Annotated in this window: 48 protein-coding genes, 1 tRNA gene and 1 riboswitch (2 of these 50 running past the window's edge); of the genes, 23 read left to right on the forward strand and 26 right to left on the reverse strand. The window is 47.1% G+C overall.

Annotated features, from left to right (window positions below; genetic code table 11):
• A protein-coding gene (locus tag F752_RS0102415; RefSeq protein ID WP_026135466.1) for a response regulator crosses the window boundary here: on the reverse strand, window positions 1-300 show its 5' portion. 99 nt of this gene lie to the left of the window's left edge; 300 of the gene's 399 nt are visible here — the first part of the coding sequence; the start codon lies at window positions 298-300; the stop codon falls past the left edge of the window.
• Window positions 301-456: 156 nt separating this feature from the next.
• Complete coding sequence (locus tag F752_RS0102420) at window positions 457-2,562, reverse strand: sensor histidine kinase (protein ID WP_160164072.1); 2,106 nt, start codon at window positions 2,560-2,562, stop codon at window positions 457-459.
• A 370-nt stretch (window positions 2,563-2,932) separates the two neighbouring features.
• On the opposite strand from F752_RS0102420, the gene F752_RS0102425 reads away from it, so the two are divergent.
• The gene (locus F752_RS0102425) at window positions 2,933-3,685 is read left to right on the forward strand and encodes a hypothetical protein (protein ID WP_017730137.1); all 753 of its coding nucleotides are present in this window, start codon (window positions 2,933-2,935) and stop codon (window positions 3,683-3,685) included.
• 21 nt (window positions 3,686-3,706) lie between these two features.
• Here F752_RS0102425 and F752_RS23345 read toward each other — a convergent pair whose 3' ends face one another.
• The 5 genes from F752_RS23345 to F752_RS26175 form a co-directional block, all read right to left on the reverse strand.
• On the reverse strand, window positions 3,707-4,699 hold the full coding sequence (locus tag F752_RS23345) for a homoserine dehydrogenase (protein WP_017730138.1): 993 nt from the start codon (window positions 4,697-4,699) through the stop codon (window positions 3,707-3,709).
• Window positions 4,700-4,704: 5 nt separating this feature from the next.
• Complete coding sequence (metX, locus tag F752_RS0102435; protein WP_051049859.1) at window positions 4,705-5,757, reverse strand: homoserine O-acetyltransferase MetX; 1,053 nt, start codon at window positions 5,755-5,757, stop codon at window positions 4,705-4,707.
• Window positions 5,758-5,819: 62 nt separating this feature from the next.
• On the reverse strand, window positions 5,820-7,160 hold the full coding sequence (locus F752_RS0102440; protein ID WP_017730140.1) for an O-acetylhomoserine aminocarboxypropyltransferase/cysteine synthase family protein: 1,341 nt from the start codon (window positions 7,158-7,160) through the stop codon (window positions 5,820-5,822).
• Between the two features lie 317 nt (window positions 7,161-7,477).
• Window positions 7,478-7,592, reverse strand: a riboswitch (SAM riboswitch).
• 256 nt (window positions 7,593-7,848) lie between these two features.
• Entirely contained in the window at window positions 7,849-8,463 is a 615-nt protein-coding gene (sigZ, locus tag F752_RS0102445; RefSeq protein WP_017730141.1) for an RNA polymerase sigma factor SigZ, read from the reverse strand.
• Between the two features lie 82 nt (window positions 8,464-8,545).
• A complete protein-coding gene (locus F752_RS26175) occupies window positions 8,546-8,683 on the reverse strand; it encodes a hypothetical protein (RefSeq protein WP_160164073.1) in 138 nt (45 codons plus the stop codon).
• A 91-nt stretch (window positions 8,684-8,774) separates the two neighbouring features.
• Between F752_RS26175 and F752_RS25145 the strand changes: the two genes are divergently transcribed.
• The gene (locus F752_RS25145; RefSeq protein ID WP_152424998.1) at window positions 8,775-9,158 is read left to right on the forward strand and encodes a hypothetical protein; all 384 of its coding nucleotides are present in this window, start codon (window positions 8,775-8,777) and stop codon (window positions 9,156-9,158) included.
• 29 nt (window positions 9,159-9,187) lie between these two features.
• Here F752_RS25145 and pheA read toward each other — a convergent pair whose 3' ends face one another.
• Window positions 9,188-10,261 (reverse strand): prephenate dehydratase, encoded by a 1,074-nt coding sequence (gene pheA / locus F752_RS0102455; protein WP_017730143.1) that lies wholly within the window; start codon window positions 10,259-10,261, stop codon window positions 9,188-9,190.
• Between the two features lie 131 nt (window positions 10,262-10,392).
• Window positions 10,393-11,856 carry a potassium/proton antiporter gene (locus F752_RS0102460; protein WP_026135467.1) on the reverse strand — a complete coding sequence of 488 codons (1,464 nt, stop codon included), beginning with the start codon at window positions 11,854-11,856 and terminating at the stop codon, window positions 10,393-10,395.
• Window positions 11,857-11,922: 66 nt separating this feature from the next.
• Here F752_RS0102460 and F752_RS26180 point away from each other — a divergent pair, with 66 nt between their 5' ends.
• A complete protein-coding gene (locus tag F752_RS26180; protein ID WP_160164074.1) occupies window positions 11,923-12,099 on the forward strand; it encodes a hypothetical protein in 177 nt (58 codons plus the stop codon).
• A 55-nt stretch (window positions 12,100-12,154) separates the two neighbouring features.
• On the opposite strand, the gene F752_RS0102465 is transcribed toward F752_RS26180, so the two are convergent.
• Window positions 12,155-13,009 carry a universal stress protein gene (locus F752_RS0102465; RefSeq protein ID WP_017730145.1) on the reverse strand — a complete coding sequence of 285 codons (855 nt, stop codon included), beginning with the start codon at window positions 13,007-13,009 and terminating at the stop codon, window positions 12,155-12,157.
• Window positions 13,010-13,030: 21 nt separating this feature from the next.
• Entirely contained in the window at window positions 13,031-13,750 is a 720-nt protein-coding gene (locus F752_RS0102470) for a head GIN domain-containing protein (RefSeq protein ID WP_160164075.1), read from the reverse strand.
• 234 nt (window positions 13,751-13,984) lie between these two features.
• Here F752_RS0102470 and F752_RS0102475 point away from each other — a divergent pair, with 234 nt between their 5' ends.
• From F752_RS0102475 to rpiB, 3 genes are all read left to right on the forward strand, one after another.
• Window positions 13,985-15,301, forward strand: coding sequence for a serine hydroxymethyltransferase (locus tag F752_RS0102475; protein ID WP_017730147.1), 1,317 nt, complete (start codon window positions 13,985-13,987; stop codon window positions 15,299-15,301).
• Between the two features lie 25 nt (window positions 15,302-15,326).
• Complete coding sequence (gene tatC, locus F752_RS0102480) at window positions 15,327-16,244, forward strand: twin-arginine translocase subunit TatC (RefSeq protein WP_017730148.1); 918 nt, start codon at window positions 15,327-15,329, stop codon at window positions 16,242-16,244.
• Between the two features lie 169 nt (window positions 16,245-16,413).
• Window positions 16,414-16,851, forward strand: a complete 438-nt coding sequence (gene rpiB / locus F752_RS0102485) for a ribose 5-phosphate isomerase B (RefSeq protein ID WP_017730149.1) — start codon at window positions 16,414-16,416, stop codon at window positions 16,849-16,851.
• Here rpiB and F752_RS0102490 read toward each other — a convergent pair.
• Window positions 16,848-18,275: a hypothetical protein gene (locus F752_RS0102490; RefSeq protein ID WP_017730150.1), complete on the reverse strand. Its 1,428-nt coding sequence runs from the start codon at window positions 18,273-18,275 to the stop codon at window positions 16,848-16,850. The two genes, rpiB and F752_RS0102490, sit on opposite strands and share 4 nt — an antisense overlap.
• Before the next feature lie 106 nt (window positions 18,276-18,381).
• On the opposite strand from F752_RS0102490, the gene rbfA reads away from it, so the two are divergent.
• The 3 genes from rbfA (at window position 18,382) to F752_RS0102505 (ending at window position 23,177) form a co-directional block, all read left to right on the forward strand.
• Window positions 18,382-18,753 carry a 30S ribosome-binding factor RbfA gene (rbfA, locus tag F752_RS0102495; RefSeq protein WP_017730151.1) on the forward strand — a complete coding sequence of 124 codons (372 nt, stop codon included), beginning with the start codon at window positions 18,382-18,384 and terminating at the stop codon, window positions 18,751-18,753.
• Window positions 18,754-18,925: 172 nt separating this feature from the next.
• A complete protein-coding gene (locus tag F752_RS0102500) occupies window positions 18,926-20,149 on the forward strand; it encodes an ABC transporter permease (protein WP_017730152.1) in 1,224 nt (407 codons plus the stop codon).
• Between the two features lie 88 nt (window positions 20,150-20,237).
• Window positions 20,238-23,177, forward strand: coding sequence for a DEAD/DEAH box helicase (locus tag F752_RS0102505; RefSeq protein WP_017730153.1), 2,940 nt, complete (start codon window positions 20,238-20,240; stop codon window positions 23,175-23,177).
• A gap of 109 nt (window positions 23,178-23,286) precedes the next feature.
• On the opposite strand, the gene F752_RS0102510 is transcribed toward F752_RS0102505, so the two are convergent.
• Window positions 23,287-23,865 carry a Crp/Fnr family transcriptional regulator gene (locus tag F752_RS0102510; RefSeq protein ID WP_017730154.1) on the reverse strand — a complete coding sequence of 193 codons (579 nt, stop codon included), beginning with the start codon at window positions 23,863-23,865 and terminating at the stop codon, window positions 23,287-23,289.
• Between the two features lie 253 nt (window positions 23,866-24,118).
• On the opposite strand from F752_RS0102510, the gene F752_RS0102515 reads away from it, so the two are divergent.
• The 8 genes from F752_RS0102515 to F752_RS0102565 all read left to right on the forward strand — a co-directional run bounded on the left by F752_RS0102515 (window position 24,119) and on the right by F752_RS0102565 (window position 32,027).
• The gene (locus tag F752_RS0102515) at window positions 24,119-24,547 is read left to right on the forward strand and encodes a DoxX family protein (protein ID WP_017730155.1); all 429 of its coding nucleotides are present in this window, start codon (window positions 24,119-24,121) and stop codon (window positions 24,545-24,547) included.
• 5 nt (window positions 24,548-24,552) lie between these two features.
• Entirely contained in the window at window positions 24,553-25,455 is a 903-nt protein-coding gene (locus F752_RS0102520; RefSeq protein ID WP_017730156.1) for a dioxygenase family protein, read from the forward strand.
• 102 nt (window positions 25,456-25,557) lie between these two features.
• Window positions 25,558-26,418 (forward strand): SDR family oxidoreductase, encoded by an 861-nt coding sequence (locus F752_RS0102525; protein ID WP_152424999.1) that lies wholly within the window; start codon window positions 25,558-25,560, stop codon window positions 26,416-26,418.
• Window positions 26,419-26,472: 54 nt separating this feature from the next.
• A complete protein-coding gene (locus F752_RS0102530) occupies window positions 26,473-27,096 on the forward strand; it encodes a YceI family protein (RefSeq protein WP_017730158.1) in 624 nt (207 codons plus the stop codon).
• A 393-nt stretch (window positions 27,097-27,489) separates the two neighbouring features.
• Window positions 27,490-28,893, forward strand: coding sequence for a methyltransferase RsmF C-terminal domain-like protein (locus F752_RS0102540; protein WP_017730160.1), 1,404 nt, complete (start codon window positions 27,490-27,492; stop codon window positions 28,891-28,893).
• A 64-nt stretch (window positions 28,894-28,957) separates the two neighbouring features.
• Window positions 28,958-29,695 (forward strand): hypothetical protein, encoded by a 738-nt coding sequence (locus F752_RS0102545; protein WP_017730161.1) that lies wholly within the window; start codon window positions 28,958-28,960, stop codon window positions 29,693-29,695.
• 908 nt (window positions 29,696-30,603) lie between these two features.
• Window positions 30,604-31,056 (forward strand): methylated-DNA--[protein]-cysteine S-methyltransferase, encoded by a 453-nt coding sequence (locus F752_RS23355; RefSeq protein WP_236613968.1) that lies wholly within the window; start codon window positions 30,604-30,606, stop codon window positions 31,054-31,056.
• A 323-nt stretch (window positions 31,057-31,379) separates the two neighbouring features.
• Window positions 31,380-32,027, forward strand: coding sequence for a hypothetical protein (locus F752_RS0102565; RefSeq protein ID WP_017730164.1), 648 nt, complete (start codon window positions 31,380-31,382; stop codon window positions 32,025-32,027).
• A gap of 39 nt (window positions 32,028-32,066) precedes the next feature.
• Here F752_RS0102565 and F752_RS0102570 read toward each other — a convergent pair whose 3' ends face one another.
• From F752_RS0102570 to F752_RS0102590, 5 genes are all read right to left on the reverse strand, one after another.
• The gene (locus tag F752_RS0102570; RefSeq protein WP_017730165.1) at window positions 32,067-33,242 is read right to left on the reverse strand and encodes an AIR synthase related protein; all 1,176 of its coding nucleotides are present in this window, start codon (window positions 33,240-33,242) and stop codon (window positions 32,067-32,069) included.
• A 106-nt stretch (window positions 33,243-33,348) separates the two neighbouring features.
• Window positions 33,349-35,421: an OmpA family protein gene (locus tag F752_RS0102575; protein WP_017730166.1), complete on the reverse strand. Its 2,073-nt coding sequence runs from the start codon at window positions 35,419-35,421 to the stop codon at window positions 33,349-33,351.
• Window positions 35,422-35,675: 254 nt separating this feature from the next.
• Complete coding sequence (locus F752_RS0102580; protein WP_017730167.1) at window positions 35,676-36,161, reverse strand: hypothetical protein; 486 nt, start codon at window positions 36,159-36,161, stop codon at window positions 35,676-35,678.
• Window positions 36,162-36,216: 55 nt separating this feature from the next.
• Window positions 36,217-37,008: a (Fe-S)-binding protein gene (locus F752_RS0102585; RefSeq protein WP_017730168.1), complete on the reverse strand. Its 792-nt coding sequence runs from the start codon at window positions 37,006-37,008 to the stop codon at window positions 36,217-36,219.
• A 167-nt stretch (window positions 37,009-37,175) separates the two neighbouring features.
• The gene (locus F752_RS0102590) at window positions 37,176-38,549 is read right to left on the reverse strand and encodes a (Fe-S)-binding protein (protein WP_017730169.1); all 1,374 of its coding nucleotides are present in this window, start codon (window positions 38,547-38,549) and stop codon (window positions 37,176-37,178) included.
• Window positions 38,550-38,686: 137 nt separating this feature from the next.
• Between F752_RS0102590 and F752_RS0102595 the strand changes: the two genes are divergently transcribed.
• Window positions 38,687-38,759: transfer RNA gene (locus F752_RS0102595), tRNA-Phe, on the forward strand.
• 279 nt (window positions 38,760-39,038) lie between these two features.
• Here the strand turns inward: F752_RS0102595 and F752_RS0102600 are convergent.
• From F752_RS0102600 to F752_RS0102635, 6 genes are all read right to left on the reverse strand, one after another.
• Window positions 39,039-39,845 carry a LamG domain-containing protein gene (locus F752_RS0102600; protein ID WP_017730170.1) on the reverse strand — a complete coding sequence of 269 codons (807 nt, stop codon included), beginning with the start codon at window positions 39,843-39,845 and terminating at the stop codon, window positions 39,039-39,041.
• Between the two features lie 351 nt (window positions 39,846-40,196).
• Entirely contained in the window at window positions 40,197-41,426 is a 1,230-nt protein-coding gene (locus tag F752_RS0102605; protein WP_017730171.1) for a sensor histidine kinase, read from the reverse strand.
• Window positions 41,427-41,452: 26 nt separating this feature from the next.
• On the reverse strand, window positions 41,453-47,770 hold the full coding sequence (locus tag F752_RS0102610; protein ID WP_017730172.1) for a HAMP domain-containing protein: 6,318 nt from the start codon (window positions 47,768-47,770) through the stop codon (window positions 41,453-41,455).
• Window positions 47,771-48,345: 575 nt separating this feature from the next.
• Window positions 48,346-49,464 carry a pseudouridine synthase gene (locus tag F752_RS0102625; RefSeq protein ID WP_017730174.1) on the reverse strand — a complete coding sequence of 373 codons (1,119 nt, stop codon included), beginning with the start codon at window positions 49,462-49,464 and terminating at the stop codon, window positions 48,346-48,348.
• 53 nt (window positions 49,465-49,517) lie between these two features.
• The gene (gene scpB, locus F752_RS0102630; RefSeq protein ID WP_017730175.1) at window positions 49,518-50,075 is read right to left on the reverse strand and encodes an SMC-Scp complex subunit ScpB; all 558 of its coding nucleotides are present in this window, start codon (window positions 50,073-50,075) and stop codon (window positions 49,518-49,520) included.
• Between the two features lie 8 nt (window positions 50,076-50,083).
• Window positions 50,084-50,470 (reverse strand): TraR/DksA family transcriptional regulator, encoded by a 387-nt coding sequence (locus F752_RS0102635; protein WP_017730176.1) that lies wholly within the window; start codon window positions 50,468-50,470, stop codon window positions 50,084-50,086.
• A 190-nt stretch (window positions 50,471-50,660) separates the two neighbouring features.
• Here F752_RS0102635 and F752_RS0102640 point away from each other — a divergent pair, with 190 nt between their 5' ends.
• On the forward strand, window positions 50,661-51,689 hold the full coding sequence (locus F752_RS0102640; RefSeq protein ID WP_040664047.1) for an isoaspartyl peptidase/L-asparaginase family protein: 1,029 nt from the start codon (window positions 50,661-50,663) through the stop codon (window positions 51,687-51,689).
• Between the two features lie 60 nt (window positions 51,690-51,749).
• Here the strand turns inward: F752_RS0102640 and F752_RS26420 are convergent, their stop codons facing one another.
• Window positions 51,750-51,908: a hypothetical protein gene (locus F752_RS26420; protein ID WP_017730178.1), complete on the reverse strand. Its 159-nt coding sequence runs from the start codon at window positions 51,906-51,908 to the stop codon at window positions 51,750-51,752.
• A gap of 107 nt (window positions 51,909-52,015) precedes the next feature.
• Window positions 52,016-54,520 (reverse strand): lamin tail domain-containing protein, encoded by a 2,505-nt coding sequence (locus tag F752_RS0102650; protein ID WP_017730179.1) that lies wholly within the window; start codon window positions 54,518-54,520, stop codon window positions 52,016-52,018.
• Window positions 54,521-54,690: 170 nt separating this feature from the next.
• Between F752_RS0102650 and F752_RS0102655 the strand changes: the two genes are divergently transcribed.
• From F752_RS0102655 to F752_RS0102675, 4 genes are all read left to right on the forward strand, one after another.
• Window positions 54,691-55,686, forward strand: a complete 996-nt coding sequence (locus F752_RS0102655; RefSeq protein WP_017730180.1) for an aspartate-semialdehyde dehydrogenase — start codon at window positions 54,691-54,693, stop codon at window positions 55,684-55,686.
• Complete coding sequence (locus tag F752_RS0102660; RefSeq protein WP_017730181.1) at window positions 55,683-56,870, forward strand: THUMP-like domain-containing protein; 1,188 nt, start codon at window positions 55,683-55,685, stop codon at window positions 56,868-56,870. Before F752_RS0102655 ends, F752_RS0102660 begins: the two co-directional genes overlap by 4 nt.
• 326 nt (window positions 56,871-57,196) lie before the next feature.
• Entirely contained in the window at window positions 57,197-57,469 is a 273-nt protein-coding gene (locus F752_RS0102670; protein ID WP_017730183.1) for an RMD1 family protein, read from the forward strand.
• Window positions 57,430-57,671, forward strand: partial view of an RMD1 family protein gene (locus F752_RS0102675; RefSeq protein WP_236613969.1) — the 5' portion only. The gene runs 319 nt beyond the window's last position; 242 of the gene's 561 nt are visible here — the first part of the coding sequence; its start codon is at window positions 57,430-57,432; its stop codon lies beyond the right edge, outside the window. The genes F752_RS0102670 and F752_RS0102675 overlap by 40 nt, the downstream gene beginning before the upstream one ends.

The following is a 57,671-nucleotide window of genomic DNA, read 5'->3' on the forward strand; positions in this document are numbered from 1 at the left end:
GGAGCTGCTTACTACGACTATTCTTATATTCTGTTTATTAAGGTTGGATGCCTTACTGTATTCTTCCAGAAATTCATAGCCATCCATTACAGGCATGTTCAGGTCGAGCAGCACAATATCAGGACATTGCTTTTTACCATCCATTCCTGTCCGGCAGTTTTCCTGTATAAACTGAATGGCCTCTAACCCATTGCTGCTGGAATGCACATCTTCCAGCGACATACTTTCTAAAAAAAGCCGGGTAAGCATTACAGTTGTATCATCATCATCCACTAAAAGAATGCACTTTGCCTCACTCATCCTTATAAAAAGTATAATCAGTATTAACAAAAATTATTATTTCTGCAATAAAAGTAAATCTCCGCGCTTTTCGCAAATCTTTTTTCTTCTTCCTCACGATAGAAAGCAGATTATACTCCTTGCCATTGCTCTACAACTTTAACTCTTGCAGAAAGGTTATTTCTCGTCGGAAGTTTTTATCATTTCTTTCAGGTAGCACCGGACAATGCTTCCCTTTCCTTCCCGGCTCTCAATTTCTATTTTCCCTCCATTTTTCTCCAGCATGCTCTTTACCAAGTGCAGGCCTACCCCTGTACCCTCTGCCTGGGCTGTAAAGCGCTTAAAGGGTTTAAATATTTTCGAACCTATCTTGTCCATGTTCATTCCTATGCCATTATCGGTACAGCTAAAAAGAATCCATTGCTCCTGCACTTCGGTACGAAGCATTATTTGCAATGGCCTGTCGCCGGATCGGTATTTTACCGCGTTGCTGATGAGATTATGAAAAATACTGACAAGGTAAGGCCGGATGTAAGCAATGGCAGGCGCCTCTACAAAATCGCTTTCAATGGTGCCGCCAGCCGCTTGCAGGCGCTCACCCAGGTTTTCCATTACCTGCTCCAGAATATCGGCGAAACAGTATTGTGCTACCTGAGCATCTTTTACATGCTGTACTTCTAATATTTCCAGCAAGCCGGAGAGAGTACGGTCCAGTCGCTGAACCGACGTATCGAACTGGCCCATTATTTTCAGTTTTTCTTCCGCACTTCCCAGCCTGTTCATTAGTAAAACGGAAAGTTTTAGATTGCTGACAGGAGATTTAAGGTCATGGGCAGCCATGGTTACAAAGTCATCGAGAATAAGATTGACCCTCTTCAACTCTTCATTTCTGGTCCTCGACTCAAATAAAGCTTCCCGCAGCTGCTCTTCTATCTCCCGCTGCTGTGTTATGTCAGTTACCAAACCATATACTCCAAGTACCCGGTCGTCGTGCCAGCGTGGAATAATATGGATGCGCATGTAGCGGTGGCCCTGGAGGGGATAATAAGTTTTTACTTCTTCGTTAATGGTTTCTCCCCTAAATGCCCGGTCAAGCAGCCCACTTACCGCCTTATAACCCTCTCCCCCTACTACTTCTCTGAGCGGCTTTGCATTTATCTGGTTACGCGAAATGCCGAACCATCGCTCATAAGCGGCATTCACAAAGCGGTAACGGCGGTCTTCATCTATGTAAGAAATTAAAACAGGCAGCGCGTCAGTTATCTGGCGCAGCTGTTCTTCCTTTGCAATGGCCTTGTCGATTGCCTTTTTCTCTTCATCGATTAAGGTAGTCGTACCAAACCATTTTAGCACGTCTCCCTTCTCGCTCTTGTAAGGAACTGCATGGCTAAGCATCCAGCGATACTGGCCATCGGCACCTAATATTCTATGCTCAATCCTGTTCTCTGTTTCTTCGCTTATACTTCTAGCCCATACCTGAAAAGTGGCCTCCAGTTCAGCAGGATGGATAATTCTTTGCCAGTTTCGCCCCAGCAGTTCTTCTGTAGGAATACCCGTATAAAGTGTTAGCTGCTGGCTGAAAAAGTCCATTTCGCCCTCCGGCGTGGCCGTCCAGACGATATGTGGAATAGACTCCGCCATAAAGCGGTATCGCTCTTCATTCTTTCTGATTTCCCGGGTACGTTCTTCTATTTTCCCTTCCAGCTTCTGGTTGTAATTTTCCAGCAGCTTCTCTGTTCTTTCGCGCTCTCTTACATCTTTTCTAATGCGGAAAAAGGCAGTGAGCGTCAGCAGAAGGCTCACCAGCAGGAATAGCCCGATAAATACAGGTGCCTGCCTGGCATAAAGCTGCTCCCTCTCTAATCTCATCTCTAAAAGTCGCTCTTCTTCCTCCTGCATAGTATCCACCACCGAAGTCAGCTCCTGCATCATCTGGTTACTCCCTACAATATTGTAGGGCTGGTTTTTCTGGTGCTGGCTTACCAGGTTTCCCAGTCGTTCGAAGCGCTGCGTTATAAGCTCCTGAAGTCGCCGCAGGTTAGTTTGTTGTTCTTCGTTATCCGATACCTGCTGCCGGAGAGTCCGGTAAAGCTCATTTACCTTTTGCCGCTTTCCGTAAAAGCCCTCCAGAAAGTCGGGGTTTGAAGTAAGAAGATAGGCCCGCTGGCCGCTCTCTGCTTCTCTTATGGCCGAAACTAATTGTTCGAGATTGATAATGACAGCATAAGTATCGCTAACATTGCGGGAAGAGTCAATTAAGTGTGAAAGACTTGTATAAGCCAAAAAAGAAACTGTAAAGAGCAAAAGAAGCGAGGCAATTAAAGCCAGCCGAACCTTTTGCGTAATCGAATAGCGCATAAACGAATAAAAATGATTGGTTGGCCAAAAAACAATCTGCTTTAGCCAAAAAACACCTGCTATGCGTCCCCTTCAACAGTTGCCGACAGTAGCAATCATATAAAGTTCTGTTTTATTCCTTTCATCTACAAGACAGCACAGGGGAAAAGTTTGTAGCACAAGGAGATAGCGGTATTACAGGCTCAATTCCCCAGCAGCAGACAAATAAAAGAATGAGTAGAATTTAAAGCCACTGAGAGCCGGAATAGTAGAATTTAGCATCCTTTATTATTAAATTTGAAGAAAGAGCGAGCCTATGAAAACTTTTATACTCTTCCTGTTAACCCTGCTAACTGCCTTACCTCTGCTGGCACAGCCTACTACCCTTGTGGTTCGTGCAAAGGCAAAAGATGCTAAGTTTATCGGCAGCTCTATTGGCGGGGCCCGCATTATTGTACGCGATGCTATCAGTGGCGAAATTCTGGCAGAAGGTTTCACTGAGGGCAGCACCGGAAACACGCAGCGGATTATGAAAGATCCACAGCTACGCCACCAGCCCCTGAGCGATGCCGGGACGGCCGGCTTTACTGCCCGGCTCGATTTGGAGCGGCCTACTTTTGTTACGGTAGAAGGTTATGCACCCTGGCAGCAGCCACAGGCAATGGCTAAGGTATCGTCCCAGCTCTGGCTAATACCCGGCAAGGATATTACAGGCGATGGGCTGGTGCTGGAGTTTCCTGGCTTTGCAGTAAATGTTCTGGCCCCTCAAACGCACGAAAGGCTTACCGCCGGCGATAGCATAGCTGTAGTGGCCAATGTGGTAATGATGTGTGGCTGCCCGCTTACAGAAGGTGGCCTGTGGGATGCCAGCCAGTATGAGGTACAGGCGCTGGTGAGTAAGGATGGTGAGGAAATGGCCAGCATTCCGCTGCAGCAAAAAAATAAGCTCAGCACTTTTAGCGGCTTACTGCCTGCTAAAGAGCCCGGGCTATACCAGGTACAGGTTTACGCCTATGACCCTAAAACCGGCAATACCGGCCTGGCTACCACCAACTTTATTGTAGAGTAAGCTTTATTTTCATATACTCAGCTACACAACCGACTGCAACGCCCTTTCCTTATATTTGGCATACTGGTATCCCCTCCTGTTCAGCAGCGCCCGTATATCGGACACTACCGCTGTTCCGGTAGGGAGGGCTCCGGCTCCTTTGCCACTTAATTGTTGCAGTCCACTATACTTCCCGTAAATTAATAAACGGTTATTCTCTTCTTCCACTGAATAAAGAGGATGTTCAGCGCTGAGCATTTCGGGCATTACACTGGCAAATAGTTTACCTTCTTTCAGCCGAATACGACCCACCAGCTTAATGCGCTTCCCTTCCGCTGCGGCCAGCCGGGTGGCATGGCGAGGCAGCTCATCAATTCCCCGAACGAGCACCTCCTCGGGCCGAAGCAGCTCACCAAACGCATGCAGGGCGGTAATTACTATTTTATTGCCGGCATCCCAGCCTTTCACATCCAACGCAGGGTCTGCCTCGGCAAAACCTAATGCCTGGGCCTGCCGCAGCGCAGTGGAGTAGTCAAGTGACTCATCCTGCATTCGGCTTAGTATATAGTTGGTGGAGCCGTTTACTATACCGCACAGCTCTTCAATTGGCTCGTGGGCAAAATAGCTGTCAAGCACCTCCAGTACCGGAATGGCCCCACAAACAGCCGCCTCATACCTGATAATCCGACCCGTTTGAGCCTGCAGCTCCAGCAATTCCGCTAAATGTTCGCTGACCATCTTTTTACTGGCCGTTACCACATCCTTACCCGCTAATAATGCCTCTTTTACAATATCAAAGGCCTCACCGGCATTACTAATGGCTTCCACCACAATGTCTATGGAATCGTCCTGCAGTATATCTTCCTTGCGGAAGGTAAAATTTTCCCGGCTAATCCGCCGCTCTTTTTGAGGGTCTTTTATACAGATGCGCACCACTTCCGCTCCTAAAGCAGCATTTTCCTGAATTATCTGGTAAGTACCCTGTCCTACTGATCCAAAGCCGAACAAACCTATTTTTATATTTTTCTTTTCCATCTGTATTATTTTAGAGTTGGCTGATAAAATGTTTTTGCCTGCGGGAATTTCAGCACTTCTCTTACTGCCTGCTGTACGGCCTCTGTTTCAACTAAAAATCCGTCGTGCCCGTAAACCGACGATATCAGCCGGAAGGAAGCATCAGGGATATGTTCGGATAAGTATTCCTGCTCAGATGGGGGAAAGAGGAGGTCAGAATCGATGCCAATTACTAAGGTTTGTGCTTTTACTCTTGCCAATGCCTCCACGACACTGCCATAACCACGCCCCACATCATGAGCATCCATCATTTTACTCAATATCCAGTAAGAAAAGGCATTAAAGCGAGCTGCCAGCTTTTCCCCCTGATACTGCTGGTATTCGGCTGCACGAAATCCATTGTCCGGCCTTGGCTCCTGGTCCTGCTGCTTTTTCTCATACACCTGGTAGGTACGATAGGAAAGCATGGCAATACCACGGGCTGTTTTTAGTCCCTGTAGTCCTGCCTTGGGTGAGTTCAGCTTCCAGGTCATGTCACTGGCAATGGCCATCCGCTGGGTTTCATTAAAGGCAATTCCCCAGGGAGAGTGCCGGGCATTTGTTGCCAGCAGCACCAGGCGCTCTGCCACCTCAGGCTTTTTCACCGCCCATTGCAGGGCCTGCTGCCCTCCAAGTGAGCCACCAATTAGCAGGGACAGCCTCCCAATCCCCAATTCCTTCCGCAGCAAATCGAAAGCAGTCACTACATCATGATTGGTGAGCAGCGGAAAACTATGGTAATAAGGGGCATAGGTGACCGGGCTAATACTTAATGGCCCAGTTGAGCCATAGCAGCTACCAGGTGTATTGGCACAGATAATAAAATAGCGGTCAGTGTCCAGGAGCTTACCCGGCCCAATAAGCTCCGACCACCATTCTTCCACATTGGCACTGCCGGTTAAGGCATGACACACCCATATGGCATTGGTACCTTCGGCATTAAGTGTACCCCAGGTGAAATAAGCCAGTTCAAAGTTTTGAAGCTCACCGCCATTCTGCAAGGGGAGTGGATGGGGATATTTGAAGTGTTGTAAATGCATTCCTGCTACCTTAGAACAGCAGCTATCCGATTATGGTGGATAGCTGCCATTACTGTTCATCATTAAACTAACTGAGGTTCTCTGTTGCTCTGCTGCACCTGGCTGAATGCCTGTTCTAGGTCGGCTTTAATATCATCCACATGCTCGATGCCTGCCGATATCCTCAGCAGGTTAGGCTCCACCCCTGCGCTCAGCTGCTCAGCCTCACTTAGCTGCTGGTGCGTGGTGCTGGCAGGGTGAATGATGAGCGATTTGGCATCGCCAAGGTTTGCCAGGTGACTCACCAGCTCAAGCCGGTTCACAAACTGCTCTGCGGCCTCTTTTCCGCCCTTAATCTTAAAGGAAAGCACTCCTCCAAAGCCCCGCTTAAAGTATTTCTTTGCCAGGCTGTGGTATTTGCTGCTTTCCAGGCCGGGATAATTTACACTCTCCACCTGTGGATGCTGCTCCAGCCATTTTGCCAGCGAAAGGGCATTTTCCACGGTGCGGTCTACCCGCAAACTCAGGGTTTCCAGTCCCTGTATGAGCTGGAAAGCATTGAACGGGCTAAGGGCAGGGCCGAAATCACGCAGACCTTCTACCCGCGCACGAATGGCAAAAGCGATGTTTGGCAGCCCCAGCGGATTTCCCTCCCCAAAAGTATCCCAGAACTTTAACCCATGGTAGCCTTCGGAGGGCTCAGTAAACTGCGGAAATTTACCATTACCCCAGTTAAACCGGCCGCTGTCAATAATTATACCGCCAATCGTCGTGCCGTGGCCGCCAATCCATTTAGTAGCCGAAGCCGTAACGATTGCCGCACCATGCTCGATAGGCCGGAAAAGATAGCCGGCTGCTCCAAAAGTATTATCCACCACCAATGGAATATCATATTGAGCTGCTACTGCCGCAATGGACTCAAAATCAGGAACGTTGAAACCGGGATTTCCGATGGTCTCGAGGTAAATGGCTTTGGTGTTTTCATCTATCAGCTGCTCATAGCTTTCCGGTTCTTCACTATCGGTAAAGCGCACTTCCACCCCAAGACGTTTAAATGCTACTTTAAACTGGTTGTAGGTACCTCCATACAGGAAGGAAGTGGAAACAAAATTATCGCCGGCATGCAATATGTTGTTAAGCGCCAGAAACTGGGCCGACTGCCCGGAAGCGGTTGCTACGGCTGCCACCCCACCTTCGAGTGCTGCAACCCGCTTTTCAAAGACGTCGGTGGTAGGATTCATAATACGGGTATAAATATTCCCGAACTCTTTAAGGGCAAAGAGATTGGCCCCATGAGCTGAATCTTTGAAGGTATAGGAGGTGGTCTGGTAAATAGGTACGGCGCGTGAACGTGTAACAGGATCTATTTCCTGGCCTGCATGTAACTGAAGAGTTTCATAACGGAGTTTTGTTTGATCTGCCATGTTATAAATGTTTAAGTGATTGATTACAAATGGAATAAAAAGGATGTGGCAATCCCGGGAAGACATGTGCAGAAGGTCCGTAAAAACTGGTAGAGAAATGAAAAGGATGTAGTTTACCCTCTACTGTTTACAGCCAGCCATACGGAACTTCGGCAACGAACGTCCGGATGTGCTTAGCAGCAACAGCAACAACAGTAGCCGGCCATTGATGGAACCGCTACAGTGGCTAAAAAAGGAATAGTAAGAGAATCGCCTGGCTGTGAATGGCCGGGGCTGGGTACTTCCTGAAAGTTGATGTGGCTTTTCATTGCTTTATCAATTTATATTCTTCCGGGCCAATAGGGCTTCGGAATCAGGATTTAGCACCTTTACCTGTGTGGTATGGTTGCTAGCGCTTCATAGAGCCTGTCTCTCCACGCTTCTTTATAAATCAATTAGCAGATGTAATTGACTTGATATCACAAATGTAGAGGCCGCACTTCGAAAAGCCAAATACATTCGGTTTTTTATTTTAAAAATAAGCGAAAGGGAGCTAGAAACAGGGTTCAATCGCCTGGGTAGCAGAATAAAGACTTTTGATCTTCAAAACAGGAAGTTCCTATAACTATCTGTAAGTAATTCATCTTTACACACAAACAGCTAAGGAAGGGCGAATAAAAAACCAAGCTATCCGCTGTAATGGAAATGTTTATCCCTCCGCCAGCTTTTGCCGTACCTCCTCTTTTACTTTTTGCATACAACCACAGGAGTCTTTTATGTCGAGGCTCAACAGCTTGCCGTTTCGGTCCAGCTCCAGCAAACAGCATTCGATAATAATTTCGCGCAGCTTCTCACGCGCCCGCTGCACCCGCGATTTGGCTCCCGAAAGGCTAATACCTAAATGGTCGGCCACCTGCTGCTGCGAATAACCCTCCAAATCGCTCATAATAAGGGGGCGGGCATACTTCAACGGCAGCAAGGCAATGAGCGGGCGCACATATTCCACCATTTCCTTTTGAAGGCGATCTTCCTCCACACCCTCAAGCTGCAGCTCCACCTGCAGCGGCTGATGGGTACTTTTCCGCCGGGCAGCCTCCTTAAAATAATCGTTAAGGGCATTTCTGCTCACCTGGTATACCCATGCCTGCATATTCTTTACCTCGGGCAGCTTTTCGCAATGCCGGTACAGCTTCAGCAACACCTGCTGAAGTAAATCCTTACTTTCCTCTTCGTCCGGAATTCGCTTCCGAATAAAAGCCTTCAGCTTTTCTTCATATTCCAGAAAAACCGGTGCTACCTCGCCACAGGCAGAAGATGGTTCCATATACCAGATATTTTTAACGATTTAGCTCTGCCGCCACATTTTTGCAAGCAGAATACTTTAATAATTTTAGGATTCCCTTTTTTCACTTATTGATCAGCTGGCTAAGAGAAACCTGCCATTTGCTACAAAGAGCGGATGGCTCCTTTTCTGAAGCGGGGCAAATTTTAAGGCCAGTCAGCGCCAGCAGTAGTTTTATTCCTTTAATTTTAAAAGTTTTCATCTTTTCCATCGTTTTTAAACCACAGACTCTCCTTACTGGAAAAAGACGCAAAATTTCTTTCCTTTTCTTTCCTTTTTCGTATCCTAACAAAATGAAAAGATTTCCCCTCTTCGCTTTTACCTTTTTTCTTCTCCTTTTAAGCCAGCAATGTATGGGCCAGCAGGAACTGCCACAGGAATTATACAAAAAGTGGATTCATTCATATGAAGAGGACTCTGCCGGCTACCTGGTGTATCGTCCGGCCAGCTATGATTTTCCTCCCTCGCGGGGACGCAGGGGATTTGAGATACTTCCTGAAAAGGGCTTTATTCTTTACAAAATTGCTCCGGCCGATGGGTATCAGAAGGTAAAGGGAAGGTGGACCAGTCCTGAAAAAAACCACCTCCAGGTAGAGTTAGCCGGTAAAGGCGCTGAGAATTTTACGATACAGATTATAGAATACTCCGCCGATCGGCTGGTGGTGAAGAAGGAATAAACCTGATCAAAAATACCCCCAGCTGTAACCTACAACATTTTAACGTAGCTGCCCAGCCAGCGAACCGACTGCTGATGCTTTTCAAGAATTTGCTGAACCGCCGGATCGTCTCTGTGGCCGTCAAATTCTATGAAGAACCAGTAGTTGAAACTTTTCTCACCCCGCACCGGCCGGCTTTCAATTTTGGTAAGGTTAATGGAGGCTTTGTGGAAGTCCTGCAGAAAGGCCGCCAGGCTACCGGGCTGGTCGGGTAAATGGGCCAACAGAGTGGTTTTATCGTTCTTTCCCGGCTGGTTTACGATATCTTTTGCCAGAATTAAGAAGCGTGTCATGTTCGTGTCGGCATCTTCTACATTGTGGAAGAGCACCGGCAATTTAAAGCGCTTGGCCGCTACAGCCGAACAAAGAGCAGCATGCCCCCTGCCCTTCTCTTCTGCCAGTCGTGCCGCCTCTGAAGTCGAGCTTACCGGCACCTGCTGTACACCCTTGGGGAAATAGTTATGCGTAAACTCCCGGCACTGCCGAAAGGCAATATCTTTCGAGTACAGGGTATGCAGCTCCTCCACCCTGTCGGAGGCTGAGGCCAAGCAAAAATGGATCGGCTGGGGCAGTTCAGCGACTATCCTTAAGTTGAATTGCTGAAGGCAGTCCATGGTTTCAACTACTATCCCTTCCTGGTTATTCTCGATAGGCACCACACCAAAACGGGTTTTGTCAGTTTGTACTGCTTCAAAAACAGCCTTTATCGAAAGCATGGGAAGGTATTCACTTAGAGCGCCAAAACGGCTCTCGGCAGCCCCATGGGTAAAGGAACCATCGGGCCCCAGATAAGCCACCTTTTCGGGCAGCTCCAGATTACGGCTCAGCGCAAAAATTTCAAGAAAAACAGCTTCAATTGCTTCCCGATTCAGCAGGCCCTGTGTTTTTTGGTGCAGTCGTTCAATAATGGCGGCTTCACGCTCCGGGCGGTAAATAACACTCCGGCTACTCTGCTTTAATACGCCTACCTCCCGCACCACCTCCATGCGGGCATTCAGCAGCTGCAGCAGTTGATCATCGATAGCATCAATTTTCTGGCGAAGGGCATCTAACTCTTTTTCCATAGGAAGAATATTTACGCATGATCCCCAAGTGAATAAATATTTCTGCTATTCACAAGCATCTGCCCATTAACTTAAAGGAGGATTTAAATTTTTTCAACACTTCCTTTTCCTCTCTTTTAATTCCGCTAACCTTACTCTATTTCAAGGTTTTCATGCACCTCGTCCAGGCCCTCTTCATTTTCTGCCAGCACAATCAGCATATCCAGCGGCTGCAGAACGGTAGAACCATTGGGTGTAATGTACTTTCCATCGCGCCTGATCATGGCAATAATGGCGGTTTTAGGAAAGCCTAGCTCTACAATGGCTTTACCCACTGCAGCATTATCAGCAGGAACCTGTATTTCTGCCAGCTCGGTTTTAATGTTATCCGACAGCTCGATATCCAGTGGTGTTCTTCTTTTGGCTTTTTCCGGCACCGACACATGTAGCCATTTTGCCATTAAAGGAAGGGTGGTGCCCTGCAGCAGAACGGAAGTAACAGAGATGAAAAATACGATATTAAAAATCATATTCGCCTTCTCTACCCCTGCAATTAACGGATAAGTGGCAAACACTATAGGCACCGCGCCTCGTAATCCTACCCAAGAAATGAACAGTTTCTCTCTGTTTTTGAGGCCAAAGAAAGAGAGGCAAGCATACACGCTGATGGGACGGGCAATCAGAATCATAAAAACAGATATCAGCAGGCCAATGCCCATTACGGGGATAATCTGCTTTGGAAAAACTAGCAGCCCCAGAGTAAGGAAGAGCACAATTTGCATCAGCCATGCAAAACCATCGAAAAAGCGGATAATGGTTTTCTTGTGGATAATATCGTGGTTGCCGATGTAAACCGAAGCCAGGTAAATAGCCAGGAATCCGTTTCCTCCAATAGAATCCGTAAAGGAAAAGGTAAAACCCATTAAAGCAATTACCAGCACCGGGTAGAGACCTTCGAAATCCAGCCTTATTTTGTTAATGACTAACACACTCAGCTTCCCCATTCCAAGGCCAATCGCTGCACCAAAAATAATCTGCTTTAAGAAAAAAGGGATGACCGAAAGAAAATCCTGCTCCTGGCTTACCACCAGTGAGGTAAGCGTAACTGTGAGAAAGTAGGCCATAGGGTCGTTACTGCCACTTTCCAGCTCCAGCGTTGGGCGCAGGTTCTTTTTTAAGCCCACACTCTTCGCGCGTAAAATAGAAAATACGGCCGCTGCATCTGTAGAGGAAACAATCGAGCCTAAAAGAAGACCTTCCAGAAAGCTAAATTCGGTTACCAGCCATACAAAAGCACCTACGGCAAAAGTTGTGAGCAGCACCCCAAGCGTCGATAGCATAGCGCCCCGGCCCAGCACCGGCTTAATAGACTCCCACTTGGTATCGAGCCCACCGGAAAAGAGAATAAAGTTTAGCGCCAGCACACCAATAAATTGGGCTGTAACCGGGCTATCGAATTGAATTTTACCTACTCCCTCGGAACCGGCCAGCATTCCTACAATAAGGAAGAAGATAAGGGTGGGAACTCCGAAACGGTAAGAGGTTTTTCCGGCCAGTATACTGATAAAAAGCAGAATAGAGCCAATGAGTAGTATGTTCTCTATGGTTAAGGTCATAATTTCGATCTTGCTTAAAAAAGTAGCTGCAAGGTAGTAATACATGCCCAATTAAAAGGTAGGGGCATGAGCATTGGATGCATCATTCAGTTGAATGCCCAGTCGGGCTGTGGCGGAGTTGGGGGCTTTTCAGCAGCCGGCATTAGTAAAGAGAATAGGACCAATACAGCATCGCCCATAGGGAAGCCTGCCGGTCGTAAACATCCGGGATGCTTAGCCATCCTAATCAGGTGCTTTTCTTAAATGGAGCAGCAAACAAACATTAAGGCTGCCGGAGTTAAATCCTGGCAGAGGGGGCTTATTTTACCTCATGCATGTTAATTGTCAGTACCGGCACGCTGGCCTCCCTGATTACATCTTCGGCCACACTATGCGATAAAAGGGCACTTAAACCATCGCGGCCATGGGTAATCACCGCAATCATATCGGCGCCTACTTTTGCCGCATATCTTTTTATGCCATCTTCTACATCATTGTCATCAATTACCGCTACACTGTAGTTCTGTTCCAGCCCCTGTTCCCTGGCATAGGCTTCCAGCTCCGAAGCCGACTTTTGGACCTTACTGCTTTTTGTAACATGCAGCAGGTGAAGTTTAGCCCTAAGCTTACTCGCCACGCTTTTCAGGAGGCGGGCGCTGGCACTGGCTTTTTTATTCATGTCGGTTGCCCATACCACATTACGAATATCTGCAATATGGTCATTTACCTTTACGGAAAGTACCGGCACATCAGCCACTCGAATAACCTGTTCGGTATGGTTGCCAAGGAAATACTCTTCCAGGGTATTTTCACCACTGGTCCCCATTACAATCAGGTCAACCTCATGGTTTTTCAGGAAATCATCGACCACTTCCTGCATCTCGCCAATTTCCATAAAGGTACGTATTTCTACTCCTTCTGTAGCATAAGCCAGACCCTGCTCCTGCAGCCGTTGTTGGTTGCGCCGGATGAGCTCTACCATATAACGATCTTCTTCGGCAGGAAGCTGCGAAGCGATATCGCCGGAGGCAGAAAAGCGTCCACCGGAAGTCGAAAGTTCCGTATTGAGCAGGAGAATTTCTGCCCCTCCCAATTGCCTGGCTATGCGCACCGCCGTTTCAAGTCCCTTTTTGGCAATATCTGAAAAGTCGGTTAGTACAAGTATCTTTTCCATGTTTTAGTTGATAAGTAGCTGTTAATTCTCTTTTATCCGGGTAACGCCCCCGAGGCCTGTTATTTCACTGCTAATATTTTCCGGATCGCCCTTAACCCGGATACCTCCTACCCCGCTTACCTCAGCTTCCAGACTTTCAGTTACAAATACGCCTGCACTACCAAAGCCGCTCAGGTATATTTCGCAACGTTCGCTCTCCAGCTCCAGCGCATCCAGGCTACCAGCACCACTTAGCTCCAGCCGTTGTTCCTCTGCCTCTCCGTATAAATTAATGGAGCCAGCCCCGCCCAGCCGGAGGTTCAGTTCATTTACCTGCAGGCCCAGGTCGAGCAGGCCTGCTCCTTCTACCACTATTCTCAGCTCATCTGTTTCCAGCATCCCTTCGTTGAATATTTTAGCAGCACCACCAATTTTAACTTCGTGCAAATCCAGATAAGTGATAAGCAGCTTGGTTCCTTCGCTGGCTTCAATTTCCTCCACGTTTTTTATCGTCAGTGTGTTTCCCTCCACCACTGCTTCTATATACTTATGTAGGTTCTCGTCTGTTTCAATCGCAACCCGTGGGTTAGTACCTTCCTGTAAAACAATTTCATACTCTCCTTCTACCTCCAGCGCCGAAAAAGGTCCTACATTCCTTATTTCGGAAGTAATGGTACCATTACCGGTTTCATGAATCCCTTTATCGCAAGCAGGCAGGAGCAGGAACACACCTGAAATGGCCGTCAGTAAGCCTTTTTTCATTATAAAATTCTCTAAAACATCTCTATAGTAAAATTGAAAATTTTCCTGAACCATCAAAGTAATCTCCTAAAAATTCCTTTCGCAAAAGGAGGCAAAAAAAGAACTCCGTTTACCCCACACTTGTTAGAACAGGGCAAAAAGACAGGGTCGTGAAGATATAGCGGTTGGTTTTGGCAATATGGGAGGTAACACCTAATTTTACAGCTTTATTTTTACTACCTGAAAAACAACATTATGAGCAAGTCATCCACTACTGTACAGGCCAGCGCCCACACCTTTGAGCGTGATGAACAGATTTTTTCCCTGATTAACGAGGAGCGGGAGCGCCAGGAAAGAGGCATAGAGCTGATTGCTTCGGAAAACTTTACCTCCCCGCAGGTAATGGAAGCAGCCGGCAGCGTACTTACCAATAAGTATGCCGAAGGCCTGCCAGGCAAGCGTTACTATGGTGGATGCGAGGTTGTCGATGAGGTAGAACAGCTGGCGATTGACCGGCTAAAAGAATTATTTGGAGCTACATGGGCCAATGTGCAGCCACATTCCGGCGCACAGGCCAATGCCGCAGTGATGTTGGCCTGCCTTCAGCCCGGCGATAAAATACTGGGCTTTGACCTGTCGCACGGCGGTCATCTTACGCATGGTTCATCGGTTAACTTTTCCGGAAAGCTGTACAACCCCGTTTTTTACGGAGTGGAAAAGGAAACAGGGCTCATTGACTGGGAAAAAGTAGCCGAAAAGGCCCGCGAAGAAAAACCTAAAATGATTATCTGTGGCGCTTCGGCCTATAGCCGCGACTGGAACTATAAACGTTTGCGCGAAATTGCCGACGAAGTAGATGCTCTGTTACTAGCTGATATTTCGCATACAGCCGGCCTTATCGCCAAAGGGCTGCTTAACGACCCAATACCACACTGCCACATTGTAACCACCACCACCCATAAAACCCTTCGCGGCCCACGCGGCGGGGTAATTATGATGGGCAAGGATTTTGAAAACCCGTTTGGCATTAAAACGCCTAAAGGAGATGTCCGTATGATGTCGAGCCTGCTAGATTCAGGAGTATTCCCCGGCACCCAAGGAGGTCCGCTGGAGCATATTATTGCCGCTAAAGCTGTTGCTTTTCAGGAGGCGCTTTCTGATAACTATATGCAGTATACCCTACAGGTAATTAAGAATGCCCAGGCTATGGCAAAAGCGTTTATGGACAAAGGCTATAAAGTAATATCGGGCGGTACCGACAACCACCTGATGCTGATTGACCTACGCAGCAAGGAAGGCTTAACCGGTAAAATTGCTGAAAATGCACTCGTAGAAGCTGATATTACCGTTAATAAAAACATGGTTCCTTTCGACGATAAGTCTCCTTTCGTTACCTCAGGTATCCGTATTGGCACCCCTGCCATTACCACCCGCGGTATGAAGGAAGAACATATGCCACGCATAGTGGAGCTGATCGACAGGGTACTCATGAACCACGACAAGGAAGAAGTTTTAGAGGAAGTTGCAGAAGAAGTGAATGAGTGGATGCAGCAGTTTCCGCTCTACAAATAACTATTGAGAAGGAGGAGAGAGACCCGTGTCTGAAGAAAAAGAAATGTCGTTTGTAGACCACCTGGAGGAGCTCAGGTGGCACATTATTCGTTCGCTGGCGGCCATAATGGTGTTTGCCATTGCTGCCTTTGTCATGAAGGACTTTGTATTCCACGAGGTAATACTGGCTCCTTCGCGAACGGATTTCTGGACATATCGAGCGCTATGCGATTGGGGAGGCTATTTTGGAACAGAAGCTTTCTGTATCGATGAGCTACCCTTTATCCTGCAAAGCCGACAAATGACGGGGCAGTTTACCATGCACCTCACCGCCTCCTTTGTCATCGGACTTATCATTGCCTTTCCGTATGCTTTCTGGGAAATCTGGCGATTTATCAGTCCCGCACTGCACTCAAACGAAAAGAACGTTAGTCAGGGCTCAGTGTTCTTCGTAAGCCTGCTGTTTATATTGGGCATTATGTTCGGATACTACATCGTTTCACCGCTCTCCATCAACTTCCTGGCCAATTATCAGGTAGACCCGAGCGTGCTTAACGAGTTCGATATCGCTTCCTACATCTCTACACTTTCGATGATGGTGCTTACCTGCGGACTGATGTTTCAGCTCCCGGTAGTAGTGTACTTTCTTACTAAAACCGGTGTGGCCACCCCACAACTCATGAGAGATTACCGGAGAATTGCCATTGTCGTGATTCTTATTGTTTCGGCTGTGTTAACCCCACCCGATGTAATGAGTCAGATACTGATTTCATTGCCGCTACTGGTGTTATACGAAATAAGCATCTATGTAAGTGCCTTTATTCTGCGGAAAGAGAAACGGAAGGAAGCTGCCGCCCTTGCAAGACTGGAGCAAAGGGAGAAAGCCTATGAAGAAAGAAACAATAACAGTAAAGGTAAGGACGAGGACGATAACCGCCACGTACCACTCGACCAGCGGTTTTAACCTTTAAAGTTTAAAACCGCTGGTAAACCAGACAGGCTCAGCAGGAGAAAAATCGCTCCTGCTGAGCCTGTCGTCATTTTGGGCAAAGGCATCGATAGGATGTTAGCACAACTCTTTTTATTTTCGTGCAGACGAACAGCTATGCTAAACCCATTAAACATCATATACCATGTTATTCAGAAAAATAGCCATTGGCGGCGACCATGCCGGTTACGAATATAAAGAGAAGCTACGGAAGGCGCTGGAAGAAAAAGGCCATGAAGTAAAAGACTTTGGTCCGTATAGTGCCGATTCAGTTGATTACCCCGATTTCGCGCACCCTCTTTCCAAAGCAGTTGCGGAAGGTGAGTACGATGCCGGTGTTTTAATATGCGGCAGTGGTAATGGGGTGGCTATTACGGCCAACAAGCACCAGGATATACGCGCGGCTCTTTGCTGGAACGAGGAACTGGCCGCACTGGCCCGCCAGCATAACAATGCCAATGTATTGTGCCTCCCCAGCCGCTTTGTAGCTTATGAACTGGCCGAAAAAATGACTAACACCTTTATGGATACCGAATTTGAAGGGGGCCGCCATGGGCGCCGGGTCGGTAAAATCAGCTGCTAATTGGCACTGTCTGCCTCTAAAATATACACATGCGGATACCGGTCAGCTGGCCGGTATTTGCTTTTTAAGATAGGCATACGTTCAAAAACAGCCGGCATTAAACCAACATCGTCGACAATTACCTGTGGTGCCTCCTGGCTCAGGTTCCTGTAAACGGCCAGCAGATTCTGGTAATAGTTGAGGCTGGTAAACTGCTCTTCGCTAAGTGTCCAGTCGAGGTAAGGCGTTGCCAGCCGTGCCTCCTTGTACAGGCTCAAGTCGTGACCCAGGAACAGTATTACCTTCCCTTCCACTAATGCCTGCTCCGGCCTTTCTTCCACCTCCAGCTCCTCAAAGTTGGTATATTCAGTTACATACGGAATGGAATCAGCCAACAGATAGTAGTTGAGGCCCAGTAGCAAAACAGCAAAACCAAGGAAGTAAAGCTCTGCCTTTAGCCTGTTCCGAAACAGCATAAAGTACTGGCTGATGTAGAAAGAAAGCGGTGGCAGCAACAGCATGAAGTGGAAAGTAGACTTTTCAGGAGAGAAAAGAATGGCCACTATACCCATTAGCAGGTAGTAAAAAAGGGACTGCTGCAACCTCACCTGGTAGTTGTTGAAAGCGTGGGAATTGTTGTAGCGGTAGATGCTAATCAGCAAAAACAAGAGCGGGATAAGCGCTACCAGCAGCAGGCTGGGGATGTTGAGGTAGTTATCCTCGGGCAGCAGGGCAAAAGAACCGATGTATTGCCAGTAAAGGCTGTCGAGCCCGTATTGCCAGGAGTAGTAAAGCATAAAAGCAGCCAGAGGCAGAATAAAACCAATTAGTAACAGCAGGTACTGCCGTGGTTTAGTACCTGTAAAAATGAGGAGCGAGAAAATAAATGCCACCAGCAGGCTTATGCTTTGCAGGTAAAATAAGCCGGCAAGGCCGGTATAGAGGCCCAGAAAGAGAATGGTCTCGTCGCTTCCGGCCCCCACAATCTGCCGGAAAAGGTTTCGCACCGCCAGTAGCAGAAATGTAAGGCTTAATAACACCGGCGAAAGCGCATAAAAGTCGTAAAAGATATTGGCCAGCAGCATATAAAAGAGAGAAGGCACGAAGGTGCTTTCATTATAGGCCTTGTAGCGGATGAGCGTGGTATTAAAGATATAGGCCTGCACCACCACCAGCAGGGCAGAAAGAAAATAGTACGCCAGCTGAGAACGCCCGAAGAGGAAGTCGACCAGCCAGTAAACCATGGCCGAGAGAGGACCCAGATCGTCCCATACGCCAATATAGAGGGTGTCGCCGGCCGCAATGTTTTCGCCCAGCAGCATCCAGCCCAGCTCAGGCTGCAGCAATGGCACCCACCCTAACCAGGCAGGCAGTCGTATAAGAAGGAGAAGTATAAATATACCGATAATGCGGTAAGGGTCGTTTAGTCTGAAGAAGCTAATCAAAGGAATGCGATTTGCGGAAAATTTTGAACCAGTTTTTAAACTCAGAACAAAAACGAAATTAGTTTATTTTTTAGACAACTAATAAATATATTACAATATTTGCAGCATGAGTGAAAGTAAGAGACAACAGAAATTTGCGCGCTTATTGCAGAAGGAATTAAGCGAAGTTTTTCAGCGCGACATAAAGCATTTATTAAAGAATACCTTTGTTACCGTTACCAGCATCCGGATGAGCCCGGACTTAAGTGTGGCAAAAGTTGACTTAAGCTTCATGCTGGCCCCTAACCCGCAACAGATACTGGAAACCCTTAATGAACATAAAAGCGAAGTACGAGGGGCCCTGGGCCGCCGGATTGGCAAAGATGTACGCCACATTCCTGAGCTCATTTTTTACCTGAACGAAGGTGCCGACTATGCCTCCCGGATGGACAGGATCATCAACGACCTCAATATCCCGCCTGCCGATGAGGAGGAGTAAGAAGAAGGCTTTGAGACCTGAGGAGTGTGACAGGAAAGTGAAGGGAAGGACGTAAGTTTTAAACCGTTAATCCTGAAACTAAAAGAGATAAAGCCATCTGCAGGTACAGGGTATTGCCAAGATCCATTACCATCCGCGAATAACTATCAACTAATAACGACTAAAACTCAGTTTGAACCTTTCATTTTTTATTGCCCGGCGGTATTTTCGCTCCAGAAAAAAGAAAACCTTTATCAACATCATTTCCATTATTTCCATGCTCGTAGTAGCCGTGGGAACAATGGCGCTTATTGTTGTGCTGTCGGTTTTTAACGGGCTGGAAGGACTTATCCGCTCTCTTTACAATACATTCGATGCGGAGCTGCGAATTGTAGCCGAAAAGGGAAAAACCTTTGAGCTGAGTACCGAGCTACTGGAGCTGGTGCAAAATACAGAGGGGGTGGTAAGTATAGCCGAGGTGGCAGAAGATAATGCCTTGGTACGCTACCAGGACTCGGAGAAAGTTGTAAAGATTAAGGGTGTCAGCAAAGAGTTTTTAGACCAGCAACGGCTCGACCAGGCTATAATGCAGGGAGAACTACAGCTGAAGAATGGTGAAATTCCTTTGGCTGTAGTAGGGGCCGGCATTCGAAATGAACTTTCTATTTCGCTGGAAAATGACTTTTATGCCCTTCGTGTTTATTACCCACGAAATGTGCGACCAGGCACCCTTAACCCCAGCAAGTATTACACACAGCAAAATATTAAGCCTTCTGCTGTCTTTAGCATTGAAAAGCAATACGACGACAACTACATTTTTGTACCTCTCGATTTTGCTTTAAAGCTCTTCGACTACGGCAACCGCCGTTCGGCTCTGGAAATTGCTGTTGGCCCCACCCACTCCATCGATGAAGTACAGGCGAAGCTACAGGAAAAATTACCGGCGGGTTTTCTGGTGCAGAACAGCGATCAGCAACACAGCAGCCTGCTCAAGGCAATTAAAATAGAAAAGCTGTTTGTGTACATTGCCTTTACCTTCATTCTGGCCATTGCTTCTTTTAACATCTTTTTTGCGCTTACCATGCTGGCCATCGATAAGCGCAAAGATGTGGCCGTGCTGCTCGCCATGGGTGCCAGCAGCGGGCTCATCAAAAAAATATTTTTAGCCGAGGGAGCCATTATTGCCTTTAGCGGGGCGCTTATTGGCAGTGGCCTCGGTATTGCCATTTGCCTGATACAGGAGCATTACGGCCTTGTAGGCATGGGCATGCAAACAGCAGTCAAGAGTGCTTACCCGGTAGAACTTCAAATTACTGATCTGCTGTTTACAGCTCTCAGTATTATCCTCATCACTTTTTTAGCCTCCTTTCGTCCCGCTTCTATCGCTTCGAAAACAAGTATTCCCTCTCATATATAGGTTTTTAAATAAAAAAATATAAATTTACAATCTTATAACGTAAATTTTTTTCTCTTTCATTACTTTGCGGGTTACTTCCCATTTTTAAATGAAAGTTTCTACTACCAAACCGTTTCAAATCATATACTCCCTGTTTGCACACGAGTATCTGGGCTATCTATTTGAGTCCTTCGCAGTGCAGCTGGATGAAATGGGACGGCTTTCATTTTTGCATCAGAATATTTCTGCTAAAAATGCTCCTGAGTTCGCTTCGGGCCTCGATGAAGCAGACTATCAACTCATCCGGCTCATGGACTCTATGCAGCAGGAGGCAATTATCCGGCAGTTCTACAATAAAAAAATAAAGCCGAACGATTTCTTCCTGAAAATTTATGACAAGGAAAAAGGGAATACCGCCCTGCAGGAAGAAATAGAGGCCTACCTCGAAAAAAAGCGTGCCCAGATACTCCAGCACATCCGGCACAAAATGCTCTTCGAGATGGGGAATGACGGAGAACCAGCCTGGAGAAAAATAGACATAGCACCCGAAAAAGCCACTGTGCTTTTCCATTTTCGCCGTAATGAAACCAACACCCACTATTTTCCCACCATTAAGTACGCAGGAGAAAAGCTGGAATGGCAGTATAAAGGCGCTTATCTTATTTGTAAGGAGCCCGCCTGGCTCGTCCTTAATAACTGCCTCTACGGCTTCGAAAACGAGGTAGACGGCAAGAAGCTCCAGCCCTTTCTCAATAAAAAGTTTATTGAAATACCTAAAAAAGTAGAAGACACCTACTATCGAAAATTCGTGGCCCCGCTCGTAGGCCAGTTTGATGTATACGCCAAGGGCTTCCGGATTAATACGCTTGCTCCCAAACCACAGCCGGTGCTTACCTTTTCTGAGCTGCAGGCTGCACAGGCCGCTGAACTGAGCCTCTACCAGCAGACCAATGGCAGTAATGGCTCGGCAGATGAAGGTAAAATTGTTTTCAACCTCTCCTTCCGTTATGGCGATTACCTCTTTAAAGCCGAGAGTACAGCCGATACCAGCGTTCGGGTAGAACAGCAGGAAGACGACTACACCTTCCATAAGGTAAAGCGAAGCCCGGAAATGGAAAAGGCCTGTACCCGTTATCTGCGGGAGTTGGGACTGGAGTTGCGCCATGCACGGGCGACACAGCCAAAAATTAAAGCCTTCTCGTGGTTAAGCAGGCACCGTACTGCCCTGGAAGAAGAAGGCTTTAGCGTATACCAAAACAAGACAGACCAGAAAAGATATTTCCTGGGCGAATCGCACATTAGCATAGAGGTAAAGGAAAACATCGACTGGTTCGATATCTATGCCATTATTCGCTTTGGCGAATACGAAATCAGCTTTAATGAGCTGCGGAAGTATCTGCATCGCAAGCAGCTTGAAATAAAACTGCCTAATGGCGAAATTGCTGTTATCCCCGAAAAATGGCTTACAGACTACTCTGAGCTCTTTGCATTTGCGGAGGAAGGGAAGAACGGGCAGGAAGGCATGATGCTGCGAAAACACCACCTGGCACTGGTACAGGACCTGCAAAACGGGCAGCTGGCCAAGGTTACCATTAGCAATAAGCTACAAAAACTTCGTGGTTTTCAGGAAATTGAAGATTATCCGCTCCCAATCAAATTCAAAGGCCAACTCCGCCCCTACCAGAAAGCAGGTTATAACTGGCTGCAGTTCCTCAACAAATACAATTTTGGCGGCTGCCTGGCCGACGACATGGGCCTTGGCAAAACCGTTCAAACACTGGCCATGCTGCAGGCGCAAAAGGAGGACGGTAATGGAGGAAGCTCGCTATTGGTAATGCCTACGTCGCTCATTTATAACTGGGAAATGGAGGCTCGCAAATTTACACCTAACCTTCGGGTACACGTATACACCGGCACCAATCGTAATAAAGATGTTAGCCGCTTCCAGAATTATGACCTGGTGCTGACCTCCTACGGAATTACCAGGCTGGATGTGGAGGAGCTAAAGAAATACTACTTCAACTACATTATTCTGGATGAATCGCAGGCCATTAAAAACCCCACCTCCAATATTGCCAAGGCCGTACGCGAACTTAACTGCCGCAATCGCCTTATCCTTACCGGTACGCCACTGGAAAACAGCACACTTGACCTCTGGTCGCAAATGCATTTTATTAACCCAGGCCTGCTGGGCAACCAAAGCTTCTTCAGGAACGAATTCCTGAACCCGATTGAGAAGAAGCAGGATGAAGAGAAAATCAGCAAGCTGTTCTCCATTATTAAGCCTTTTATCCTGCGCCGACAAAAGACACAGGTAGCCACTGAGCTGCCGGCAAAGATTGAGAACATCCAGTACAGCAGCATGACCACCCAGCAGGAAGACCGCTATGAGGAGGCAAAGAATTATTATCGCAGCAAAATTCTCGACCAGATCGACCTCCACGGAGTAAAAAAATCGCACTTTATGCTGCTTCAAGGTCTTACCAAACTGCGCCAGATTGCCAACCACCCTTCTATGGTTGATGAAGAATATCCCGGCGATAGCGGCAAAATGCAGGATGTAACCCACATGCTGCAGAATGCAGTGAGCAAGGGCCACAGCATTTTGGTTTTTAGCCAGTTTGTAAAGCACCTGAACCTGCTGCGAAAGTACCTGGACAGCAAAAAAATGGAATATGCCTATCTCGATGGCGGCACCAAAGACAGGATGGAGCAGGTACAGCGCTTCCAGACAGATGAAAAACTGCGCATTTTCCTCATCTCGCTCAAAGCCGGTGGCGTAGGCCTTAACCTCACCAAAGCCGATTATGTCTTTATTCTCGACCCATGGTGGAATCCGGCTATTGAGCAACAGGCAGTAGACCGCGCCCACCGTATCGGGCAGGAAAACAGGGTATTTACTTATAAGTTTATTACCCGCGATACCGTAGAGGAAAAAATTCTGGCATTACAACAAAGGAAAGTCCAACTGGCCGACAACCTTATTACCACCGAAGAAAGCTTTGTCAAGAACCTGAGCAAGGAGGATATTAACAGTCTGCTGGCTTAATGCTTTTGAAATAACCTTCTGTAGCTGGTTTCACATTTTCTGTTTCCAGATCTTAACCTGCAAGGAAGTTTAGGTTTCCTGATCAAACCCAGGCAGTGACCTATCAGATTTACCTTCCGGCTAATTCTTTGCGGATACGGCTTAACGATTCCGGAGTCAGCCCAAGGTAAGAAGCAATCATCCATAGTGGCAAACGGAGTGCAAGGGTCGGATAAGTCCTGATAAAGGCAAGGTAGCGTTGTTCTCCACTCTCGCTAAGCTGACTGACCAGACGTTTCTGGAAGGAACGAAGGCTGTTAATCAGCGCCTGATCCATAAAGGGGCGTGCTTCAGGCACTATTCGATAGAGCGATTCTAAGAAGGAAGGATCCATGGACAAAAAAGAAGTGTCCTCTATTGCATCAATGAAATACATTGCAGGCTCTTTTTTATACAAGCTGATCTGTTCCGAAATCCACCAGTTTTCCGGTGCAAACTGGATAATGTGTTCCCTGCCCTTAGTATCAATAACATAGCTTCGCAAACACCCGCTGAGTACAAAACTGGTATACTGACACACCTCTCCAACCCTTAGCAGAATCTGCCCTTTTTTCACCTGCTTTACTTTTAAAAGTGGTTCCAGCTGTGAAAGCTGGGTTTCAGTTACAGTTAACCTGGTCCGTAAATAATCAAAAAATGGCTCAATCATACTTTAATTTAAATTACTTCAGCCAGGCCGTAACCCACGGATGGCTGACTTACTGAAAGACCTGAGCCCACCCTGGGGCAAGGTTTTATAGGACTGCCAGCTTCCTGAATCTCATGCCAGTATCTTTTTTTCCTTTGAAGTGACTTTCCCTCTTTTCTTAACATAGATCAAGGCGGCGGCGGCATACTCACTATACCTTTGTAGCATTTGTAGCACAAGATAAGTAAAAAACAAAATTCAAATCATAACGAATATGTCAACGCACACCACAACAACCCCACAAAACCGCTCTAAAGTACTCCACATCAGCCTTTGGGTGGCCCAGGTGCTGTTAGCCGCCATGTTCATCATGGCTGGTTTTCCTAAAGTAGTCCAACCCATTGAACAGCTCTCGCAAATGCTCCCATGGGCCAGTGAGGCTCCTGTAGCACTAATCCGTTTTATTGGCATTAGTGAAATACTGGGTGGCCTTGGCCTGATACTTCCTGCACTGCTTCGCATTAAACCACAGCTTACTGCATGGGCTGCAATAGGTTTGGTAGCCGTCATGATTTTTGCAGCCATCTTTCACGCATCAAGAGGTGAATTCTCCGCAATTGGAATGAACGTGATTCTTGCCCTGGTGGCTGCTTTTATTGCATGGGGGTGGTTTAAGAAAATACCCATTCTTCCTAAAGCCTGATTGGCATGGATCGTACAAAATTTCTGCAAACGCTTTTTGCATTTTCCGCTATGAGTACCTTAAGTAGTTTTAAAAATTTTACCGATATGCTTCCCAGGCAAAGCAAGCTGATGCCTGTGCTGTTTACCTCACACGGAAGCCCTATGGATATTCCCCTTACCAAAGAGGAGAAACCTTTCTGGAACACCTTATTTGAATTAGGCCTGCAGTTACAAAATAAATATGAGATAAAGGCGGCCTTAATAGTCTCAGCCCACTGGTGCACCAAAGGTACCTTTGTAAACATCTCTCCCGAGCAGGAGCAGATTTATGACTACTACGGCTTTCCGAAGGAATATTACCAGGTAAAGTATCAGGCTAACGGTGCTCCCGCCATTGCCCGGGAGGTAAAGAAAATTGTTCCTTCGGTAAAGGAAACTCCCGAGTGGGGCTTAGACCATGGCGCATGGCCAATGCTGATGCACTTATTCCCGCAGGCCAACGTGCCTGTGTTCCAGATGAGCATTGACTATCATGCAAAACCGGAATACCATTACGAGCTGGGAAAACAACTGAAATCTCTTCGGGAAAAGGGCGTACTCATTATTGGCAGCGGCTCGCTGATCCATAATCTGCAGTTAGCCGGACAAAAATTCAGGACGGGGGATATGACGCCCTTTGGCTGGGAAGACGACTATGACCAGTGGCTCAAAAAGCAACTGGACGAGCGAAATATAAAGAATATGATCAATTACGAAAGCAGCCATTCGCTTGGAAAGCTGGCTTCTCCAACCCCTGATCATTATGTACCTGTACTTTATAGCTTAGGCTTGATCGACCAAAAAGATGAGCTGAAGCATTTCTATGAGGGAAGTGTAAATCTACCTGCCTTCAGTGAGCGTAGCTTCATTATGGAAAACCATGCGTAGTAATTTAACCTCTGGTTACCAGGTTTATATTCTGGTCTAACCAAAAAAGGAGCCAAAGAAAAACAGCATCATCAAAAAGTATTAATTAAAAATATGTTTATAATGAACAGAATATTAATTACAGGAGCTACCGGTCAGCTGGGGCGCCTGGTTGTATATAAACTAAAACAAAAAATATCCGCTGACAGCATCGTTGCCTTAGTACGATCTGCAGAGAAAGCTTCCGACCTTGGCTTAGGTGTTGAAGTCAAAGAAGGAGATTATGACAAACCTGAAACGCTGCAAAAGGCCCTGAAGGACATCGATACCCTACTGCTGATTTCTTCAAGCGAAGTGGGCAAACGACAGGCGCAGCATAGGAATATAATTAATGCTGCGAAACAGGCAGGTGTTAAGCAGATCGTCTATACTAGCCTCTTACATGCTGATACCTCCTCCCTAAGCCTGGCAGAGGAACATATAGCTACTGAAGCCGACTTAAAAGCTGCCGGTATTCCTTACACTGTGCTCCGTAACGGCTGGTATACCGAAAATTATGCCGATTCCATTAAGGCAGCACTTGCCAGTGGCTCCATTATTGGCAGTGCAGGAGAAGGTAAAATCTCTGCAGCCACTCGTGCAGATTATGCAGATGCAGCAGTAGGTGTATTAACCAGCGAAGGCCACGAAGGTAAAACATATGAACTTGCGGGAGATGAGAGTTTCACTTTAGGGGAATTAGCAGCAGAATTATCCCGCCAGACCGGCAAAAACATCTCCTACAATAACATGCCTGAAGAAGCGTATGCCGCTCAACTAAAAGGCTTTGGCCTGCCAGAGGAACTTGCTAATGCAATTGCCAGCTGGGATGTTGCTATAGCAAAAGGTGACTTATTTGACGATTCACATCAGCTTTCAAAACTAACCGGACGCCCTACAACAGCAATGGCTGCTTTTGTAAAAGAGATAGTAAAGGCATCTTAAGAGACAATTCTATATATCATTCAAACAATTTTAAATTCTAACCTAATTTAACACATGAAAATCACGAAGTATTTCTTTGCAGTACTGGCTTTATTGGCCTTTACCACCACTCAGCTTGCAGCTCAGAGCAAAGCAGGCAAAACTCTTAACGCCGACACCCAGAAATCGAGCCTTGTATGGACGGGTAAGAAAATTGGCGGCGAGCACACCGGCAACATTTCCCTGTCTTCCGGTACCCTGCAGGTAGAAAAGAACAAGTTGGTAGGAGGCGCTTTCGAAATAGAAATGAACAGCATCACCAACACAGATCTTACCGATGCGGATTACAATGCGAAACTGGTAGGGCACCTTAAATCTGATGACTTCTTTGGAGTTGAAAAGCACCCGAAAGCAACTTTTAAAATCACCAAAGCAACTCCTATTGCCAAAGCTGGCGAAAACAACTACCAGATCACCGGAGATCTTACCATTAAAGGAAAGACAGAAAACATTACTTTTCCTGCAGCAGTAAAAATCAATGGAAATGCAGCCGAGGCTGTGGCCAAAATTGTGGTAGACCGGAGTAAGTTCGATGTGCGCTATGGCTCGCCTTCTTTCTTTGCCGATCTGGGCGATAAAGCCATTGACAATGAATTTATCATTGACCTAAAGCTGATAACCTCCGCTTCAGCTAAGTAAGTTGCGATTGTCTGACGGTTAAGAGAATTATTGTAAAGCCAGTTGGTAAACCAGCTGGCTTTCGTTTTATTATAGACCACCAGGAAGGCAGCTTCCCGAAACTGAAATGGCAACAGGCCTGCTGTACCACCATCCTATTTATAATTACTCCCAAAAAAGCCAATACATCAACCCCCTTTCCATGAATCAGGCATAAATCGAAAGCCAACGAATGAAAAGAAAGCGCCTTTTGCCTCTCCCGTACAGGACTTTATAATCATCACTTGAAAGGGGATGCCCTAAAAAGTGTTGCAGGAAAATACCGACAGCTTTTCTTTTTTTGAATATTCTTTCCATCCCGGTATATTTACACATCCACTATTTGGTGTTTTTTCCCCATTATCATAGCAAATCATGCCCTTCCCCACCCCTTTTATTCAGCGAATGCAGCAGCAGTTAGGCAACGATTTTGCCGCTTTCGAACAGGCTTTGCACACCGATGCCCCTGTAAGCATTAGGCTGAATCCATTCAAGTGGAAGGAAATTCCCCCTCTGGAGCCGGTACCATGGGCCAGCGGGGCCTTTTACCTGCCGGAACGGCCCGCCTTTACGCCAGACCCGCTCTTTCATGCCGGCGCTTACTATGTACAGGAGGCAAGCTCAATGTTCCTGGAACAGGCCATCCGGCAACATTTACCAGGCAGGGAAGCTGTTATCGCACTTGACTTGTGTGGCGCCCCGGGCGGAAAAAGCACTCACCTTACCTCCATTTTACCCCCCGAAAGCCTGCTGGTGAGCAACGAGGTCATTAAATCGCGCACCAACATACTGGCCGAGAACATCCAGAAGTGGGGAAGCCCTTGCAATGTTGTCAGCCAGAATGATCCCCGGGATTTCAGTCGCCTGCCCCGCTTTTTCGACCTGGTGGTGGTAGATGCCCCCTGCTCCGGCGAAGGCCTCTTTCGCCGCGACCCCACCGCCGCCAATGAGTGGTCGGATGCCAATGTTAAGCTTTGTTCGGAACGGCAACGCCGCATTCTTGCCGATATCTGGGACAGCCTAAAGCCCGGTGGCCTGCTCGTTTACAGCACCTGTACTTATAGTCCACAGGAAAATGAGGAAAACTTAACCTGGCTCAGACACCATTACCAGGCAGAGGTGTTGCCGCTGGAGGTGGAAGAAAGCTGGGGGATAAGCGAAGCAGAGATCGAAGGAGTAAAAGGATACCGCTTTTACCCGCATAAAAGCCGCGGAGAAGGCTTTTTTATGGCAGTGGTTCGCAAAACAGCTGAAGAAGGAAGCACAGAAAGAGTTGGGGGTAAAAACAAGGGCGGTAAAAAAAAGAAGGCTGTTTTTTCCGAAGCCCCGAAAGCAATACAAAACCTCCTGCAGGAATGGGTTCAAAGTTCTGATGCCTGGGAATATGTACAGCATAACGAACAGCTCTCTGTCCTCCCCGGCCGCTGGATGCCCGAGATAGAAGCACTTTACCAAAACCTCCGTATTAGCTATGCCGGCACACCCTTGGCAGAAATTAAGCAGAAAAACCTCAACCCTCTGCCTTCTCTGGCCCTTTCTACCATTCTTCGACCAGAGGCACATGCGGTGGTAGAGGTCGATTTAGAAACTGCACAGCGCTTCCTGAGAAGAGAGGATGTACTTCCGGACGGAGCTCCGGAAGGTTGGGTACTCCTGCAGTACAGAGGGCTGGGCTTAGGCTGGATAAAAAGAATAAAACACAGGGCAAACAATTACTGGCCAAAGGAATGGAGAATCCGGATGGAACTTAATCCGGCCTCCTATCAGCCAGTTATCTAAGGTTTCAGCGGAGAACAAAACCATCAGCAGGCATAGCAGTTAGTTTCATAAACTACTTTTTAACATGCTATTGTATTCTGCCATTGGGGCTGTTGCGCTTGCCCTTGTTCATTTCTTTGCCTATAAACTTCACTTCAGTAGCATTCCCCGCAGCAAGTGGCTGTCGGCAGCCGGGGGTGTATCGGTCTCCTATGTCTTTATCCATCTTTTACCCGAGCTAAGCGAATTTCAGGAGGCACTGGAAGAAAAAAAAGACTTGATTTTCGACTTTTTAACCCATCACGTTTATCTCATCGCCTTATTATCTCTATCTCTTTTCTACGGGTTGGAAAGAACCGCTAAACTCTCCCATGAATCGAAACGAGGGGCTCCTGCAGGCATGGAAAAAGAAGAATCGAATACCAGCGTTTTCTGGATTCATGTTTCTTCCTTTACCATTTACAATGCACTCATTGGTTACCTGCTGGTGCATAGGGAGGAAGAAAAGTCATGGAGTCTTCTCCTGTTTGTTATCGCCATGGCCTTTCATTTTGTGGTCAACGACTATGGGCTGGTAGATCATTACCGAAAGGAATACATCAAAAAAGGACGCTGGATTATTACTGCTGCCATTTTAGGCGGATGGGGAATTGGAGTACTCACCACTATCTCAGAAACCCTTCTTTCTCTATTATTTGCCTTCGTTGGGGGAGGTATTATACTAAATGTATTAAAAGAAGAATTACCCGAAGAGAGAAAAAGTAATTTCTGGGCATTCTTAACCGGGGTTGTGCTTTATACCACACTGCTAATGGTCGCCTAAAGGATAACCCCACTGCATTCCTGCCGTATACTTATTTAGTAGAAAGTATAATTTAAAATTGAAGACTATGTGGAGATTAATAAGAACTGCCATTTTAGTGGCAGGCGCAAAAAAGCTTTGGAAGCATAAAATTGTAAGAAAATACATAAAGCGCCATTTATTTGGCAAAAACAGCCGCCTGCTACCCATTTAATAGCATATGGAAAATTTAAAGAAGCCTCCTTCCCCTGTTTGTTCATTGTCGGGAAGGAGGCTTTATTTTGACCTGTACAAAAGCTTCAGAGAGGTTTGGCTCCGGAGAACATAAAAAAACAACTGCCTCAGTTCATTAAAAGAAAGTGGCAGCTGTTTGGTTTGGGTGTATGTATTTGGGTGTATGTTTAAATAATGTTGGCAGTACTATTTTTGAAATTCTGAGGGGCCTGAATTCAAACCATTCTGTGTCTCTCTTCCATGCGAAAAGCAGGAATTGCTGTTAATTCCCGGATGGTTTTTCTTCCCTCTACTATATATATTAGATTTCCAAGCAGATTGTTGGGCTGGACCAGATTAATTTTTCAGCAATCGTTTGTGCTAACGTTTGCAACACAACTTCAGCAGCTTGTCATTCTTTTTTCATTTCGGGTGGCTAAGAAATTTAGACAGCAGATAAAAGAGTTTGAAATCTATGATGTAGAAGAACCCTTCGAACACTCTAACCAGGCTTAGGAGCTGCAAGATATTTTCAGGAGCGATTCCCTATTTTCTTTAATTCAAACAAGCGGTTCCAAGGCTGCTAGCTCTCCGAACAAGACAGCAGCCAGGTACTATTTATTTAGTTATACAAATCTTTTATTTATTTGAATAAATTGATTAAAAGCACGAAAAAAGCTGTATCTTTCATAATTCATAATACTTTATATTTTTCAGTGAACTCAAGCCTTGCCTGTTACCAATCGCCCATCGGCCAGCTGATGATTAGTGGCTCGGAAAACGGAATCTCCTCTATCCTGTTCGGAGAACAGCCTTTCCGCCCCTCTTCCCAACTATTACCTCTTTGCCTCCAGGAGGCAGTGGAGCAGCTGCATGAGTATTTTTGCCACCAGCGCGAAGAGTTTAGCCTGTCACTGGATCTGGAGCAGGGAACTCCTTTTCAGCAAAAGGTGTGGAAATCACTGGCTGGCATTCCCTGGGGAGAAACCCGTAACTACGCACAAATTGCCCGCGAAATTGAACAACCGCTTTCAGTGAGGGCGGTGGGCTCTGCCAACGGGCAAAACCCATTTCTGATCGTTTTGCCCTGCCACCGCGTTATCGGCTCAAGCGGATTGTACCGGTTATTCAGGTGGCTTATTACGCAAACAATGGCTCCTCCGCCATGAGCAGCAAAGTGTACAGCTGGAAATGTTTTAGGTAAGCTGGCTCCGGATTTCATCTCAGCTAATCGGGAGCAAGGGAACCCTTCCCCCCTCCCTCTCCTCTCCTTCATTTTCACTTCATTCTTCTTCCTGAGCTTCCCGGCTCTTTCTGCGGAAAACTGAAAGCCACAGTGCCCGAGCAAAATTTACCACACTATTTTTCCTTTTAACGAAACAATTTACCCTTCATCTTCATATACCTGAAGGAGTCTGTTTCATTAAAAACGCAGTGCTGCCAGTAAAAAAGATGCTCTTCACTTTTTAACCTTTTTTATTTCCAACACCGAATGGATATCCTTCAGCGACAGGAAAAACGATTATATCAGCAGCTCTTTCCCCTCTTTGAGCAGCAGGGCTATGAGGCCGTGCCTTCAAAAAAGCAGTTCCGTCAGCCCTGCAAAAATGGCTTTCGTGCCGTGCTTTTCTCTATCAGTGAAGATGCAGAGGAGAAAATAATAGATGTTCAGCTTGGGATCCGGATTAACCTAGTAGAAGAACTGGTGCTTCAGTTCCTCGGTGGCAAAAAAGAGTTAGAGAAAGACAGCACCACGATTATTACTTCTTTAGCCCGCTTAAAGCACCAAAGCCAGCGAAGGCTTATAATTACCGAAGATGAGCAAAGCCTGCAGCAAAGCTGTACCCAGATTACTGCCGCCATGCAGGAAAAAGGCTTTAAATTTTTAAAAAATTTTAGCCAGCTTCACCGAATCGATAAAGTAGTTAACCGGAAGCCCTCACGGCAATGCCCCATAATGCATAACCAGATTCAGCGATGCTTTAGAGGGATTACCATTGCCCGTATGCTCCACCGGAATGATTTTGATAAGCTGGTAAGCATTTACGGAAGCTATCTCTACAGCCAGTGGGCATCACGGCAGATATTAGACAATTATAATAAACTGGTTAATTTCCTGAAGAACTTTTCCTTTAACTAAAAGCGAAACTAATTTATATAGCAGCGAAGGCATTGCTCTTTAGCGGTAAACATACTCCTGCCCTTCGTGTTTGATCGTCACCTTTTTTTCGCCGGCTTCTACCCGGCCAACAATTTTTGCCTCTACGCCAAAACTTTGCGCCACCTCTATGAGTGCCTGTGCATATTTTTCCTCCAGGTATACCTCCAGGCGATGGCCCATATTAAACACCTTAAACATTTCCTGCATAGGCGTGTGGCTTTCCTGCTGTATCATTTTAAAGAGGGGAGGCACCGGCAGGAGCGAATCTTTTATGATGTGTAACTGGTCGATAAAGTGAAGCACCTTTGTTTGGGCACCTCCGCTGCAATGCACCATTCCATGAATAATGGGGCGGTACTCTTTAAGAAAAGCGGCCACAATGGGCGCATAGGTGCGGGTAGGCGAAAGCACCAGTTTACCGGCATTTACTTCCACTCCTTCCGGTAAACCTTCTACCGCATCAGTTAACTTTTTACTTCCTGCATAGACCAGGCTTTCCGGAACGGAAGGGTCATAGCTCTCGGGGTACTTTTCGGCCAGGTAGCGGGCAAAAACATCATGGCGGGCAGAGGTAAGCCCATTGCTGCCCATTCCGCCGTTGTACTCATGCTCATAGCTGGCCTTACCGTAGGAAGAAAGGCCCACAATAACATCGCCGGCGGCAATATGGTGGTTACTAATAACCTCTTCGCGCTTTAAACGGGCTGTAACGGTGCTGTCGACAATTATGGTTCGCACCAGGTCTCCAACATCGGCGGTTTCGCCACCGGTGCTGTAAATACCCATGCCGTTATCGCGCAGCATCTGCAAGACCTCCTCTGTGCCATTGATAACCGCGGCAATTACTTCTCCCGGTACTTTATTTTTATTTCGCCCAATGGTGGAAGATAGCAGAATGTTATCGGTTACCCCTACGCACAGCAGGTCATCGACATTCATGATAACCGCATCCTGCGCAATTCCTTTCCACACTGAAAGGTCGCCGGTTTCCTGCCAGTAAAGCCAGGCCAGAGAGGACTTGGTGCCAGCCCCGTCGGCATGCATAATGTTGCACCAGGCGGCATCTCCTCCCAGCATATCAGGAATTATTTTACAGAAAGCCTGGGGAAAAAGTCCTTTGTCGATGTTTTTAATGGCATTATGCACATCTTCTTTTCCTGCGCTTACGCCGCGCTGCATGTAACGGTCTTCCATGGGAGGGCTGGTGTAGGTTTATTCTGATACAAAAATAAGAAAAGCCTTCGCATAAGGAAGGCTCTTTGATGGTTTCTGAATATTCGGCTCAGGCGGCTATTGAAGATCACCCATCCCCCAGCTCATCGAATATTGGGTCGCGCTCTACCTTTTTCGGCTCTTTCTCTTCTTTTTTCCGTTCCCGCATTTCTACCTCCTCACCCTGTGGAATTTCTTCTTCCTCCTCTTCAGGCTGTACAATTTCGGCTTCGGGGGTAATTTCTGTTACTTTAAATTCCGTGCGCCGGTTTATCTGGTGCTCCTCTTCGGTAGTGGCATTCGGAATAATCGGCCGGTTTTCGCCATAGCCCCTTGCGGTAATCCGGCGCGGGCTAATTCCCTGTGAAATGATGTAATTTACTGCCGATTCGGCCCTCCGCTGCGAGAGGTCAATGTTATAAGTCAGGTCGCCCCTGTTATCGGTATGAGAGCTCAGCTCAATAACAATCTGCGGGTTATCCTTCAGAATATTTACCAGCTTATTCAATTCCCGGGCCGCATCCGGCCTTATTTCCGCCCGGTCGAAGTCGTAATAAATATTATCGAGCACAATGGCTTTGTCGAGCACAATCTGGTCGAGGGTAAGTGAGGTATAATAGGTGGTATCAGTCACGAACTCCTTCAGCTTCTCCTTATCCAGGTATTTTCCTTCCATCGGAAATACCTTTCGGGTAGTAAAATAATCTGGCTTTTCCCCTACCAGCAGGTATTCCAATACCCCCTCTTCGAGTGCAAAGCGGAATTTACCCTCGGCATCGCTGGTCACCACATCTACAGGTCGCTCTTCATCGGCCAGCAGGCGCACTTCAACATTGGGTAAGATTACCTTCTGGTTATTTTCGTCCGTAGTGTAGGTAGTACCGGCAAGGTAGTAATTTACAATTTTCAGGTCCGGATCGCTGTTTACAAAGGCATACACATCATCATCGCCTTCGCCCGATTCGCGGTTACTGGAAAAGTAGCCTTTATCGTAGCCCATATAGCTGAGGCCAAAGTCATCGGAGCTGGAATTCATGGGTACACCCAGGTTTTCAATAGCTATCTTCCCGTTTCTCCGGACGGCTACAAAAAGATCGAGTCCGCCGAGGCTGGGATGCCCATCGGAAGAAAAATAAAGGCGGCCATCCTGCGATACAAAAGGAAACATTTCGTTGCCGGCTGTATTTATTTCAGGGCCTAAATTACGCACCTGACCCCAGTTTCCGCGCGAATTGAGGGTGGCCGAGTAAAGGTCGACTCCTCCAAAGCCGCCCCTGCGGTTAGAGGCAAAATAAAGTGTTTTACCATTCTTACTAAATGCAGGGGTAGAGTCCCAGGAGCGAGGGTCGCTGATTCGCAGTAACTGGGCATTACTCCACCTGCCACCCCTGAAGTAGCTGATATACAGGTTTACCTCTTCGCCTCCTTTTTTACCCTTGGCATTACCACGGGCAAATATGAGCGTATTACCATCGGGGCTAAAGGTGATGGCCCCTTCGGCCCTGTCATCAGTATTAAAATTTTCGGCCAAAGGCTGAACGGTGCCCGGCACAATTCCCATAGACGGACCTATTTCTGCTACATAAAGGTCGGTAAAGCTTTTACCGGTGGCTTTATATATTTTATCGTCGCCGCGCGAGGAGGTAAAATAAAGCACATTGTTTTGGGCAAGAGGGGCATACTCCGCTTCCGGAGTATTGATTTGTTCGAGGTGCTTGATCTGGTAAAAACTTTCCTTGGAAAGAAGGTCTTCCAGCGACTGCAGTACGGCCACCTCATTCTGGGCCCGCTGGATGTACTCTTTGTTCTGCGCGTTTTTTAAATAGGAGCTAAACTGCTGGCGAGCTTCTTTGTACTGACCATTCGCTTTTAAGGCAAAGCCATAGTAAAAGCGGGCATCCTCCTCTTCCATGCCTGCCTCGAGAGCCGCAGCATAAAAAGGTGCCGCTTCATCTATACGATTGGAGAGTCGGTAAGACTCGGCAATCAGGAAATTTGCACGGGCTTTATTCGTTTTTGACTTACCAAGGGCCTTCTCAATATTTTCGATGGCTAACTGGTACTCCCCTTCCTGAAAATTTTTGACCCCTTTTTTATAGGTGCTGCAGCTGAAGGCAAAAATCGCCAGCAGGAGAAAAAGAGCTATTCTAACGGATTTCATATAGGCTATCGTCCGGATGTACGCTTTAATTTAGAAATTTTATCTACAAAATATAACGACTGAAATAAAAATTAGGTATATCAGAGCCATACTACCGGGCCAGGGATAAAATATTAGACCAGCTTTTTTCAACCTGCCACTTAATATGCCAAGCCTTCCAAAGCCTCCGGTCATATTGCCCCACAAAAAAGCTATAGATGAGTTTTCATTAGGTACGTCATAAAAAACCCTGTTTTACCAACAGGGTTTTATTTTTAAGAGAAATATCGTTTTAACCAGGTTTCCTTCGCCGGCTGCAGCCATTTTTCTTCCAGCTCCTGTTTATTCGACACCAGGTTATTGAAAGTCTGGGTGTCGGCCGTAATCTTTCCTGCTTCGATGCTCCTTTTAAGACTAGGAAGGGGTTCCATGTAAATTTTATCTTCCAGCACAAAGGCTACCTTTCCGCGATCCATAAAGCTTAGCCCCAGTTCTTTTTCCAGAGCCTGCACAAAAGCCACAGAACTGTCGATGGAACAGCCGCTTGCCTGCTGATGATTTTCATCTACTCCTATTACCAGAAACTGGTCATGAAAAAGTTTATAAGAGGCTTTGAGCGGCTTCCCATGTGTTGCCCACGACTCCAGGAAGTCCGGTGCGGTTTTTTCAATCAACGCCTGCTCTGTTTCAGTAAGAGGTCGGCTGGCCTGGTAAACCCAAACCCTCGCCTGGGCACTAAGTGTATCGAAAGGAATATACATAACAACTATTGGTCTTTAGTTATGAATCTTTAGGATTGGAAAGAACCTGTAGTTTTTAATCTAAACCTTCGTTTTTGGCGATAAGTTCAGCCAGGTCCAGCACCTTTACATCATTCTCCTTATTCTTGCTTTTTACCCCATCGGAAAGCATGGTCATGCAGAAGGGGCAGGCTGTGGCAATTGTAGTGGCGCCGGTATCAATGGCCTCTTCGGCACGGTCAACATTCACATCCTTAAAGCCCGGCTCAGGCTCCTTCCACATTTGGGAGCCACCAGCACCACAGCAAAAGCCTTTGGTCTTGCAGCGCTTCATCTCTACCAGCTCAGCATCCAGGGCTTCCAGTACTTCGCGCGGGGCTTCATAGATTTGGTTCGCCCGCCCAAGGTAGCAGGAGTCGTGATAGGTGATTTTCTTTCCCTTAAATTCGCCACCACCTTTCATGCTTACTTTGCCATCGTTAATCAGCTGCTGCAGGTAGGTGGAATGGTGAATTACTTCATAGTTACCGCCCAGTTCAGGGTACTCATTTTTAATGGTATTAAAGCAGTGCGGACAGGCGGTTACTACTTTTTTGATGTTGTAGCCATTGAGCACCTGAATGTTGGCGGTTGCCTGCATCTGGAACAGGAACTCGTTACCGGCACGACGGGCAGGGTCGCCGGTACAAGCCTCTTCCGGCCCAAGTACGGCAAATGAGATACCTACTTTATTTAATATCTTAACAAATGCACGTGTTACATTTTTGTAGCGGTCGTCGAAGCTGCCGGCACAGCCTACCCAAAATAAAATTTCCGGTTCTTTTCCTTCGGCCGCCATTTCGGCCATGGTGGGCACTTTATATTCCATTTTTTCAGATGTTAGATATGAGCGTTAGAGGTGAGACAGTAGAATGAAGAGCCAGGAATCAGGAGTAAAAGGGCCTTTAGCTCCTGTGCTTAATTCCTGCTTACTGGTTCTTTTACATCTTACTACTGGCTACTTAATTACTGGCTACTTAATTCTTACTACTATTTTTATTTCTTCAGGCTGTCGGCCCAGTTAAAGCGGTCGCTGGGTGGAAATTTCCAGGGAGCAAAGCTGGTTTCGATGTTCTGGAACATCATTTGCCATTCCTGCGGGCTGCTGCTCTCTTCCATGGCCATATAACGGCGTATCTGGAGAATAATGCTCAGCGGATCGATTTGTACAGGGCAGGCCTCTACACAGGCGTTACAGGTAGTGCAGGCATTAATTTCCTCTTCAGTTATATAATTGCGGAAAAGGGTTTTTCCATCTTCCAGCCCCGGTCCGCCTTTGTCTAGGCTCTGCCCTACCTCCTCTGCACGGTCGCGGGTATCCATCATAATCTTACGGGGCGACAGCTTTTTGCCTGTCTGGTTGGCAGGGCAGCGGCTGGTACAGCGGCCACATTCTGTACAGGTGTAGGCATCGAGCAGGTTCTTCCAGTTAAGGTCATTAATGTCTTTGGCACCCAGTGTGGCTACTTCCTGCGGTGCGGCTCCGCTACCTCCGTGGCCTTCTGATTCATTTACGGTGGCGGCGGCCGACGCCCCGGTTTCATCTGGTATCCCCAGCATCATTTTTACCTCGCGGGTTACCTCCGGCATATTCTGCATCTTGCCCCTTCGGTTCAGGTTGGCAAAATAGGTATTCGGGAAGGCAAGAAAAATATGCAGGTGCTTGGAATAGGTAATATAAATGGCAAAAGCCAGAATGCCGATGATGTGGAACCACCATGCCGCACGCTCCAGTGCAATGAGGGCGGAAGTGCTCATATCTTCGAACAGCGGCTTTAAGAAAGAGCTGAAGAACAGAGTGCCGGTGGTAATATATTCAGGATTACGGGTCTGCAGTAATGAATCCGCAGCATTCATGGTGAGGATGGCAAACATCAGGATGATTTCTGTAACCAGAATGATGGTGGCATCCATTTTAGGCCATGCCGTCATTTCCTGTCCATGGAGGCGGTCGACGCGAAGCACTTTGCGGCGAATCAGGAAAATGGTACAGGACACAATTACGCCTACGGCCAGGAACTCGAAAATATTCATAAGCCATGTATAGGCTCCCTCGCCCCCTACGATGGAAGCAAAATAGCGGTGGGTACCAAATATGCCGTCGATGATAAACTCCAGCACTTCGAGGTTGATGACAATAAAGCCAATGTACACAAAAAGGTGGAGGATGGCCGGGATGGGCCGCTTAAACATTTTCTTCTGACCAAAGGCGACCAGCATCATATTCCGGAAGCGCTCCCCTTTGCGGTCGCTTCGGTCTGTATCGCGGCCCAGTAATATATTTTTGCGTATCCGGCTGATACGCTTGGCCATGATAAAGGCTGCCGCCCCCACAATCAGAATAAAAAGTATTTGAGGTAAATATTCCATTTGTATATCAGTAGATTTTATGTTTTCCGTAAACTTACCTTAATTATAAGGAAAATGCTTGAATTATTTTTTTGAACTTTTTCTGATGAATGTTTGGCGCGAAACATTTTTGTGCTACTTTTGTGTCCTCAAACAACGGTGATGTAGCTCAGTTGGTAGAGCATCGGACTGAAAATCCGTGAGTCGGTGGTTCGAATCCACTCATCACCACTGTTGTTTTAAAGCCTCTTAACTTCTGTTGAGAGGCTTTTCTTTTTTGGACATCAGCCCTCGCCGCTCTTCTTCTCCCTTCTGTCTCTCAAACTTGCCATTCCTTTTTTTATCCTCTAAAATAAAATGAATAAGGTTACTTTAGTATGCATGCAGAGTAAGTTTCTGCTAATTTATAATTATTCTACATTGAAACAACAGCAAATTATACTGCACAAAAAAGGCTGACTGCATTTCTGCAAGCCAGCCAACTGTTAAACGTGTGTAAAAAGGGAAGGTCTACTGTATATACAATTCTTTAATTTCTTCTTCTGTAAGGGTTTTATTATAAATTTTTATATCATCAATAAGGCCTTTAAAGTCTGGGTCTAAGTAGCAGTAATTCGAATGGCCTATATAATTTCGCACCCTCTTAATATCCAATACGGGATGCCCGTCATTTCGTTGCGCTACTTTCTCTCCATCTACAAATATTTTCATTACACCCTCCGGATCAATAGTAGCAGCAAACTGCTGCAGCTCGCCATTTACAATCACATCCGGGGCAATTAGTCTTCCTTTTTCCCTGTTAAGAGTGGAGTCGGCATTAATCCAGCTGGTAAGGGCAAGGTCATTGGTTTCTTCTAAGCGGGAAAGTGTAACATTGCGGCCGTTTCGCTCTCCTAAACCATTTCCCATATCAAAGATCCTTTCATAGCTCCTGTTTTCTTCAAACTGCACCCGCGCTACTATGGTAAAGCCTGCTGCCCATACCTCTCCCAGCTCCGGCAGTTTTATATAATCTCCACCAGGCTGGTTACAGCCATTATTGCCTTCGGTTTCATTCAGGCGCAGGGCAGAGCCCTCCACCAGTTCATTCTGCACTATACCGGGGTCCCCTATAATTTTACCATCATAGCCATTCTCGCTCAGGTCCGTGGCTCCGTCCGTAAAATCATAATGAAGCAAAAGCCCACCCTCCGGGGTAGGTTCTGGCTCTTTCTCCTGACCTGTAGGTCCTGGTATTTCACCCTCTGTATTACAGGCTGAGAAAACAGCGACAAAAAGAAAAATAAAAAAAAGTCGAATAAAACGGGTTCTATACATTCTGATCAAAATTTTTAGTTGAAAAAAGAAGTGAAAGCTTTGCATACTCTCACCGTTGGGTTATACTATAACGGCCATTAATGTTTTTGGTTTTAGCAGGATGGGAAAATAAGCAGGGAAAACAGTAGCGCTGCCCCAGAGCATATGGATAACCATTCTTTACCCACAGGGTTTTATAAGCTGACGAGCTGATAACAAGTCAGTTAACATCACTCTGTACTTATCATTCTTTTTGCAGAAAATGCCACCGGCTTAATGCTTTTGCGACTCTACTGAGGCGGGAATAAAAAAATTCCCGGTCCTTCTCTGCAGTAAACAACGACAAAGAAGGCCCGGGGAGGCAAAACAAAATTATTTAACCAGTGATTTTACAGGAATTCTTCTGTGGGCAGGTTTAAGTGAAAAGAAAAAGGTAGATCCTTTTCCTAATACTGATTCGGCCCAAACTTTACCGCCATGTCGTTCCACTATTCTTTTAACGATAGCGAGTCCTACGCCGGTTCCTTCAAAATCTTTGGCACTGTGCAGGCGCTGAAAAACACCAAAGAGCTTATCGTAATTCTTCATATCAAAGCCCGCACCGTTATCCTTTACATAAAAAACCACATCCTCATTTTCTTCGCTCGCCCCTACTTCAATAACAGGCTGCTCTTCTTTTTGAGAATATTTAATGGCATTAGAGATAAAATTTACCCACACCTGCTTCAACATATTACTGTCGCCCTCAATCAGGGGCAACTTGTCTATTTTTATCCTGAAATGGTCAATCGTTTTATAGGTTCCGATATCATCAATAACAGCATGGACAATCTTATTCATGTCCACCTCCGTTTTAATCAGCTCGGCATTGGCCTGCCTTGAAAACAGCAGCATGCTCCTAATCATTTCCGACATCTTTTGAGTGCTGTCCATCACCAGGTTCAGCACCTTCGACACATTACCATCGAACTGATCGCCATACCTTTTCATCAGCAAACTGGTAAGGCCGCTAATATTATTGACCGGCGACATTAAATCGTGCGATACGGAATAGGCAAAAGCATCGAGCGACTGTAGTTCTTCCAGCTTTTCTTCCAGGTGCTTGTTCAGCTGCCTTACCTTTTCTTCCGATGCCTTTCGCTCTGCAATTTCTCTTTCAAGATTCTTATTGATAGTCCGGAGCTTTTCTTCCTGGCTGAGTAACTTTTTATTTTTGATGCTCAGTTCTACAAAAGCTCCCACCTTGGCCCGCAGCAATTCAGGAACAAAGGGCTTGTTGATGTAATCGACCGCACCCGCCTTATAGCCCTTGTACATATTCTCCTCTATGTCGATGGCCGTAAGGAAAATAATAGGAATATTCTTTAGCTTTTCGCGTGAGTATATCAGTTCAGCTGTTTCGAAACCATTCATCCCCGGCATTATTACATCCATGATGATAAGGTAAAAATCATGGTCGTCGAGCAGGCACTTGAGCGCCTCACGGCCGGAGCGGGCCTTCACAAACTTATAGCCTTCCGTTTCCAGAATAGTCTCCAGTGCCAGGATATTCTCCTCACGGTCATCGACCAGCAGTATTTTTACTTCTGCTTTCTCTTCCATTCTTCTTTTATTTCCGGTTCGAAATCCTAATACTCATTTAACCAGATGCGCATAATGGATATCAGCTGCCCCATATCGAGCGGCTTTGTAATATAATCCGATGCTCCTGCTTCCAGGCATTTTTCCCGGTCGCCTTTCATGGCTTTGGCGGTTACGGCAATAATAGGAATATTTTTATTTTTAAGGTCCTTCCGGATGAGCTGAATGGTTTCAAACCCATCCATCTCCGGCATCATAATATCCATCAAAACAATATCGATATCATCATTCTCCTCCAGTATCTCTATGGCTCTCCTGCCACTTTCGGCCGAAAGGATTTCCGGACCGTAACCTTCCAGTGCACTTACAAGCGCAAAAATGTTCCTCACGTCATCATCGACCAGCAGCACCTTTTTGCCTACCATCATATTGGTAGAAGGGTGCAGGTTTTTAATAATCTCCCTCTTTTCATCGGGCAGTGAGGCAAAATCGCGGTGCAGGTAGAAGGAAGAAAAATCCAGCAGCTTCTCAATAGAGTTGGTACTCTTAAGGATGATACTCCGCGCCGTTTTCTTTAGGTTCGTCAGTTCTTCTTTCGATAAATCTTCCGTAGAAAAGACGATGAGCGGCGTTTCGGCCTGCTTGGTATCCGCTTCGAGCAGGGCCAGCAGTTCCAGCCCGGAGAAATCCGGCAGGCGGAGGTCCAGAATGATACAATCGTACTTTTTCTTTTTAATCAGCCTTACAGCCTGCTCTCCATTAACAGCCTGGCTTATTTTAACATCATCTCCTTCGAGCAGCTGGCGAATCTGATTAAACTCCTCCTCCGAATCTTCTATTACCAGCAGGCTCCGGGTCTTCTTCTTATCGAAGGCCGCAATCTTATCAAACAGCTCTTCTACCGATTCGCTCTTTGCTCCTTCGGCCAGAACGGTATAGGCACCCAGCCTGTAGGCAAAATTTCGATCATCTTTACTTACCGAGGTAAGCGAAACCGGAATGCTTCTGGTGTTCAGGTCATTTTTCAGGCGGTTCAATACCTTCCAGCCATCTATATCCGACAGGTTTACATCGAGCACAATGGCATTCGGGTGGTACTGGTTTATCAGGTCAAATACCATCCCTCCTTTTGTGGAGATAACCGTTTTATAGCCTTTCTCCACCGCCTTGGTTTTTACCTCTTCTATCAGGGAAGGGGAATCCATTACAATCATTACTACTTTATCCTTGACCTTTATTTCGGCCCTGTGATCTTCTACCTCTAATGACTGGTGAATCTCCGATGCATTATAGGGAATAATCGATTCTCCCGATTCTAACAAGGCTTTGGCGAGCTTGTTTTTACTTTCTTCTTTTTTAGAAGAACTTTTTTTCATCTCTCCATCCGTCGACTGTGGCAGCGCTTTTAAAGAATATGTCAGCGGAAGGTACAGCGTAAAGGTACTTCCTTTTTCCAGCTCGCTGTCCAGCTCCATGGTACCACCGAGCAGACTGGTTAACCCTCTGCTAATGGACAGCCCAAGGCCTGTACCGCCAAATTTACGGCTGGTAGAGCCCTCGGCCTGCTGGAAGGCCTCGAAAATAATATGCTGCTTCTCTTTCGAGATACCAATTCCGGTATCTTTAATTTCAAAACCAATAACCATATCGGCTTTATCGAGCACCAGGTTATCGAAGCGTTTACGCTTATCGGCCACAAATATTCTGAGCTTCACTTTACCTTTTTCGGTAAACTTAAAGGAGTTCGACAACAGATTTTTGAGAATTTGCTTGAGCCTTTGCTCATCGGTTTCAATGAACTCCGGCAGCTTTTCGTCCTGCTCAATATCGAACTTAATCTTTTTGTGGTCGGCCATATGGCGGAAGGTCAGCTCCACGAAACGGGAGATATCCTCAAAGCTGAGCGGCGCATTATCCACCGAAATAACCCCTGATTCGATTTTGGAAAGGTCCAGGATATCATTAATCAGGTTTACCAGGTCATTTCCGCAGGAGTTAATGGTTTTGGAGAAGCGGATTTGCCTTTCGGAAAGGTTGCCCTCATGGTTCTCCGATAGCTGCTGCGACAGAATAAGTAAACTGTTGAGCGGCGTACGCAGCTCGTGCGACATATTCGCGAGGAACTCCGACTTATACTTGGAGGTAATCATGAGCTGAGCCGCTTTTTCTTCGAGCGATTTACGGGCAATTTCCACCTCATAGTTTTTCTGCTCCAGCTCTTCTTTCTGGGTTACCAGCAGGTGGGCTTTATCTTCCAGCTCTTCGTTGGTTCTTCTCAGCTCTTCCTGCTGTGTTTTAAGCTCTACTGCCAGTGACTGCGACTGCTCCAGCAGCATTTCGGTACGGGTACTCGATGCAATGTTGTTGAGCACGATACCAATACTTTCGGTTAGCTGCTCCAGGAAGTAGAGGTGCATTTGGCTGAACTTCTGGAAGGAGGCAAGCTCCAGCACCCCTTTTATCTGGTCTTCGAACAGGATCGGCAGGATAATCAGACTTAGCGGTGTAGCTTCTCCCAAACCGGAGCTGATTTTTATATAGTCCTGCGGAACATTGTCCATCAGGATTTTCTCCTTCTCCAGCGCACACTGCCCTATCAGTCCTTCGCCAATCTGGCAATATTCGAAGCCCTGATTCTTTCTCGCCCCATAGGTACCAATAAGCTTGAGCCTTGGCTGTAGCACATCGGCATTCTGGTCGAGGATGTAAAATACCCCATGCTGACCGGATACCACTGAAGCCAGCTCGGAGAGAATAAGATTTGACAGGGTATTGAGGTCCTTCTGCCCCTGGAGCATCTGGTTAAACTTGGCAAGGTTGGACTTGAGCCAGTCCTGCTCCTGGTTCCTGAGAGTAGTTTCTTTCAGGTTGGCAATCATCTGGTTGATGGTATCCTTCAGGGCTTCCACCTCGCCTTTGGCTTCCACGTTAATGGTTCTGGTAAGGTCCCCTTTGGTTACCGCAGAGGCCACATCGGCAATGCTTCGTACCTGCGTGGTAAGGTTATCGGCCAGCTGGTTTACGTTTTCGGTCAGGTTTTTCCAGATACCTGAGGTGCCCGGTACGTTCGCCTGTCCACCCAATCGGCCTTCGGCACCCACTTCGCGGGCCACCGTGGTTACCTGGTCGGCAAATACCGCCAGGGTATCAATCATTTCGTTAATGGTTTCCGTCAGCTGGGCTACCTCGCCTTTGGCATCGATGGAGAGCTTTTGGGTAAGATTACCCTTTGCCACACCGGTTACTACCTTGGCAATACCCCGTACCTGGCTGGTAAGGTTAGTCGCCATCATGTTTACCGAGTCGGTAAGGTCTTTCCAGGTACCGCCTACCCCTTTTACTTCGGCCTGACCACCGAGTATACCTTCGGTACCTACTTCACGGGCCACCCTTGTTACCTCAAAGGCAAATGAGTTCAGCTGCTCCACCATCGTGTTGATGGTATTTTTCAGGTCGAGAATTTCTCCTTTTACGTCGATGGCAACCGTTTTGGAAAGGTCACCGCTTGCCACGGCCTTCGTTACCTCGGCAATATTACGTACCTGGCTGGTGAGGTTACCCGTCATCTGGTTTACCGAGTCGGTAAGGTCCTTCCAGATACCTGCCACACCCGGTACATAGGCCTGGCCACCCAGCTTACCGTCTGTACCTACTTCCCGCGCCACACGTGTTACTTCCGATGCAAAGGCTCTAAGCTGGTCCACCATGGTGTTCAGGGTTTCCTTCAGCTGGAGAATTTCGCCCCGCACGTCGGCGGTAATTTTACGGCTCATGTCGCCGTTCGCCACCGCATTTGCTACTTCCGCAATGTTTCGTACCTGGCCTGTTAAGTTCGAGGCCATCTGGTTTACAGAATCTGTTAAGTCCTTCCAGGTACCTGCTACGCCAGGTACGTTTGCCTGGCCACCCAGTTTACCGTCTGTACCTACTTCCCGCGCCACACGTGTTACTTCCGATGCAAAAGCTCTGAGCTGATCCACCATGGTGTTAATCGTGATTTTCAGCTCCCGGATTTCCCCTTTTACATCCACCGTAATTTTGCGGGAAAGGTCACCGTTCGCCACGGCCGTTGTTACTTCTGCAATGTTTCGTACCTGGCCCGTAAGGTTCGAAGCCATTTTATTTACCGAGTCTGTTAAGTCTTTCCAGGTACCGTCGACACCCGGCACGTTGGCCTGACCACCCAGCTTTCCTTCGGTTCCTACTTCGAGCGATACCCTGGTTACCTCGGAAGCAAAGGAATTCAGCTGGTCCACCATGGTGTTAATAGTTTCCTTTAGCTCGCGAATCTCCCCTTTTACATCCACGGTAATTTTCTTGGAAAGGTCACCCTGCGCTACCGCAGTCGTTACCTCGGCAATGTTTCGCACCTGGCCGGTAAGGTTGGAGGCCATTTTATTTACCGAATCAGTAAGGTCTTTCCAGCTACCGTCGACACCCGGCACGTTGGCCTGACCACCGAGTTTACCTTCAGAACCTACTTCAAGTGCCACACGGGTTACTTCCGAACCGAATGCATTCAGCTGGTCCACCATCGTATTGATGGTTTCTTTCAACTCCATGATTTCCCCCTGGGCTTCAATGGTAATCTTTTTAGAAAGGTCGCCTTTCGCCACGGCCGTGGTTACTTCGGCGATATTCCTCATCTGGCCGGTAAGGTTCGAGGCCATCTGGTTTACGGAGTCTGTTAAGTCTTTCCAGCTACCGTCGACACCCGGCACGTTCGCCTGTACACCCAGTTTACCTTCGGTACCTACCTCTCGTGCTACCCTTGTTACTTCCGAGCCGAAGGAGTTCAGCCTGTCCACCATCGTATTAATAGTGTCTTTCAGCTCCATGATTTCGCCCTGGGCCTCTACCGTAATTTTCTTGGAGAGGTCACCGTTTGCCACCGCAGTCGTTACGTTTGCAATGTTACGCATCTGGCCGGTAAGGTTCGAGGCCATCTGGTTTACCGAGTCAGTAAGGTCTTTCCAGGTGCCATCGACACCCGGTACGTTGGCCTGGCCGCCGAGCTTTCCTTCCGTACCCACTTCTCGTGCCACCCTTGTTACTTCCGAACCGAATGCATTCAGCTGGTCCACCATGGTGTTAATGGTCAGCTTCAGCTCACGAATCTCCCCTTTTACATCCACGGTAATTTTTTTGGAGAGGTCGCCTTTTGCCACCGCCGTGGTTACATCGGCAATGTTTCGTACCTGGCTGGTAAGGTTATTCGCCATCAGGTTTACTGAATCGGTCAAATCTTTCCACGAACCACCTACACCCGGCACGTTGGCCTGGCCTCCCAATTTACCTTCGGATCCCACTTCGAGGGCCACACGGGTTACTTCCGAACCAAAGGAGTTGAGCTGATCCACCATGGTGTTGATGGTTTCCTTTAGTTCCTTTATTTCACCTTTTACATCTACTGTAATCTTTTTAGAAAGGTCGCCTTTTGCCACGGCCGTTGTTACCTCAGCGATGTTACGCATCTGGCTGGTAAGGTTCGAAGCCATCTGGTTTACCGAGTCAGTAAGGTCTTCCCAGGTGCCATCGACACCCGGTACATTGGCCTGCACCCCAAGCTTTCCTTCCGTACCTACTTCCCGTGCCACCCTTGTTACCTCACTACCAAAGGCATTCAGCTGGTCCACCATGGTGTTGATGGTATTCTTCAGCTCCAGGATTTCGCCTTTTACATCCACGGTAATTTTTTTGGAGAGGTCGCCTTTTGCCACCGCCGTGGTTACATCGGCAATATTTCGTACCTGAGCTGTAAGGTTAGAGGCCATTTTATTTACCGAATCGGTAAGGTCCTTCCAGGTACCACCTACTCCTTTTACCTTTGCCTGTCCACCGAGCTTACCTTCCGTACCTACCTCGAGGGCCACACGCGTTACTTCCATGGTAAAGAGGTTCAGCTGCTTTACCATGGAGTTTACTTCTTTGGCTATCCGAAGAAATTCTCCTTTTAGTTTATGGCCGTCGACATGCAGCGGCATTTCTTTCGACAGATTACCCTTACCAATGGCGCTGATAACATCGGCAATTTGCATAGTTGGATGGGTAAGGTCGGTAATGAGAGAGTTAACCGAACTTACACAGGTATTCCAGGAGCCTTTGCCCCCCTGCAGTTCTACCCGCTGCGAAAGCTTTCCTTCCTTACCAATTATTTTACCAGCCTTGCTGAATTCATTGACCAGTTGTTCATTCAGCTCTACTATTTCATTAAAAGTATCCCAGAATTTTCCGGCAATGCCCGTCTTGTCGACAGGAAAGCGAACAGAAAAATCACCATTCTTGATTTTGAGCAAAGTTTCGTACAACCTGACATCCGATAGTACGTTAGCCTCAATCTCGGATTTAACGGCTTCAAATTTCATATATTGGTATGGTTAAAGTGGCACGGGTATATGATTCCTCCTCGCTCCCTCTTCGGAAACAGCGACAAGAATAAGGAATGGCAAAAGCTGCCATTATCCAATTACTGGCCATCATCTAAAAAGCATTTAAGTTCTGACACACAGGTCTTTACACAAGCTCGATTATTATTAGCAAAAGTATATCTTTTGATTTTAAAGCACTTATATAAAAGAGCTATTTTTTTACTTTTCAAGCAGGAAAAAAATTTCCTGCCATAGCCTTAGGCCTAATTTAAATATTTAGAATTCATAAAAACTTAAAAATACAATTTACAGACTTTTAGCCGGTTTAGTAAGCCTGGTGCAAGGACTCTTTTACAGAAAAAGATGTTAAAAAAAGTATAAGCAATTAAAAATATAATAAAATTTTGGTATTTCACATAAATGCATAATTTTTCATCATGCATTATATTGCCAGAAGAGCTGGATTTTCCAAAGTGTTTTCCAAACGTACCGGATATACAACAGTCCAGAGCATAAAAAAGGGCAAGAAGCTTTATGCTCTTTGCCCTTTTGCCACATAACGGCAGGTCTTTTTATTTAAAATGCTTCAGGCGAATCAGCTCTTTTTGGGTAAGGTAGCGCCACTTACCTCTGGGAAGATCCTTTTTGGTTAAACCGGCATACATTACCCTGTCCAGGCGAATTACCTCATAGCCCAGATGTTCGAAAATACGTCGAACGATTCGATTCCGGCCAATATGAATTTCAACGCCTACAATTGAGCGATCGGCTGAAAGTATAGCAATTTCATCTACTTTTGCTTCTCCATCTTCCAGCTGCAGGCCAGCCTGAATTTTCTCAAAATCCTCTTCTTCCAAAGGTTTGTTCAGGTCGACCTGGTAAATCTTTTTCACCATATGGCTTGGGTGAGACAGCCGCTTCGTCAGCTCGCCATCGTTCGTTAGCAGGAGCAGGCCTGTGGTGTTACGGTCGAGGCGCCCAACGGGGTAAATACGCTCATGCCCGGCATTATTTACCAGCTGCATTACTGTTTTGCGCTCGTCCGGATCGTCCATGGTGGTAATAAAATCCTTTGGCTTGTTCAGGAGTACATACACCAGCTTTTCGGCACTTAGCTTTTTGCCATTGTAGGTTACCACATCTTTGCGGCTTACTTTCGTACCCAGCTCGGTTACTACCTGCCCGTTTACCTTTACCTCTCCTGCCTCTATGAGTTTATCCGCTTCGCGGCGGGAGCAAACACCGGCATCGGCTATATATTTATTCAGGCGGATGTTCTTTTCATCGGCCGATACTTTTTCCTTCTTCTCTGCGGTTGGTAAAACATCGTAAGTCGGGGGCACCTGCATCGGCTCCTCTTTCGACTGAAAAGGGGTAGAACGGTCTGCTTTACGAGTAGTACGTCCGGCTGCAGAGGCAGGCCTGCGGCCTTCATCCTGTCTGCCCGAGGCACGCCCCCCTTCGCGGCGGCGGTCTCCTGATGGTTTGTTGGGGGTATTTAAATCTTCCTGGCGCTTACGCCTACCATCTTCATCAGAGGTATAATCGCGGAAGTTCTTTTTCCTGTACTTTCCACTCCTGTCCTTTCCCTCTTTTGAGGCATTTGGCCGCTCGGGCTTTTTACCTTCAAAAGAACCACGCTCTCCGTCGTAGTCTTTCTTTTTCGAAAATTTTCCTTTGAACTTGCTCATGAAATCAATCCTTGAAATAACATACCACAAAAATAGTATGCCTGCACGAAGTTTTACTTTTCCTCTCCTATTTTGTTTTCGTCTGCCGAAAAATCCTTAGGGGTAGGCAGGTCTCTGAGACTATTAATTCCAAAATGCTCCTCAAATTTGCGGCTGGTGCCATACAGAATAGGACGGCCAATGCCATCGGATTTCCCTTTTATTTCTACCAGCTCTTTTTCCAGCAGCTTCTGCACGGCATAATCGCAGTTAACACCCCTTATTTGCTCAACCTCAGACTTTGTTATCGGCTGCTTATAGGCAATGATCGACAGCGTTTCCATGGCCGAAGCAGACAGCTGCTTCTTTGACTGCTGTCGTAAAAAAATGCCTATGCTCGCCTGGTACTCCGGCTTCGTCATAAACTGGTAGCCGCCCGCCAGTTGCAGGGGGTAAAACGAAAACTCGGGTGCTGCATATTTCTTCTGCAGGCCCTGTATGGCTCTTTCAATATCTGTTTCCGGCACCTCTGCATTGAACATTTCCGAAAGGGTGCTGCGGATATCGCTCAATTGTATGGGGGCAGGCGAACAGAAAATAAGGGCCTCCACATGGTTTAGTAAAAACTCCAAATGATGGTTTACTGATTTTTAGCCAGTTTTGCTTCTATAGAGTGCATGGTGTGCGGTACAGCCTTTAAGCGTTCTTTGCTAATGCGCTTACCGGTGTCGACACATATACCGTAAGTTCCGTTCTTGATACGAACCAGGGCATTTTCCAGCTGGTTGATAAACTTTTGCTGACGGGCAGCCAACTGCGTCAGGCTTTCCTTCTCAGCCGTATCGGCGCCATCTTCCAGCATTTTAACCGGACTTCCGCTATCGCCCATGGTATACTCGCTGGTCTTTGTCAGCGTTTCTTTAATATACTTCAGCTCATTGCGCGCTTTGTCTAGTTTCTCGTTAATCAGCTCTTCAAATTCTTTCAACTCCTCGTCGGAGTACCTTACATTTTCTTCCTGAGACATATCCCGTTGCGTTTACCTTATTAAAACTTTTTCGAAAATATTAAACCTAACTGTAAAAAATTGATTAAAATTAACCTAATAATTCCTATTACAAAAATTTTGATTTAGTTAATTCATCTTTCCAAAACCGTTTCCCCTCTTTCAATAATATAGATCTGTTTATAAAAAATACAAAATTTTTACTTTTATGATGAAGAAATTATTACTCCTTTTATTCTTTTTTTCTGCACTTGGTGCCACTGCGCAACAAAAGATTGGCCTGGTAATTCATGGCGGAGCCGGTACCATCAAAAAAGAAAATATGACCCCTGAGCAGGATAAAGAGTACCGGCAAAAACTGCAGGAAGCTCTTACCGCCGGTTATGCGGTGCTCGATGAAGGGGGCACCAGTCTTGAAGCGGTTACCACCGCCGTTCAGATTCTGGAAACTTCTCCTCTCTTTAATGCCGGCCGTGGTGCTGTTTTTACTCACGACGGTAAAAATGAGCTCGATGCCGCCATTATGGATGGCAATACTGGTTTAGCGGGGGCTGTGGCAGCGGTATCGCATATTAAAAGCCCTATTTTAGCGGCACAGGCCGTTATGCTCCACTCTCCTCATGTGATGCTGGTAGGCGAGGGTGCTGAGCAATTTGCCCGTGAACAGGGGCTGGAAATGGTAGAGCCTGAATATTTCTTTGACCAGCGCCGTTTTGAACAGCTGAAGCGCGTTCAGGAGCGGGAGAAAGAGCAGGGCAGCCTCTATTCTCCGAATCAGCCCGGAAGCTATCAGGGAAAGGATTTTCACTTCGAGGATTACAAATTCGGAACCGTGGGCTGTGTGGCGGTGGATGAATATGGCAATGTTGCCGCCGGCACCTCTACGGGCGGCATGACGAACAAACGCTATGGCCGTGTTGGCGATGTGCCCATTATTGGCGCCGGCACCTATGCCGATAACGAAACCTGTGCCGTTTCGGCAACCGGCCATGGAGAGTATTTTATTCGCAATGTGGTAGCCTATGACATTGCCGCACTGATGAAGTACGAAGACCTGAGCCTTGAAGAGGCCGCCGAAAAAGTGGTAATGGAAAAACTGGTGGAAAAAGGAGGCAGTGGGGGCGTCATTGCCATAGACCGAGAAGGCAATATTGCCATGCCATTCAATTCGGAAGGCATGTTCCGTGGGTACATGAAAGAGGACGGCGAACCCCATGTATTTATCTACAAAGGGGAGTAAGCCTTTTTAGGATAGTTATTAAACAACAAAGCCGGCAGGGAAGCCGGCTTTGTTGTTTACTTAAAAGTCGAGTTTTAAGTTCATGAGCTTGATTCGCTCCTTCAGCGATTCCATATCAATGCTGATACGGTACTTCATTTCGATGTAGCGACGAATTACCTCTAATTTTTTCCCCTTGCGAATGTGGTCAATAATGGAGCTGTTTATTACGCAGTTCATAAGTGTGTATTTTGATTTTCTTCCCCTAAAACGCTATCAAACAAGTGCTTTGCTTCTAATATACAAAAACTTGTTTAAAAATATTACATGGACAGGGAAAAAAAAGTTCACCTCAACTCATTGCCAACCACAATTGTTTGCTGAAATTTTTCTTTATAACCTTCCGCATTGAATACCTGCAATACCAGAATGTAATAACCAGTAGGTACTATAGCCTCTTCCTGGCTGGAGCCATCCCAGGTAAAAAAGCCTTCGCTCCCAATCAACTCGTTATGCGCCAGCACTTTAACTTCCCGGCCATGGCTGTCGTATACCCTCAGTGTCGCCATCAGCCCCTGCCGTTCCGCGACAAAGCGAATAACGGCATAATCGGCCAGCCCGTCTCCTTCCGGCAAAATCAGCCCTGGCTCTACTACCATGGCAGCAGAAATGGGCGCCCCATTATAATGCTGTGAGTTTTCCTGCCCCGGCGTTCCGTAACCAACTGTACCGGCCGCCGATGTCCAGTTCGCCGGGTCGGGAGCAGGCGCCTGCAGGCTTATTCGCTCCAGCGATACGCCTTTGGTTTCCTGCACAAATGGAGAATGAAGGTTTTCGCTATATCCAAAAAGCTCCACTATTTCTCCCTCTGCATTAATAAGTGCCAGCGTATCTCCTTCATTACGGAGCGTTGGAAGCGCCTCCACCTCCAGCAGGTACTCCGGTGGCAATTGCGGAAAGGCCGATAATACGGCCTGCGCATCGCGGGTAAAGACCAGAAAACCATTGGGAGAAAGAATTAAATCATTCCTGCTCAAAACAGCGGTTGACCTGATGCCACCATCAAATGTGGCCAGCTGCCAGTTTTTCAGGTTAATGTATTGAGAAGAAGCATTGGCTATCTCTACCCACTCTTCGCTGCTGGCAACAGGGTCGAACATCACCTCATTAAGCACCACATCGCCCGCCTCCGCAGCTTTTGGGTACACTACTTCAGCAGAAGCCTCTGTTACTAAATTCCCGCTACAATCGGTAAAATTATTTATTACCAGGGTGTAGCTCTCCCCGGCGGTTAATGGTTCCTGCAGTTGCAGAAGGATCACGCCTGGCTCCATCACTTCCACAGACTGGAAGGGAATAGATGGATTCAGCAGAAAGTTTTCTGGGGAAAGCCGGGCAGTATCTACTGCTTCACTAAAAAGAATTTTCAGGTGAAGCGAATCAATGGCATATACCATCAGCAATTCAGGTCCCCGAAGGTCGGGCATGGCTTCTTGGACGGAATTAGGCGCTGCAGGTGTACCTCCGGCCGTTGCAGTGGCCGCCGTCCAGTTTTCGGCTCCGCGACAGGGAGCTCCCAGGTCCATGCGCTCCAGTGACCAGCCTCCTGCTGCTTTCTGGCCATCGCCATACCAGCTATTAGTATAGGCAACACGGTCAAGGACTTTTCCTTCAGGGCTGAGCAGGCTCAAAACATCTTCATCGTTATTGAGGCCTGGCCAGGAAGACAGGCCCAGTACAGGGCCGTAAGGCTCCAGCTGACCGGCCTCCTTAGCAGGAGCCAGCACTACAAAAGCGCCCGGCTCAAGGGAATAAGCAGGTAAACGTGTTTTTTTTCCTTCATCGGCAAAGAGCACCCCTTCCAGGTTAATCGTTTGACCGGTGGCATTATAAACCTCCACCCATTCCACATTGGGCAGCAGGGTATTTTCCTTAGGGGCGGCATGAATTTCACTGATAAGAAGGTCGTAAGTCTGCAACTCCTTACTTTCGGTGTAGGTGAATGTAGCCTGCTGCCCGGCGGCAATATTCCCTTCCTTATCCTGCACCGCCCCCAGCTCCACTGTATAAGATTGTCCTGTTTGCAATGGGCTTGTGTTTAAAACAACCTGTCGCGGATCTGCATTAATGATAGTGGCTGACTTCGCCTCCACTCCTGGTTCAATCGTATAGTTTGTTGGCTTTTCCGCACTGGCAGGCGCTAAGGCACGGTTAAAGGTCAGTATTACTTCCTGCTGAGCGGTAGCCTCTGCAGAAAGGAGTCGAAATTCGACCGGCTCCTCTGTTACCGTAACATCGTCCATTAAAAAGCGGGCAACCGTCCCTTCGCCGCTGGCACCACGGCTAACCCGAAACCGGACTACTGCCTCGGGCTGCCCTAATATTTCTTCTGGCAGGCTCAGCTGGTACTCCTGATAAGCTGTATTTGCATTAGGAAAAGAACCGACCTCCTGTACACCCGTAAACGTCTGGCCGCCATCGGCCGAAAAATCTACTGTTAACACTGCCGGTCGGCTGCCGCTGCCATTTTGCCCGCTGCGGGCCCGGAAAGAGAGTTCTCCTGCCTCGAGAGAGGAGGCATCGAGTGCCAGCCTAACCTCTCCGGTAAACGAGCTGGTGGGTAATATCCCTAAGGCGGCTTCGCCACTGCTGGCTTCGGCAGCCCCGGCCTGGTAAATGCGGCTGCTGCCATCACTTACTTCATTCCCCCACCAGCCGGGCAGAAATTCGACCTGCTCACCAGCTTGAAAAGAACTTTCGAAACTTTGTTGGTAGGGAAAGCTGTTTACCTGTGCGGACACCTGAAGAAAAATACCGAAGAGGAAGAATAGCAGCAGGCTTGGAATCTTCATGTAAAATTGTATTAATTTGTACATCTTTAGAAATAGCCGCAGATGTTGAAATGTTTGGCGACAGCACTAAATCTTCAGGCAGTTTCCGGTAGTTAAATAGATGTTGTTAAGCTGGTGAGTAGTTCCGGAAGATCTGCCATCATCCGGCCAAAGAAAAAATTGTATAGCAGATGAAATTAGCCGTAGTAGGAGCCACCGGACTGGTAGGCAGCGAAATATTAAAAGTATTACAGGAAAGAGCGTTTAAATACGACGAACTCCTGCTGGTAGCCTCTGAGCGTTCAGCCGGGAAAGAAATTGCCTATAACGGAAAGAACTATACCGTTATTGGTATGGAAGAAGCCATTTCGCGAAAACCAGATGTGGCAATATTCTCTGCCGGTGGCAATACTTCACTCGAATGGGCCCCTCGCTTTGCCGAGGCAGGCGCAATTGTTATCGATAACTCCTCGGCCTGGCGGATGAACCCTAAGAACAAGCTCGTGGTCCCTGAAATTAACGGTGACCAGCTGCGCATCGATGACCGCATTATCGCCAACCCTAACTGCTCCACCATACAAATGGTAATGGCCCTGGCCCCTCTGCATGCAAAATATAAGGTAAAGCGCATTGTGGTATCTACCTACCAGTCAGTTACCGGCACCGGAAAGGCCGCTGTTGACCAGTTGATGGCCGAACGGGCCGGCAAGGAAGTAACCGATGGGCCTTACCCGTACCGCATCGACCTGAATGTGCTGCCGCAAATTGATGTCTTCATGGACAACGGCTACACCAAGGAAGAAATGAAGATGGTAAACGAAACCAAAAAAATCTTTGGTGATGAAGATATCCGCGTAACCGCTACAGCCGTGCGCATTCCGGTAATGGGCGGGCACTCCGAATCGGTAAATGTGGAGTTTGCCGATGAGTATGAAATGGACGAGGTACGGCGCCTGCTCCAGGCTGCCCCGGGCGTGATACTGGTCGATGACCCTGCCAATAAAAAGTACCCTATGCCTAAAGATGCACACGGCAAAGACGAAGTACTGGTAGGCCGCCTCCGCCGCGACGAAACGCAGCCCAAAACCCTCAATATGTGGATTGTGGCCGACAATCTCCGTAAAGGAGCTGCTACCAATGCCGTACAGATTGCCGAATACCTGGCCGAACATAATCTTATCTATTGATTCCGGAAGCACTTTTACAGCCGCAGGTGCGGCAATGGATACAAGAGCACGAAAATGAGGAGCCTGCACAGCTGATGTTGCAGGCTCATCGCTTTCCGGCTATTCCTGTGCGGGAGGCGGTGGCGCAGATTCAGGCCCGGCAAAAGGTAAAGCACAAGCTGCCTGCCTGGTATGCAAATGAGAAAATCCTCTATCCTCCCACCCTTTCCGTAGAGCAGGCCTCCTCCGAAGAAACCGGCCTCTACAAAGCTGCTCTGCTCCAGGGAAAAACGATTGCTGACCTTACCGGCGGTATGGGGGTCGATACCTGGTACCTGAGCCGGCATTTTGAAAAAGCTTTTTATGTAGAGCAGCAGGAAAACCTTTGTGCCTTTGCCATCCATAATTTCAAAGCGATGGATGTTACTCATGTTCATGTTGTTCATGATGAGGCGGAAAACTTTCTCCGGCAGGCGCCCGCTCTTGACGCCACCTACCTCGACCCTGCCAGAAGAGGCGAAGGCAACCAGAAGCTTTATAAACTCGCCGACTGCCAGCCGGATGTTACCCAACTCCTGCCACTCCTTTTTCAGAAAGCAAGTACCATACTGCTTAAGGCGGCTCCCATGCTCGATATTCAGCAGGGGCTTAGCGAGCTCTGTGCCGTAAAAGAAGTGCATGTGGTAGCGGTAAAGAATGAAGTAAAGGAACTCCTCTTTCTAATGGAAAAAGGTTTTATCGACCCTCCCCTCCTTAAAACGGTGAACCTCAGCCCGGAGGGGGAACAATCCTTTCAGTTCTACATTACCGAAGAACAGCAGGCGCAGGCATTTTTTTCAGAACCGCAGGCCTACCTCTACGAGCCCCATGCCGCCCTAATGAAAGCCGGTGCTTTTAAATTAGTTGGAGAACGCTACCGTCTGAAAAAGCTCCATCCCAACAGCCATTTGTATACCTCCCTGGTACTGGCAGAAAATTTTCCCGGCCGAAGCTTTAAAATTCTCTTTGCCGGTAAAACCGATAAAAAGGTGCTCAGGCAGTTCTTCCCGGCAGGAAAAGCCCTCATCAGCAGCCGCAACCACCCGATGAGTGTGCAGCAGCTGACAAAAAAGCTGGGACTGAAAGAAGGTGGCGACCGCTATCTCTTCGCTACCACTTTTGCCAGTGGAAAGCCGGGGATAATTATTGCGGAGCGGGTGGGGTAAAGTAAAGTGTAGGGTGGGTTCACAGCCTTCCTATGGTTGTAAGGCCGGGGCACTTGGAAGTTTAGGCTGCTTTGTCATTCCCGCAGGGAATCTGTTGGAGCATGAGCTAAAGTGGAAAGCTCAAGAGAGAGCAGAAAAGCATCACCGATTCCTCCAATAGACCTAGTGGTGGAGGAACCTTTATCAGATGTCCTTCTGACATGACAAAACACGCTGTTCTTTCAGCAGCCAGATTATTATCTCCAGATAATAAGCCTTTGTTTTCCATATCCCAAAATTTCCAACCTTCCAGCCAAACCTGTTGCATTTTATTTGATTACATGTGTATGATAAAGATTGAAGCCTTACAGGTTGCGGAACAAATAAACCTAAAACAGCTAAAAGCCTCCTTTGCCATAAGGCAGCATAGCGGGGGCAGCTCTGAACAGTTTTATGTGCTGGAAAATGATATGTACCTCTATGTGCTCAACTATGGCGTGGTCGTATTTGGCAACTATAATATAATAAATATCAGAAGGAAGAATTCCTGGAATACCTCCGGCAGTTCAGCACCAGCTGGATTGCCAGCCCCTTTCAGGAAGAGTATACTGTTTCTATAGATAAGCAAACACTAAAGCCAACGGTTACTTCTTCTTCCCTCTTACTACCGGAGCATTATAATGAAGTGCTGGCTATCCGACTGGCCATGCTGAATACCGGCCAGTCCGTGGCGCTCGATTATTATCAGCAGCTTACTTACCAGGCCCTCAACGAAACCCACAAGTATACAGAACAAATGGAGAAGCAGGGAAAGGTAAATGC

The organism is Nafulsella turpanensis ZLM-10, from assembly GCF_000346615.1.
In the GTDB taxonomy this organism is placed as follows: Bacteria; Bacteroidota; Bacteroidia; order Cytophagales; family Cyclobacteriaceae; genus Nafulsella; species Nafulsella turpanensis.

What these genes read in the sequence shown, in the direction of transcription:
- F752_RS0102425 (WP_017730137.1), top strand. Translation starts at nt 2,933, where the DNA reads ATGAAAACTTTTATACTCTTCCTGTTAACCCTGCTAACTGCCTTACCT.
- F752_RS23345 (WP_017730138.1), bottom strand. Translation starts at nt 4,699, where the DNA reads ATGGAAAAGAAAAATATAAAAATAGGTTTGTTCGGCTTTGGATCAGTA.
- metX (WP_051049859.1), bottom strand. Translation starts at nt 5,757, where the DNA reads ATGCATTTACAACACTTCAAATATCCCCATCCACTCCCCTTGCAGAAT.
- F752_RS0102440 (WP_017730140.1), bottom strand. Translation starts at nt 7,160, where the DNA reads ATGGCAGATCAAACAAAACTCCGTTATGAAACTCTTCAGTTACATGCA.
- sigZ (WP_017730141.1), bottom strand. Translation starts at nt 8,463, where the DNA reads ATGGAACCATCTTCTGCCTGTGGCGAGGTAGCACCGGTTTTTCTGGAA.
- F752_RS26175 (WP_160164073.1), bottom strand. Translation starts at nt 8,683, where the DNA reads ATGAAAACTTTTAAAATTAAAGGAATAAAACTACTGCTGGCGCTGACT.
- F752_RS25145 (WP_152424998.1), top strand. Translation starts at nt 8,775, where the DNA reads ATGAAAAGATTTCCCCTCTTCGCTTTTACCTTTTTTCTTCTCCTTTTA.
- pheA (WP_017730143.1), bottom strand. Translation starts at nt 10,261, where the DNA reads ATGGAAAAAGAGTTAGATGCCCTTCGCCAGAAAATTGATGCTATCGAT.
- F752_RS0102460 (WP_026135467.1), bottom strand. Translation starts at nt 11,856, where the DNA reads ATGACCTTAACCATAGAGAACATACTACTCATTGGCTCTATTCTGCTT.
- F752_RS26180 (WP_160164074.1), top strand. Translation starts at nt 11,923, where the DNA reads ATGAGCATTGGATGCATCATTCAGTTGAATGCCCAGTCGGGCTGTGGC.
- F752_RS0102465 (WP_017730145.1), bottom strand. Translation starts at nt 13,009, where the DNA reads ATGGAAAAGATACTTGTACTAACCGACTTTTCAGATATTGCCAAAAAG.
- F752_RS0102470 (WP_160164075.1), bottom strand. Translation starts at nt 13,750, where the DNA reads ATGAAAAAAGGCTTACTGACGGCCATTTCAGGTGTGTTCCTGCTCCTG.
- F752_RS0102475 (WP_017730147.1), top strand. Translation starts at nt 13,985, where the DNA reads ATGAGCAAGTCATCCACTACTGTACAGGCCAGCGCCCACACCTTTGAG.
- rpiB (WP_017730149.1), top strand. Translation starts at nt 16,414, where the DNA reads ATGTTATTCAGAAAAATAGCCATTGGCGGCGACCATGCCGGTTACGAA.
- rbfA (WP_017730151.1), top strand. Translation starts at nt 18,382, where the DNA reads ATGAGTGAAAGTAAGAGACAACAGAAATTTGCGCGCTTATTGCAGAAG.
- F752_RS0102505 (WP_017730153.1), top strand. Translation starts at nt 20,238, where the DNA reads ATGAAAGTTTCTACTACCAAACCGTTTCAAATCATATACTCCCTGTTT.
- F752_RS0102510 (WP_017730154.1), bottom strand. Translation starts at nt 23,865, where the DNA reads ATGATTGAGCCATTTTTTGATTATTTACGGACCAGGTTAACTGTAACT.
- F752_RS0102515 (WP_017730155.1), top strand. Translation starts at nt 24,119, where the DNA reads ATGTCAACGCACACCACAACAACCCCACAAAACCGCTCTAAAGTACTC.
- F752_RS0102520 (WP_017730156.1), top strand. Translation starts at nt 24,553, where the DNA reads ATGGATCGTACAAAATTTCTGCAAACGCTTTTTGCATTTTCCGCTATG.
- F752_RS0102525 (WP_152424999.1), top strand. Translation starts at nt 25,558, where the DNA reads ATGAACAGAATATTAATTACAGGAGCTACCGGTCAGCTGGGGCGCCTG.
- F752_RS0102530 (WP_017730158.1), top strand. Translation starts at nt 26,473, where the DNA reads ATGAAAATCACGAAGTATTTCTTTGCAGTACTGGCTTTATTGGCCTTT.
- F752_RS0102540 (WP_017730160.1), top strand. Translation starts at nt 27,490, where the DNA reads ATGCCCTTCCCCACCCCTTTTATTCAGCGAATGCAGCAGCAGTTAGGC.
- F752_RS0102545 (WP_017730161.1), top strand. Translation starts at nt 28,958, where the DNA reads ATGCTATTGTATTCTGCCATTGGGGCTGTTGCGCTTGCCCTTGTTCAT.
- F752_RS0102565 (WP_017730164.1), top strand. Translation starts at nt 31,380, where the DNA reads ATGGATATCCTTCAGCGACAGGAAAAACGATTATATCAGCAGCTCTTT.
- F752_RS0102570 (WP_017730165.1), bottom strand. Translation starts at nt 33,242, where the DNA reads ATGGAAGACCGTTACATGCAGCGCGGCGTAAGCGCAGGAAAAGAAGAT.
- F752_RS0102575 (WP_017730166.1), bottom strand. Translation starts at nt 35,421, where the DNA reads ATGAAATCCGTTAGAATAGCTCTTTTTCTCCTGCTGGCGATTTTTGCC.
- F752_RS0102580 (WP_017730167.1), bottom strand. Translation starts at nt 36,161, where the DNA reads ATGTATATTCCTTTCGATACACTTAGTGCCCAGGCGAGGGTTTGGGTT.
- F752_RS0102585 (WP_017730168.1), bottom strand. Translation starts at nt 37,008, where the DNA reads ATGGAATATAAAGTGCCCACCATGGCCGAAATGGCGGCCGAAGGAAAA.
- F752_RS0102590 (WP_017730169.1), bottom strand. Translation starts at nt 38,549, where the DNA reads ATGGAATATTTACCTCAAATACTTTTTATTCTGATTGTGGGGGCGGCA.
- F752_RS0102600 (WP_017730170.1), bottom strand. Translation starts at nt 39,845, where the DNA reads ATGTATAGAACCCGTTTTATTCGACTTTTTTTTATTTTTCTTTTTGTC.
- F752_RS0102605 (WP_017730171.1), bottom strand. Translation starts at nt 41,426, where the DNA reads ATGGAAGAGAAAGCAGAAGTAAAAATACTGCTGGTCGATGACCGTGAG.
- F752_RS0102610 (WP_017730172.1), bottom strand. Translation starts at nt 47,770, where the DNA reads ATGAAATTTGAAGCCGTTAAATCCGAGATTGAGGCTAACGTACTATCG.
- F752_RS0102625 (WP_017730174.1), bottom strand. Translation starts at nt 49,464, where the DNA reads ATGAGCAAGTTCAAAGGAAAATTTTCGAAAAAGAAAGACTACGACGGA.
- F752_RS0102635 (WP_017730176.1), bottom strand. Translation starts at nt 50,470, where the DNA reads ATGTCTCAGGAAGAAAATGTAAGGTACTCCGACGAGGAGTTGAAAGAA.
- F752_RS0102640 (WP_040664047.1), top strand. Translation starts at nt 50,661, where the DNA reads ATGAAGAAATTATTACTCCTTTTATTCTTTTTTTCTGCACTTGGTGCC.
- F752_RS26420 (WP_017730178.1), bottom strand. Translation starts at nt 51,908, where the DNA reads ATGAACTGCGTAATAAACAGCTCCATTATTGACCACATTCGCAAGGGG.
- F752_RS0102650 (WP_017730179.1), bottom strand. Translation starts at nt 54,520, where the DNA reads ATGAAGATTCCAAGCCTGCTGCTATTCTTCCTCTTCGGTATTTTTCTT.
- F752_RS0102655 (WP_017730180.1), top strand. Translation starts at nt 54,691, where the DNA reads ATGAAATTAGCCGTAGTAGGAGCCACCGGACTGGTAGGCAGCGAAATA.
- F752_RS0102670 (WP_017730183.1), top strand. Translation starts at nt 57,197, where the DNA reads ATGATAAAGATTGAAGCCTTACAGGTTGCGGAACAAATAAACCTAAAA.